Source organism: Halopseudomonas sp. MFKK-1 (assembly GCF_027474385.1).
GTDB classification, from domain to species: Bacteria; Pseudomonadota; Gammaproteobacteria; order Pseudomonadales; family Pseudomonadaceae; genus Halopseudomonas; species Halopseudomonas aestusnigri.
Map to the genome: position 1 here is coordinate 1,639,274 of NZ_CP114836.1, position 56,997 is coordinate 1,696,270.

The following is a 56,997-nucleotide window of genomic DNA, read 5'->3' on the forward strand; positions in this document are numbered from 1 at the left end:
CGGGTGCATGCCGACTGCGGCGTCGCCGATCAGCGCGGCGCGGTGAGTCGTCAGGCGGCGGGCGTAGGCGCCGACCAGCGGATAGACGTGGCGTTCGCTGACCAGCTCCATATTACCCAGCCGGTGAGCAAATCGGCTCTCCATTTCGCGGGCAAACGCCTGCGGATCAAGCTGCTGAAGCTGCTCGATTTCCCGTGGCGGCAGGGTAACCACCACCGAGGACTGCTTGCCTTTGAGCGGCAGCAGGGCGAGGGTCTGACCGTAGCCGAACCATTCCCAGGCAACCTGCTGGTGATCGGCTTCATGATTCATGCGGCAGACCAGCATGCTTTTGCCGAAGTCCTTCATCTGGGCACCGATACCCAGCATTCTTCGGGTTTCCGAGAAGCGGCTGTCGGCGGCGATCAGCAGGCGGGTTTCCAGCCGGGTACCGTTATTCATCACCAGTTCGACGCCGCCGCTGTGCTGGTGCACCTGGCGCAGCCGGGTGTCGCACAGCAGATGCACTCCGCCGATCGCCTGCAGGCTTTGCCAGGCGGCTTGCCGGATGGCGCGGTTGGCAACCAGATGACCGAGGTGATCAGAGCCCGCGTGGCGTGCCTGAATCTGCAGGGCAAAGGGTGACGGGCCGTTCATGACCTTGGCATCGCGCAGCAGGGCTACGTCCTCAACTGGCAACCGGGGCCAGATATCGAGCTGCTCCAGCAGTGCCTGGGAGGCATGGGTCAGGGCAATCTCGCGGCCGTCGAACGCCGGGTCGGCCAGGCTGGCCTCGCTCTGGCGCTCGACCAATACGATGTTCAGGCCGCTTTCGGCCAGTGCGCGGGCCATGCACAGGCCGCTCGGGCCAGCGCCGATAATGGCAATGTCGCAGTTCATGCGCAGCGTCTCCCTGGGAACAAAGGCCACCAGTCTGCGCCTGACCTGTTTAATGAACATTGCTCTGGGTCAGTGTGACGCCCCGGTGCACTGCGGCTGGCTGTCGCAGCGGCTCAGAAGGCGGCGATCAATCGCCCGAGTGTGGCCATGGCCTGTTCGCTGGGTTCATCCCAGGGGTGCCCGTAGTTCAGCCGGGCGCAGTTGCGGTAGTGCCGGTTGGCCGAGAAGATCGGCCCCGGTGCCAGGCTGATGCCCTGCGCCAGCGCGTGCTGGAACAGCTGCAGCGAGTCGACCCGCTCGGGAAACTCGAACCACAGAAAGTACCCGCCATTGGGGCGGCTGACCCGGGTCTCACGGGGGAAGTGCCGCGCTGCCGAGGCCAGCATGGCCCGTTGCTGACTCTCCAGTGTATGGCGCAACTTGCGCAGGTGACGGTCGTAGCCGCCGTGCTGCAGGTAGTCGGCCAAGGCCGCCTGGGCTGGCACTGAAGGGGAAATGGTGGTCATCAACTTGAGACGGCTGACCTGCTCGGCAAAGCGCCCGGCCGCTACCCAGCCGACCCGATAACCGGGTGCCAGGCACTTGGAGAACGAGCCGCAGTGCATCACCAGCCCGTCGGTATCGAAACTTTTGACCGGTCTGGGTGGCTTGGCACTGAAGTACAGTTCGGCGTAGACATCGTCCTCGATCATCGGCACCTGATGCTGCTTGAGCAGGGCATACAGCTGCTTTTTCTTGGCGTCGCTCATACTGGCGCCCAGCGGGTTCTGCAGGCTGCTCATGAACCAGCAGGCCTTGATCGGGAAGCGCTGCAGGCTGTCGGCGAGGCTTTCGAGGTCGATGCCTTCGCGTGGATGCACCGGGATCTCGACCGCCTTGAGCTGCAAACGCTCCAGCACCTGCAAGGTGGCGTAGAACGCCGGGCTTTCGATGGCGACCAGGTCGCCGGGTTGGGTGACCGACTGCAGGCACAGGTTGAGCGCTTCCATCGCGCCATTGGTGATCACCAGTTCGTCCATCGGCAGTAGCATGCCGCTGACCATATAGCGCAGGGCGATCTGGCGGCGCAGGTCGGGGTTGCCGGCGGTCATGTCGGCAATCACCGAGTGGGGTTTCATGTCACGTGCGCTGCTGGCCAGCGAGCGCGACAGCCGCGCCAGCGGAAACAGATCCGGACTGGGGAAGGCCGAGCCGAAGGCGACCATCTCCGGGTCCTTGAGCGAGCCAAGGACCGAGAACACCAGTTCGCTGACGTCCACATCGACGCTGCTGGACGCGTAGGGGCTGATGTTTGGCTCGCTCAACTGACGCCGGGCCAGCGCGTGGACAAAATAGCCCGAACGCGGTCTGGCCTGAATCAGGCCGCGATCCTCCAGCAGGTAGTAGGCCTGGAAAACGGTCGATGGACTGACCCCGTAGGTGCGGCTGGCGTGCCGTACTGAGGGGACCTTTTCGCCCGGGGCGATGACCCCGGTGCGGATCAGCTCGGCGATGTCATCGGCCAGCTTTTCGTAGCGTTTCATCCGGTCCTGTGGTTCTGAGGGTGATGTTCGCCACTGTAGGCCATCAAGCGCGCTCATGCGATATCAACGCACCGGCGGCGAGACGAAGGTGCTCTCGTCGCTGACCTTGCTCGTTGCATCGTTCAGGTCCTGCACCACAAATTCCAGCGGCTCGCTGCCGGCGGCAACGGCCGGGTCACGGCGACTGACGCGCACGGCAATGGTGCCGGTCTCGCCCGCAGCGACCTGCAGGTTACCGAGGCCCTGGGTGTTGAAGCGCTCGGCATCAGTCAGGCTCAAGCTGTACTCGCGGTTCTGCTGGGTTTTGTTCAGTACCTTGAGGGTGTAAATGTTCTCGATGTCGCCATTGCTGTTGGCGCGGAATACGCTGCGGTCGCGGCTGATGTCCAGATCAATCCGCGGGCGTTCCTGCAGGCCCCACACCAGGCCGCCGATCATCAGCAGCAGGGCGATCGCGTAGCCGACCAGACGCGGGCGCAGCCAGTGGGTCTTGCCGCCGGCCAGTGCGCGCTCGGAGGTATAGCGAATCAGCCCGCGGGCATAGCCCATTTGATCCATGACGCCGTTACAGGCATCGATGCAGGCGCCGCAGCTGATGCAGTCGATTTGCAGACCGTCGCGGATGTCGATGCCTGTCGGGCAGACCTGCACGCAGACGGTGCAATCGATGCAGTCGCCGAGCCCTGCGGCCGCAGGGTCGCTGTTCTTCTTGCGTGGGCCGCGTGCTTCGCCGCGCGCCGCGTCATAGGTGACCAGTTGGGTGTCGGTGTCAAACATTGCGCTCTGGAAGCGCGAGTACGGGCACATGTGCACGCAGACCTTCTCGCGCAGCCAGCCGGCGTTGAAGTAGGTGGCAGCGGTAAAGCACAGCAGCCAGAACGCGGTGGTTGCGCCAACCTGCCAGCTCAGCAGGTCGCCGACCAGATCGCGCACCGGGGTGAAGTAACCGATGAAGCCGATGGCGGTAGCCAGGCTGATCGCCAGCCACAGGCCGTGCTTGGCGCCGCGGCGCAGCAGTTTGTTGAGCGACCAGGGCGCGGCGTCCAGACGAATGCGCTGGTGACGCTCACCTTCGGTGACTTTCTCCACCCACATGAACATCCAGGTCCAGACGCTCTGCGGGCAGCTGTAACCGCACCAGATCCGGCCGGCGACCACGGTGATAAAGAACAGGCCAAAGGCGGCAATCATCAGAATCGCCGAGAGCAGGATGAAGTCCTGCGGCCAGAAAGTCGCACCGAAGATATGGAACTGCTTGCTGTCCAGGTCCCAGAGCACTGCCTGATGACCGTTCCAGTCGATCCAGGCGGTACCGAAGAACAGCAGCATCAGTGCACCGGCTCCGAGCAGGCGCAGGTTGCGGTACAGACCCTTGAAACTGCGGGTATGAATGGGGCCGCCCTGCTGGGCGGGCGTCAGGTCTTTCAGGGGAATATGGCTGGTCATGGCATCAGGGCTCTTGGATTTTCAGGCTGCGGCGATGATGCGGGGATAGCTGCTTCGGTAACAGATTCAGATTCGATGCAAAAAACCATATCAGATGGGTGCCTCGTTCCGCTGGCCGGCGCAGCGTGTTTGCCTTCTCTGCGCATGCACGATGCGTAGTGCGGACAAAGCCAAAGGCGTGTCCGCGTAGGCTTTTCGTGGGCGCTGGCGGCAAGCTTTGCGAGGACTCAAAAAGGTCTAAGGCTAGCTTTAGGCGTCTCTAGTTTGCCTGCCGACTTTCATCAGGCGAGGGCCCGCGGGCTGCTTCTGAATCAGCCTTTCGCCTTCACGGCGAGCCAAGGGGGGCTGCTTGCCCAGCCCCCCAAGGGAAGCGCTTACCCATTCCGCATGCCCTCTGCGAGTGCTCAAGCGTGCAGATGCAAGGCGCGATGTGCGGCCAATAGTGGTTCTATTGGCAAGCAGCGCAACGCAGCAGATGCATGCTTGAGCGCCCGCCCTGCGGGGCGTTCATGCTGGGCCGCACTCTGCGTTGTGGTCTCTCGACAGGTCCCGACATGCCTTCGAAACCACGCCTTGATTGCAGCCCAGCTTGAACGCCAGAGGGTATGTGGAATGGGTTAGCGCTTCCCTGTATCCCCCGGGGCACCCGGCTACGCGGCCCTTCGGGTTCGCTGTGTTGCTCGGTTTGACGGGGATCGGCAGAACTCGGCTCTGCGAGCCTCAGACAGGCTGCCGCTCTTCTTCCCGCCAAACCTGCGCTACTCGCCCGCGTAAACGGGACGAAACCCAGTGCACACTCAATCCTTCAAGTATTTGGTCAACAGCCGCACTGCAACCCCATGCGGTGTTGCCTTGCGCTTTAAGAAAAACAGCGCCTTCAGTACAACTGATACGGTTTTTTTTGCCGGATCTGAGGCTGGTACGGCTCAGGCGGCCTGCGCATAGTGGCCGCCTTGATGATCCTGTGCGGGAGGCCTGCTGGTTGCGGGAACTGCCGCCTGCCGAGAGGTGAGCATGTACCACTACGATGAGTATGACCGGGCGCTGGTCGCCGAGCGGGTCGCCCAGTTTCGTGATCAGATCAGCCGGCGGCTGAGCGGCGAACTGAGCGAGGAGGAGTTTTTGCCGCTGCGCCTGCAGAACGGTCTGTATCTGCAACGCCATGCCTACATGCTGCGGGTGGCGATTCCCTACGGCACGCTGTCGGCCGATCAGCTGCGCGCCCTGGCGGGCGTCGCCCGCGACTTTGACCGCGGCTACGGCCACTTCACCACGCGTCAGAACATTCAGTTCAACTGGATCGAGCTGGAGCAGGTGGGCGACATCCTGGCCCGGCTGGCGGCGGTCGACATGCACGCGATTCAGACCTCCGGCAACTGTGTGCGCAATATCAGCACCGACGCCTTTGCCGGGGTGGCTGCCGATGAGGTGCTCGATCCGCGGCCGCTGGCCGAGATTCTGCGCCAGTGGTCGACGATCAATCCGGAGTTTCTCTACCTGCCGCGCAAGTTCAAGATTGCCCTGTGCTCGGCCAGCGAAGACCGTGCGGCGGTGATGATGCACGACATCGGGCTCTATCTGTACCGGGATGCCGCGGGTGAGATGCTGTTCGACGTCATGGTCGGCGGCGGCCTGGGGCGTACGCCGATTCTGTCGCAGCCGATCCGTCGGGCGCTGCCCTGGCAGCACCTGTTGTCCTACGTCGAGGCGGTGCTACGGGTCTATAACCGCCACGGCCGCCGGGACAACAAGTACAAGGCGCGCATCAAGATTCTGGTCAAGGCGCTCGGCATCGACGCTTTTGCCCGCGAGGTCGAGGCCGAATGGCAGCACATCAAGGATGGCCCCGCCGAGCTGACCCGCGCCGAGTATGAGCGCGTCGCCGCCAGTTTTCAGCCGCCGAGCTACCCGCCGCAGCCAGCGGTGGACCTGGAATTTGGCAGCGCGCTGGCGCGCGACGCCGGGTTTGCCCGCTGGGTGCAGCGCAACACCCACGCGCACAAGCAGCCGGGTTATGTGTCGGTCACGCTGTCGACCAAACCGGGTGCCGACATGCCGCCCGGTGACGTGACTGCCGAGCAGATGGAGCAGGTGGCGCTGATGTCCGAGCGCTTTGGCTTCGGCGAGATTCGGGTCGCCCACGAACAGAATCTGGTGCTGCCGGATGTCGCCAAGGCAGACCTGTACGCGCTCTGGCAGCGGGCCTGCGAGTTCGGTTTGGCCACGCCCAACATTGGCCTGCTGACCGACGTGATTGCCTGCCCCGGCGGCGATTACTGTTCACTGGCCAACGCCAAGTCCATCCCGGTGGCGCAGGCGATTCAACAGCGCTTTGCCGACCCGGAGCTGCTGCAGGACCTGGGCGAGATCAGCCTGAATATCTCCGGCTGCATGAATGCCTGCGGCCACCACCACATCGGCAACATCGGCATCCTCGGCGTCGACAAGAACGGTAGCGAGTGGTACCAGCTGACCATCGGCGGGGCGCAGGGCAAGCAGAGCGCGCTGGGCAAGGTGATCGGCCCGGCCTTCAGTGCCGAGGACGTCCCGGAGGTGATCGCCCAACTGGCCGAGGTGTATCGCGAGCAGCGGCTCGGGGCCGAGCGCTTTGTCGATACTGTCGAGCGGATTGGTCTTGGCCCGTTCAAGGCGCGGGTGTATCCGGCGCAGGAGGCACGCGCATGAACAATTTGATTCGACTGACCGAACATGGGCCTGAGCTGGTAAGCGCTGACCCCTGGACGCTGGTACTGACCGAGCAGGCGCCCGCCGACGGTCCCCGGATTCTCAGCCTGACCGCGTGGCTGCAATCCCAGCCCGAGGCGGTGCTGAACGGTCTTGACGTCAGCGCGGACGCGGTCTGCCTGCAACCCGATGACGAGGCCGAGCAGCTGCAGCCCTACCTCGCGGTACTGCCGTTGATTGCGGTGCTGTTCCCGAGCTTTCGCGATGGCCGCGGCTATAGCCAGGCGTATCTTTTGCGCACGCGTATCGGCTGGACTGGCGAGCTGCGTGCGGTCGGCGATGTGTTGCGCGATCAGCTCAGCCACATGCGCCAGTGCGGCTTTGATGCCTTTGCCGTGCGCGAGGACAAGTCGGCCGAGGATGCACTGAAGGGGCTGAACGGCATGAGCGTGCTCTATGGGCGCTCGGCGATTGAGCCACGGCCGCTGTTTCGTCGGCGGGCCAGCGAGTGCTGAAGGGGCTACTCCTGCTGGTGGTGATGCAGGGCTTTGGTGCCTTGCTGCAGGCCATCTGGCTGCCGATGCTGCCGGCGCCGGTCATCGGCTTGCTGCTGCTGTTGGCGTTGCTGGTGCTGCTGGGCCGGATTCCTGAGTGGCTGGAGCAGGCGAGCGCGGCATTGCTTGGCTATCTGCCGCTGATGCTGGCGATTCCGGCGACCGGTATTGTGCTCGGCGGGGATGTGCTGCTGGCGCAATTGCCCGCTATTGGCGCGGGCCTGGTGGTCTCGCTGTTGCTGTGTATTCCGCTGTGCGGCGTGCTGATGCAGCGGCTGATGGCAGGGCAGCGCGAGGATGACTGATGCCCTTTTGCAGGTGGCCCATGCGCCACTGACCGCTATCGCGTTGACCCTGGCGGCCTTTGTGTTTGCGCTTTGGCTCTACCGGCGCACCGGCTGGCTGGTGTTGCAGCCGGTACTGATCACCATGCTGCTGATCATCGCCGGTATCCGCCTGTTGCAGCTGGACTATGCCGCCTACCGCGAGGCTGTGGTGCCGATTGCCTGGCTGCTGGGGCCGACGACGGTGGCGCTGGCCGTACCCCTGTATCGCAATCTGCGGCGCATCCGGGCCAATCTCTGGCCGGTGATGGTTACGCTGCTGGTCGGCGGAATCGCCATCGTGGCGATTACCCTGCTGACCGCCGGGCTGTTAGGCGCGGATTTGCCGGTGCTGATGACCCTGGCGACCAAGTCGGTGACCATGCCGATTGCCATGCCGCTGGCCGAGCAACTGGGCGGGCTGGCAGCGTTGGCCGCCGTGCTGGTCATGCTCACCGGGGTGCTGGGCACGGTGATGCTGCCGCCGTTGCTGAAACTGACCGGGGTGGTGCATCCGGCAGCACGCGGCATGGCCTACGGCATGAACGCGCATGCGGTGGGCACGGCGCGGGCGCTGGAGGAGGGCGATGAATGCGCCGCCTTTGCCGCGCTGGCGATGGGGGCGCTCGGTGTGCTGACCGCCTTGCTGCTGCCTGCAGTGGTGCTTGCCTGGCGCTGGTTGGGCGCTTGAGCACTAATCTACTAGGCTCATGGGGTATGTCAGGATCAACCAATGGAGGTACAGACAATGGGCATCGAGAACCACGAGCTGCACGGGGAGTTCCCGCAATACAGTGACCTTATCGATCAACTGGCCGAGGCTGATACGCACTTCAGGCAGCTACTGAACGAATATGCCGGTCTGGATCGTGAGATCATGCGGCTGGAGAAGCGTGAATCCCCGGTGGAAGACACAACCTTTCAGCAGATGAAAAAGCAGCGTGCCCATCTCAAGGATCAACTGTACGGCCTCTTGTTGAAAGCGGCGCGCGACTGATCAGGCGCACGCCGGTTGCTGGCGGGCAAGGCTACTTCAGGCCGCGAGCCAGCGCATCAGCAATGCGTACTTGAGATCGGCCAGCGGCGGGCGTGGAATGCGCACCTGGTGGCCGTTGCCCGGGGCGACCTCAATGGCGTTGCCGTTGCGGTCCTGCAGGGCTTCAAGCACAAAGCTGTGGTTGCCCTGCGGGGTCATCAGTTCCAACTGATCGCCAAGCCCGAAGCGGTTCTTCACATCGATCTCGATCCAGTCGCTGGCTTCGCCGGTCAGCTCGCCGACAAACTGGTGGCGGGTCATGCGCGAGGCGCCCTGCTCGTAGTTCTGGTAGACCCCGGGTGGGTGGCGGCGGTAGAAGCCTTCGGTGTAGCCGCGGTTGGCCAGGCTCTCCAGGTCGTCCATCAAACCGAGGTTGAAGGGGCGACCGGCGACCGCGTCATCGATGGCCTGACGGTAGACCTGCACCGTGCGCGCGACGTAGAAGTGCGACTTGGTGCGGCCCTCGATCTTCAGCGAATCGACACCCATCTGCACAAAGCGCTCGACGTGCTGCACCGCGCGCAGGTCTTTGGAGTTCATGATGTAGGTGCCGTGCTCGTCTTCCTCGATTGCCATCGGCTCGTCGGGTTTGTCGTGCTGGGTGATGATCTGCACCGGCTGTGCGACTGGCTCGATGTTGCCTTCGGCAGTTTCGACTGCGGGTTTTACGTTATACTGCCAGCGGCAGGCGTTGGTGCACGCGCCCTGGTTGGCGTCGCGGTGGTTGAAGTAGCCGGACAGCAGGCAGCGCCCGGAGTAGGCGATGCACAGCGCGCCGTGCACGAACACCTCAAGGCCGACATCCGGGCAGCGCTGGCGGATTTCCTCGACCTCTTCCAGCGATAGCTCGCGCGACAGAATGATGCGCTCCAGCCCCAGCTGCTGCCAGAACTTGACCGTCGCCCAGTTCACCGCGTTGGCCTGCACCGAGAGGTGCACCGGCAGCTCCGGCCAGCGCTCGCGCACCAGCATGATCAGCCCTGGGTCCGACATGATCAGCGCGTCCGGCCCCATGGCCACTACCGGTTCGAGGTCGCGCAGATAGGTGGCGACCTTGCTGTTATGGGCGGCGATATTGCTGGCCAGATAGAATTTTTTGCCTTGTGCATGGGCTTCCTGAATGCCGGCTGCCAGGACCTCGGGATCGTGGAAATCGTTTTCGCGCACGCGCAGGCTGTAGCGCGGCTGGCCGGCATACACCGCGTCGGCGCCGTAGGCAAAGGCATAGCGCATGGCCTTGAGGGTGCCGGCGGGTGCCAGCAGTTCGGGGGCGTTGGGCATGATGATGTACCGCATGGTCGACAGAAAGTCGTCGAGCTTAGCGGAGTGCCGGAGTGCGGTTATTGATCGGGGTCAGCTGAGGACAGATAAGACGGGTGTTTGTGAAGCAGAGCAGAGGTCGTGTCGACGACCTCTGCAACATCGCATCAGCCGGGTTGCTGGGGCGGCGGGGGTGGCGGAGGCTGGATATCCGGGGATGCCGCCGGGCGGTTATTCGACTTGTCGTCGGCATCGGACCAGCCGGCACCAACGCCGAGGTCGAATTGGCCTATACCCAAGTTGTAGCCGAGGTTCAGATCGCCATAGTAGCCGTCGCCGAGGTAGCCAATGCCGACATTCGGGCGCAATCCGCTGTTGCTGAACACATAGTCCATACCAATGCCGACCGTACCTTCGTTGGCCTCGTCGTCAGCGAAGGCCTTTATCCCGACTGCCAGACCCTGGCCAAATACATAACTGATACCGACACCGTAGCCGAGATCGCTGGCGCTGGCTGTCGACGGCATCACGCCGAGGGTGGTCGCAAGTACGGCTGCACCGAGAGTAGTCCGTAATGGAATCTTCATGCTGTCCTCCTTGGTTGGGCTTCTCAGTCTCACGTCTGCGGCGTGCGATGGCAAGAAAATGGCAAGTATTTTTTTATGTTCTGCACTTGGTCGTTTTGTTGACGCTTCGAGCCGGTTGGCGCTGGCCCGCTGATAGAGGACAATCTTGGGCTGCTTCAGTCTTCGCATGTCGAACATACAAGAGTCGCATATGGATATCAGCCTGGCCCGTACTTTTCTGGAAATCGTCCGCAGCGGCAGTCTGGTGGCGGCTGCAGAGCAACTGCATGTGACCCAGGCTGCGGTCACCGCGCGTATCCAGAGCCTGGAGTCGCAACTCAACTGCACGCTGTTTGTGCGCAACCGTGGGGGCGCGCGCCTGACTCCCGACGGTGAGCAGTTCGTTGCCTACGCCAATCGCATGGTGCAGGCCTGGGAGGCGGCCCAGCGTGACCTGCCGCTGCTCTGCGGTATCGACAACGTCTTGCATGTGGGGGCAGAGCCGAGCCTGTGCAATCCGTTGATGTTGCATTGGGTCAGTCTGCTGCGTCGGCGCCTGGGCAGTCAGGCTGTCCGGGCAGAGGTGGGCGATGGTGGGCAATTGCAGCGCAAGCTGGAGCAGGGCGCGCTCGACGCCGCTCTGGTTTTTCAGCCGACCTATTGGCCCGGGCTGCAGGTAGAGGAGCTGCTGGAAGAGAAGCTGATACAGGTTTGTCTGCCGAGTAACCCCGAGCCCTACATTTATATCGACTGGGGTGACGCCTTCCGGCAACAGCACGATCGAGCCTTGCCGGAACGGGCGCGCGCCGAGCTGAGCTTCAACCTGGGGCCTTTGGCGCTGCAGTATCTGCTCAGCTACGGTGGTGCCGGGTATTTTCGCACTCGGGTGGTGCAGAGTTATCTGGATAGCGGCGCCCTTGTGCGCGTTCCGCAGGCGCCAGAATTCAGTTTTCCGACCTGGCTGGTTTATTCACGCGAGCGCGACAGCGACAGTCTTCAGCAGGCGCTGGACCTGTTGCGCGAGGCGGCACGCGGCGACCACGACTGGTCGCAGCGCTGGAATCCGGTATCAGCGGCCTAGCCGCGTTGGCCATAAAGGCCACGTTGCAAAGCGCCTATCAGGTCAGTCTGGGTGACCAGGCCCACCAGTCTGTCTCCGTCAAGCACCGGCAGAGCATGCAGGCCGCGCTCGGACAGTAGTGGTACCAGATCGCCTATCGGTGCCTGCGCTGCGACCGCGGTGACTTGCGCGGTCATGATTTCGCTGACCGGCGTGCGATCGTTGGGCCTGCGGCGCCCTAGCCGGAGACGCCTGCGATCCAGCACGCTGGCCAGATCAACCAGCGTCACGACACCTACCAGGCGTTGCTCGGCGTCGGTAACCGGCAGTACCTTCAAACGCATTGCTCCGAGCAGGTCGAGCGCATCACGCACGGTAGTTTCCGGGCTGATCAAGTGCAGCTCCCGGGTCATGATGTCGGCAGCCTGAACGGCACCGACTCGTCTGCGCATCGCCGCCTGCTCTGCCTTTTCAATCAGTTGGCCGAGATCCTCACGGGTCAGGTCGACAAAGCCGCCGAATCCTTCCAGTGCCTTGTCCAGGTCCTCCGTGGAAATGCCGCTGGATAGCGCGGGAGTTCTGTCAGCGGCAGGGTGCATGTTGATCTGCGGTGCTGGGCGTTTGGGATAACGCAACCAGGTGAGGTTGTTGTAGAGCACCGCCATGGTCAGCAGCGACAGGGCGTTGAGCATCACCGGCAGAATGGCCCTTTCGCCCAGCGCCTGCAGTGCCGGCCCTGCCAGCACTACGCATAGAGCCACAGCGCCCCCGGGCGGATGCAGGCAGCGCAGCAGGAACATCGCCAGCACTGACAGGCCTACAGCAAGCGATGCCATCGGCAGGCTGTGCCCGCCCAGTTGGGCAACGGCGGTGGCCACCACGGCTGAGGTCAGGTAGCCGCCGAGAATTGACCATGGCTGGGCCAACGCACCGGATGGTACGGCAAACAACAGGATGGCAGAAGCGCCAACCGGGCCGATCAGCAGGGTCGCCACCGCCGTACCGAATACCTGTTGGCAGAGCCACACACTCAGGCTAAGGCCCAGGGCTGCGCCCAGGGTTGCGCGCAGCATTTCACGCGGATGAGTCGCGAGTTGGCCGCCGAGCAGCGGCGAGCCCTGCCGACTGGCGGGCAGGGAGAGTTGGGTGTGGTTATTCATGGTCGTGGGTTTCAGGCAGCAGGGCAGTGTGAAAGGCCGGCTGGCCAGCGCCGCAACCAGATCAGCAGGGGAGCCACGGTTCGGTTTCGGGCGCTGGCAGGCAAGCGGGCACGATTGTGCGGCGCGACTTGCCTAAAGACAAATCAATAATAATTTAGCTTGAATTCGATAATTTTTATTTGATTGGCGTAGTGCAGCTGATTGCCAGCGCAGCAAAGCCTTCGAGTGTGCGCTCGACAAAGTGCTCGTCGCTGTTGTCTGCGGCGCCCGGCAGCAGTCCGTGTATGACCAGCGAGGTCAGTCCGTGGATGTAGGACCAGGCGGCGACAGACGCCTTGCGTACGTCAGAGCTGTCCAATGCTTGCCCAAGGGTCTCGGCCACCAGGCGCTTGAGCTCGCCAAAGGCCGCCAGCCGTTCGCGCTGGAGTGCCGGAATCAGGGCTTCGTCGGTGAACTCCGGGCCAAACATCAATTGGTACAGCGCCGGGTTGCTGCGGGCAAAGTGCAGGTAGGCGAGGCTGCCGGCGCGCAGCCTGTCGAGCCCTGAACCGTTGCTGCAGGCGCGTTGCAGCGCCGCTGCCAGCTCTGCAAAGCCCTGCGCGGCAAGATGGCTTATCAGCTCGTTGCGGTTCTGGAAGTGGTGATAGGCCGCCGTCGCGCTGACCCCGACTCGCTCTGATACCGCACGTAGCGACAACTTGGTCGGGCCGACTTCCTCCAGCAGCGTGCGGGCCGCTGCCAGCAGTTGCGGGGCCAGATTGCCGACGTGGTAGGCGTCGCGGGAGCGGTTTGCGGGTTTTGCCATGGAGCCTATGTCTCTGCTGCGGTGATGACGGTGTGGTCGCATCCTAGCATGGTGTTATCTTGACGTTGTTAAGATTGCGTCGTAACGTGCCCATTCACCGGTACTTGCGACAGCAGGTTGCCGGTTATTTTTTGGCTTGATCTTAACAATGATAAGTTTGCTGGTTTGGTGCCAGCGCCAAAGGAGAATTCCATGTCTGAACTGCAACTCCACCCCGCAGCGGCGGCCAGCCTTGAGCATTGGCACCGGATGGTCGAGCACAAGGATCTGAGCGATCTTCCCAGCCTGCTGGATGCCGGCGCGGTGTTTCGCTCGCCCATGGCGCACTCGCCATACCCGGGGGCCGAGGTGGTGGCGACTATCCTCGGCACGGTGCTGCAGGTGTTCGAGAACTTTACCTATCACCGCCAGTTGGCGACGGCCGATGGCCTGAATGTGGTGCTGGAGTTCAGCGCCGAGGTGAACGGTCGTCAGCTCAAGGGCATCGACATGGTGCGCTTCAACGAGGCCGGCAAGATTGTCGAGTTTGAAGTGATGGTGCGGCCGATGAGCGGTTTGCAGGCGCTGGGGCAGGAGATGGGCAGTCGTCTGGCCAGCTATCTGGCGGCAGCCAAGGCCAGGGCGTGAGTCGGCGGGGCCTATGGCCCCGCACTCAGTAGTGATACCAGCGCAGCTGCAGGGCGAACTCCGTCTGCGGTGCGCTGAACTGGCTGAACTCGCGTGAGGCCTGCAGGCGCAGCCCCAGGTTGCCGCTCAGCTCCCATTGCTGGGCCAGAGCCAGGCTGCGGCGCACTTCACCGTTATCGAAGTAGTCGCCGCGGCCTTCTGCCAGCAGGCTGCCGAGCGGGTTGCGCCACAGTAGCCCCAGGTTGAAACCGGCAGCGGCATTCAGCGGTGCATCGAAGTCACGATGATGTTCCAGCCGCAGGGTGGCCAGGCTGTAGCCGAGCACACTGTCCCACGGCTGCCAGGCAAAGCCGCCGCCGCCGTTGAGGTGCGGCACCAGCCGGTGGTTGCCGTTCTCGCCCGCGACTCGCTCCCAGCCGGTAGCAACCTGCCAGGACCACGGTTTTAGCAGTGCGCTGCGAGGTGTCAGCGAGCGGATGTTGACCAGTTCCAGTTGTTCCAGCTGCCAGTGATTGCCCTCGTACCGCCGCAGCCTGATGTCACCCAGCTCGATCTGCGCGCCAAGCGGAAAGCCTGCCAGATTGTCCGCCAGATCGTGGTAGGCCATACGCAACCCGTATTCGGCGAAGGCGCGGTCCTCACGGCTGCCGGCGGCGAGCTGCCAGGTGCGGGACTCGTGCCCAAACTCGGGATAGGTCGGCGTCTCTATGTTCAGCGCCGGTGGCGGGTTGCGATTGATGGCTTGCAGCAGGGCGTAGCTGTTGGCGGCATCGGCCGAGTCACGCGCCTTGCCGCTGGCCTCGTAACGTGCCAGCCGGTAGGCGGCTTCCTGAATCAGCGCCTGACGTTCGCGTGGCAATGCGGCAAAGGCGCTGCTCTGCAGCTGGGCGCTGTCGCCGGCGAGCCGGGTGACCCATCGTGCTTCGTCAGCGGTCAGGGGCGCGGCGCGGGCCAGCAGTTCGCGTTCGCGTGAAGGTCGGTAGTTCACCTCGGTGATCAGCCCAGCCTCGCGCACCGCACGCACGGTATCGGCGGGGATGGCGGTCAGCGGGAACTGGTCGGTCAGACGCAGCGAAGGTCGGGCAACTTCCAGCAGCTCGAGCAGCCGGAACGAGCAGTTCTCGTCAAAGAAGTAGTAGTCGAAGCGGACCTGACGCAGTTCCCACACGTGCTCGACCATGCGCGCGGTTTCTTCCGGGCTCAGATCAAGTTGGTACTCCCACAGGTCGCGGTTTTCCAGTCGGCTGTATTCGCTGATCTTGTCGCGGTAGGGCAGCAGCGAGAACTGTCCGGGGTAGCCGCCGGCCAGGCCTTTCCAGGCGTAGAGCACGCCGTTGTCCAAATTCTCGACCATGGCCCCGAAGTTGAGTGCGTAGGTCAGCAGGCTGGTGCCGCTGCCGGCGGTTTCCGGTGAGTCGATACGCAGCAGGGTGTGGCCGAACATCGATGACGGGCTGTTCAGGTAGGCGTCCGGAAACACCAGCACGGTGGAGTACGGCGCGATGTCCTCGTACCAGTCGTTGTACTCGCTGCAGTTCGGTGTCGGCAGATCTTTCAGGTTCAGCTGTTCACGCAGCCAGCGGGTACGTGAGGGGTAGCGGCATTGCACATGGTCGTTGCCCAGTTCAGGGCTGGCATACAGACCGTCGAGGGTCGCGCTCAGCTCGGCTGCGGGTGATTCGTCGCCGTTGCTGGCGAGGAAAAAGGCGTTGTCGTCTACATAGCTACGCCAGCCGCCCCAGCGAGCGGGCTGGTAGTGGCCCAGCGTCAGCCAGAAGCGCTCACTGGCCAGGGCATCGCGTTGTTGCTGGGTGAGCTGCGGTTTGGCCTGCGCCTGCAGGCAGAGGCTGCCGAGCAGCAGGGGAACCAGACATCTGAGCATGGAGGCTCTCATTGGGGGGAGTCAGCACGGCACGCACAAAAACAGAAGGCCGGGCTTGCGCTCCGGCCTTCTGTCAGGCGTTGCGGCGATCAGGCCTGTTCGGCGTACTTGGCCAGAACGGCGTCCTGACGCATGACGCTCAGGGTGGCGGCGTGAACCTGCTCGGCAGTGACATCAGCGCTGGGGAAAATCTCGCTGAAGTGGGCGTGGGTGACGGCGGCGAAGTGGTCGCGATCTTCCGGCTGAATGCCCAGAACGACGGCGTAGGTGGTCAGCGCTTCGCCTTCACCGCGAGCGACGTCTTCGGACAGCTCGTTCATGATGCTGCCCAGAACCAGCATCGGCTTGCCGTTGTAAGCCAGACGACCGCTGGTATCACAGCCGTTGGTACCGGAGGTCATGCCGAAGGTGGCGTTACCGGAGGTGCCGTTGGTGATGGAGGCTACCAGGTGGGAAGGCAGACCGCTCTGGCCTTCGAACAACATGTTGCCCCAACCGCAACCAGGACCGCCCGGAGCAACTGCAAATGCGTTGAAAGAAGCGGCTGCGAAGAGCGTACCGATGAGAATCCGTTTCATATCTCAGGTTTCCGTTTTGTGGGTGTGGGGGGAATCTAGCAGCGCGACGCTTATGTTGCAATTTGCTGACGGTATGACGTTCGTTTAATGACAACGAGTTGGCCTATTTTCCCGGTGATGCCTGATACAGAGCGGTTCCGCTCTGGTCTTCGAATAACTGGGTGTCCATCGTCAGGTTAAAGTCGACAGGCGCGGGATCAGGGTCAGACGCTAGTCCATCTGAGTTATAGGTTTCGCTTGAAGCTACCACGTACCCTTTTCTGCAGGATGTTCGATGGCCATGGCAGGCATCCGGACCAGGGGGATGGTATATGAGCGCATGCAGGATTCGTTGCGCCTGGCTGGCTGCAGCCTGTGCAGCGATGGTATACCTCAGTGCAGCACACGCCGACTCATTGGAGGCGCAGCTGACGGGCAGCTATTGGCACGCGGCCCGTTCTGTATCGCTGTACGGGCAACCAGGCTACGTCTACGCCGACATGAAGTTTCATGCCGATGGCTACTGGACCCAGTTCTATCGCAGTTATATGCCGGGTTTGCCCGGCTGCCACCAGGTTGGAGACGAAGTGATCAGTGTTGGCCGCTGGCGCCTGGAGGGTGGTCACATAGTTATTATCGGGAGTCGCACCGGCGACCCCTTATGGACGAACTCTGCAACCTTGCGCTTTGTTGATGGTTATCTTGAGGTCGAGAACGGATTGGTGCGCTTCGAGCCAGCAATCTCGATTGCTGGTGGCTTCGGCTGTCAAGGTCTGCATCAACCCGTATTTGAAGAGCATGCCGGGTTCAGGATTTCACAGGAGTGACACAGCTAGTGACAATGGGAACAAGCAGCGCGCAGAAGTGCGCTCTGCTGATTGATGATCATGCGCTGTTCCGGGCCGGACTGGCCATGTTGCTGGCGCAGCATCCGCAGCTGGGCGAGCTGCTGGAAGCCGGCTCGGTTGCCGAGGCCAGACGTATCGAGCGCCCCGATGTGGCGTTGATCGTTCTGGATGTGTGCATGCCGGGCCTCAATGGCCTGGAGGGAATCGCCCTGCTGCGACGGCAATTTCCGGTAGCCTCGGTGTTGGTGTTGTCCGGTAATGATGACTTCGGCTGGCGCACGCAGGCGCGGGAAAAGGGGGCTGATGGCTTTCTCAGCAAGGCTGCCGATGCCGACCAGATCGCCGCTGCGATCGACGCGCTGCTCAGTGGGAAGCAAAGCTGGAGCGATGCGGATAACGCCGAGGTGAGCGCTGTCGCCCCGGCGTTGACCGCGCGGCAGGTCGAGGTGCTCTGCTTGCTCGCCGAGGGGCGCTCAAACAAGGCTATTGCCCGAGAGCTTGGCATGGCTGAGAACACGGTGCGCGTCCATGTCTCGGCATTATTGGCCGCGCTGGGCGTCAGCAGTCGCACGGAGGCCGCGGTAGCCGCCCGTGTCCGGGGCATTATTCGTTGAGCGTACCGCTCGGCTGACAGGCTGTTGCAGTCGGGCCTCTTTCTGTTTGGTGATGGCACGATGATGCTCTATATTTCGGACTACAGCGTGCCGCCGCCTTGGTGATGCCGCGTGTCATCGTGACCTTGGGGAGGGGCGTGGCAGTGTCCGACGGATTGGCAGGGCAAATGCTTGCCCCCTGGCGTTTGCCTGAGGCGCGCCTGTTTAATGAACAGGCCAAGCTCATTACCCAACACCTGCTGGGCGTAGGCATTGTCGGCGCCAGCATGCTGGGCCTGTTCTGTGCGTTGACCCTCTACTGGCTGTTCGATGACCGTACCGGGTTTTTCTGGCTGGCCTGCAGCTGGTTGCTTAACAGCACGACCTACGTCCTGCTGCGCAACGTCGTACATCGAACGATGACCGCGCCACGGCGGTTCTGGTTGCTGGTGGGTGTATTTGCCAGTACCGGTATCGTCTGGGGCGTTTTGCCTCTACTCATTCTGGATGCCAGCTCCCCCATCCCCTTGTTGCTGATCATGGTGGTGATCATTACCCACGGAGCGGGCACCTTTGCCATCAATGCCTCCAGTATGCCGCTTTACTGTGCTTACATTTACCCGGCGGTAGCACCGCTGATGATTGTCAGCCTGTTCAGCTCTGATCCGCTGATGCTCGGTCTGGGCGGTCTGTGTTTCATCTACCTGCTCTGCATGACCATGTTCGCCAGTGGCGCGCAACAGGCCGCTCGGCACAGTCTGCAATTGCAGTTCACCAACCTGGAACTGGTGGAGCAGCTCCGAGCGGAGTCCGAACAGCGTGAGCTGGCCCGTTCCGAAGCGGTCTCTGCCAACCGGGCCAAGTCCAGCTTTCTCGCCGCGGCCAGTCACGACCTGCGCCAGCCGCTGCACGCGCTTGGGTTGTTTCTGGAGGCGCTGGGGCGCAGTGGCATCAATGGTCGTCAGCAGGAAATGCTCGATAACGCCGCGGCGGTCTCGGCGTCGGCCCGGCATATGCTCAACACGCTGCTGGATTATTCCCGGCTGGAAGCCGGCGTGATCGAACCGGCGCCCTGTGGGTTCCGGCTGCAGACGTTGTTCAGCAAACTGGAGCGCGAGTTCGGTCCGCAGGCCGATGCCCAGGGGCTGGTCTATCGCTGCCGGGATACCGTACTGGCCGTCGATACCGATCCTTCACTGGTCGAACTGATCCTGCGTAATCTGATCAGCAACGCGTTGCGTTATACCGAACAGGGCGGTGTGCTGGTGGCGTGTCGCAGGCGTGGTGCCATGGCGCATATCGAAGTTTGGGATACCGGCATTGGCATTGCCGAAGAAAACCACCAAGCAGTCTTTCAGGAATTTTTCCAACTGGGTAACCCCGAACGTGACCGGCGCAAGGGGCTTGGCCTGGGGTTGGCCATCGTTCAGGGACTATGCAATACCCTGGGCGTCGAGCTGGAGCTGACATCGGTGTCTGGCAAAGGTTCGGTATTTCGTCTGATTGTTCCGGTCGAGCGGGGCGGTGTCGTCAGCGACACCAGCGCACCGGTCCGAAAGCTAGCCAATTTCGATGGCGTCTCGGTGCTGGTGGTCGATGATGACGAAGCGGTCCGCGTGGCAATGAGTGAGCTGCTTTCCTCCTGGGGCTGCCGCTGTCTGGTTGCCGACTCCGCCGCCAGCGCCCTGCAGGGGTGCAGCGCCTTGCCCGATCTGCTGATTGTCGATTACCGGTTGCGTGACGGTCAGACCGGCGCTGATGTGATGGCAGCCCTGCGTGAGCGCCTCGGCGTCCTGCCGCCCACCTTCATCATCACCGGCGATACCGCCCCCGATCGCCTGCGTGAAGCGCAAAGCACCGGCGCCCTGTTGCTGCACAAGCCGGTGGATACAACACGCCTCCATGACGCGATCAGCCGGGCGTTGGGAACGCACTTAGCAGCGAAGTGAGCACTGGGCAGCTGACAGACACATGGCCGACCATAAACAGTCGCCTGTCAGATTCGTAACTGGTGGGACGTCCCAATGCCTATTCGGTGCCCTCGGGAGGTCGGGGTGCCAGGCTCAAGAAACAGCGAAACATCCGCATCAAGGCTGGCGACCAGCTTACCGGTGAAGGTGCGATGCTCAATTTCAGCGTGCTCATATACCCGGCCGGCAATTGACGTTTGCGTGGGAGACGCGCAGGGGATACACGAAGCGCAATGCGGCATGGATTTACCGGGGAACGTGTAGATACAAGAAAGCCCGCACGGGGCGGGCTTTCAGGGGGTGTTTTCAGTCATGTGGGTACATGTGAAAACTTGCATTTGGTGGAGCCGGGGGGAGCTGCAATCTATCTTTGCTTGAGCGCTCTATTCCGGGGATCCTAGTCAATTTTCGTGCGAACTCTGGACTTGGTGGATTTCACAAAGTGTGCGGTAGATATTATGGGATCTTGGCTGCGTGTCAAGTATTCAGAGAGGCTCTTAAGAAGCGCTCCACCTGTCAGCAACGGTGTTGCGTTAGTTGTAAATGGCTAGCGCGCACGGCGTTGATCATGCTGCCCTGTTGTGGATATTTTCATCCGCGCTAATGGGTTCAAATCCCTTTTTTGGAGTTGAACTCAGGATCTTTTTTGTGTTGTCCCATGAGGCTAGAGTGAACCGCCCCGGGTTTCGCGGAGGCTGTTTTGTTTGAGTCAGGCAGCAACCGATATGGTTGCCTGACTCTGTTCATATAGTGCCTCAAACTCGGCCGGTGGCCTATTTCCAATTGGCTCCAGCAGGCGCTGATGGTTGAACCAGGTCACCCACTTCAGCGTTTCCCACTCCAGACTGTCTACGCTTTTCCACGGCCCTCGCTTATGGATCAGTTCGGTCTTGTAGAGGCCGTTGATGGTCTCTGCCAGTGCGTTGTCGTAGCTGTCACCGGTATTGCCAACCGAGGGTTCGATGCCAGCTTCGCCCAGCCGCTCGCTGTAGCGAATCGACAGATATTGCGAGCCCCTATCGCTGTGATGAACCAGCCGGTGGGGCTCAGGCCGACGAGTGTGAAGCGCCTGTTCCAGAGCATCCAGAACAAACTCTGTGCGCATGTGTCGGCTGACACGCCAGCCTACGATAAACCGTGAGTAGACATCGACGATGAACGCCACATAAGCAAATCCTTGCCAGGTTGAAACGAATGTGAAATCGGCGACCCAGAGCTGATTGGGACGTTCGGCCGTGAACTGGCGCTTTACCAGATCCCTGGGATTGGCATTGTCAGGATCGGCTTGTGTGGTTTTCACCGTTTTGCCCCGCGTTACGCCGCAGAGCCCCATTTCACGCATCAACCGTTCCACTGTGCAGCGCGCAACCACCTGGTGTTCGCGATGCATCTGCCGCCAGACTTTCCTAGCCCCGTAGACCTCGTAGTTTTCCTGCCAGACACGGTGAATTTGTACAGCAAGTTCCTCGTCACGGATCGCTCGGGCGGAGCGTCGTGAGCGGTCACGTAGCCGTGCAGCATGGCGCCGGTAAGCCGATGGAGACACTTGCAACACGCGGCACAGTGGCTCGACTCCAAAGCTTTGCCGGTGCTTGTCGATCAGCTGCCAGATCACTTCAAACGGCGCAGGATGGCCTGCCCGTCGGGCTCCGCCTGGGCGAAAAAAGCGCTGGCGACCTTGAGGATTTCGTTGGCTCGCTTGAGCTCACGAACCTCGCGCTCCAGTTCCTTGACGCGGGCATCAGTGCCCGAGGCGGAGGGGGCCGCAGGCGCAGCCGCCTTCCGAATCCAACTGCTCAACGTCTGGGCGGTGCAGCCGATCTTGCTGGCCACGGCCTCAATGGCGGCTCACTGCGATGTGTGGGACTCCCGGACCTCATAAACCATACGGATGGCCCGGTCACGGACTTCAGGGGAAAATTTGGTGTGCTTGCTCATATGGGCTCCATTCTCTCAAAGGGTGGAGCCTCCGCGAAACCCGGGGCGGTTCAGAACGAGGGCTGCTGTAATTCGTCAGCATAAGCACTCCTGCTCTTGAGTGCTTTGCCTTGACTAAATATTGGCTTGATGGCAAACAGATAACACTGCCAATTTTTTAAAAAGGACTTTTGATGAAAAAGCTAATCCCCTGTTGTATTTTTTTGGCGCTTACCGGCTGCAACAACGCCGACCAGGAAGCAGCCACGACTCAACCCGTTGAGCAGCCTACCCCTATCGCAACGACCTCAGAGCCCTCTGCTCCTCCTGCTCCCTCCGTCAGCTATGAAAGCTTGCTCATTTCCGGGGACGCGGCAGGTCCATTTACCGTAGAAAATGATGGCTTCAGCACCTTGAATTACTACAGCCGTGCAGGTGCGCTCAACCTGATGGAAGCAGTGACGCAAGATTACGAGTATCTGGGTTATTTGACACTGGAAAGTGCATACCAATTTGGTCCGGACAACTACGTCGTAATCGTGTCCACTGGTGAGGGCGGACGAAGCTGCCCGGCCACCACTTACGCCATCGCTTTTGATGCTCGGGGTGAGCATGTAACAGGCAGCACATCAATAGACGGCTGTTCGGAAACTGTTCAGTCTTTTGCTGAAGGCAACAAGCTGATGATCAAAAAAGAAGGCGACTCAACTGTCATCTACAACGCCCATATTGAGTAACACCCGAGACTAGAAAGATGTCGGATTCACCGGCGCTAAAGGCTTTGGTGCCGGTGCAGTCACCGGCGGAGCCATCTATGGTTTGACCAACTATGCAGGCATGGCCGCCCCCTTTGCAGCTGCCGTTGTGAGTGCTAGTAAAGGGTTAACTACACTGACCAACGAGTATATGGCTGGGTCTATCAGCTCCGCTGAGTACTTTGACCTGGGCATGTGCCTATGCGCTGAATCAGCGATCGTGGGGCTGGCAACAGCAGCTGGTCAGGCAGTCATACCAGTGCCGGTACTGGGCGGCATCATAGGCTCGATCTCTGGAAGAATGATGCTGCAGCTCGCTCAAGGACTTGATACCAAGCACATGGACGCTCTGAAGGCAGAAATGGATGAGTTTTTGTCCTCTCTGGACAAAACCTATCAGCGCGTTGTCGACCAGATCAATACCGAGTTCGACAAGCTGGGCAAACTGACTGATGCAGCTTTCGACTTCCAGCTGAACTACCAACTGGCGCTATCCACCAGTGTGGATCTGGCCGTGGCCTATGGTGTTGAAGAAGATAAGATCTTGTACAGCGTAAGCGATGTGGACGCCTTCATGCTTGGTTGATACCAAGGGCGGTTGCAGGAGCTGAGTGCAACACGGTTATTGAATTGACGCAGGAGCATCATATTGCATAGCCAAGGCTTTCAGCATCACTTCGCTCATGACTTCGATAGGACATTTGAAATCGAAGCGCTTACGTGGACGCATGTTCAGTTCAAACGCAATGGCATCCAGTTCTTCTTGGCTATGTACCGACAAGTCAGTGCCCTTGGGCAGGTACTGGCGGATCAGGCCATTAATGTTTTCGTTGCTGCCGCGCTGCCAAGGGCTGTGCGGGTCACAGAAGTAGATCGCCACACCGGTTCTCTGGGTGATCTCGGCGTGCTGTGCCATTCCCCGGCCCTGGTCGTAGGTCATGCTCTTGCGCATCGCCAGCGGCATGTTATTGAGGGCGGCGCTGAAGCCCTCCATTGCCGAGGTCGCCGTCGCGTCGTTCATCTTCACCAGCATCAGGTAGCCACTAGTGCGCTCCACCAGCGTACCTACAGACGAGGCGTTAGCCTTACCCTTAATAAGGTCGCCTTCCCAATGCCCCGGCATCAGTCGGTCTTCAACTTCCGGCGGGCGCAAGTGAATGCTGACCATCTCTGGAATCTGCCCGCGCCGATCCACACCGCCAAGGCGTGGTCTACGTGTCGTCTTGCCTTGGCGCAAACAAAGGATCAACTCCTTGCGCAGCTCACCGACGGGCAGGGCATAGATCGCGTTGTAGATCGTCTCGCGACTGTAGTGGTCAACAATTCCCGGACAGTGATTTAAGTTTTTCTTCTACAACAGCCGGCGGCACGAGGCCGTTGTGCTGATGTGGTCTTGTCCAGTTGTAGCATTGCATTAGGTAGCGACCTATATCCTGCTCAGCCAGTGCAGCGGTCATGTAGCCTACCGTCGGAACCCACTCCGTTTTCAGGCTACGGAACAGGCGCTCCATCGGTGCATTATCCCAACAGTTTCCTCGCCGACTCATGCTCTGGGTCATCCGGTATCGCCATAGCCTCTGGCGGAAATGGCGACTGCTGTATTGGCTACCTTGATCGCTGTGGAACAAGACACCACTTGGGCGCCCACGCATCTCGTAGGCTCTGTCGAGCGCCTTTACGACCAGATCAGCATCCGGCTTGGCAGACATCGCCCAGCCCACCACTCTGCGACTGAACAAGTCCAATACTGCGGCGAGGTAATGCCATTTGCCCTGCGCCCAGATATAGGTAATGTCGCCACACCAAACCGTATTGGGGGCCTCGACAGTGAACTGCCGATCCAAAATGTTCGGTATGTCAGGCCGTTCCACTGTCGACTTCTTGTAGGCGTGTGTCCCCGGTTGCTTACTAATCAGGCCCTGCTCTTTCATCAGCGCTCTTACCTTAAAGCGACCGATCACTGTACCTTCTGCTTGGAGCATGGCGGCTATGCTGCGACTACCCGCGGCACTGCGGCTTTGAGTAAACAGCTCGTTCACTCGACGACGCAGCAGTAGCCGCTGAACATTAACGCGCCTGCATCTGGCCAGGTAGGCGTAATAGCTAGAGCGCGACACGTCGAAAACAGCACACAACAGTTGGACGGGATAGCGCTTGGCCAGTTGCCGAATCGACCTCAACGTCTGCGCCCGTGCTCCTCGGCCATCAAGAGCGCAGTGGCCTCCTTTAAGATTTTCTTCTCCAGCTCAAGGCGATTGATACGCGCCTTCAGGGCTTGAATTTCCTGCTGTTCAGCCGTGAGCGCCTTGCTGTTTGGCGTCACTCCACCACGCTCCTCGCGCAGTTGATCGACCCAACGCCGGAGAGCGGTTTCTCCGACACCCATCGACTTGCAGGCTTCTGCCACGCTATAGCCTTGGTCGACGACCAAGGCCGCTGCATCATGTTTGAACTCGACCGAAAAGGATCGACGTTGTTTGCTCATTGAACACCTCGCTGATGGCGATTCTACCGCCTAACTTGGTGTCCGGGATTAGTAGACCACTACACTCCGGTCTTGCATTCCTGGCCGGATTTGCAGGGAGACTTATTGGCCACCCCATCAGACGTGTCCATTTGCTCGCAGCACGGAGCATCGGCCGTTGCATGGCCCTGATGATCGGCGCTCTGCATCGGGCAAGGTTGTGCCGGCATGCTGAAAGCCATACCGCCGAAGGTCGGCAGCACGAGGCTAGCAATCATTACCAGGATCAATCCAATCCGACGCACAGCAATTCACCAAGCGGGGCTATAGGGCGACTTTAGCAGATTGCCTCGAGGCATGAGCGCTCCTTTTGACGATAACAGCACTTCGTTGATTTGGATCAAATAGAGTGTCTAATCTCAAAGGGCGAATCGCCGTGATGGTTCACCCTTGGTTGCGAAGCCGCTCGACAGTAGCCGCAACCGGCGCAGACCGTCGTTGCCGAACATCCGGGATTGGAAAACGGAACTGAATCGCTTTACGATTCAGTTCGAAGACCGCATGATGCCCTTGTAATCAACCCTACAGGTTACACAAAATTCAGTACACCCCCGTAATTGAGGTGTCAGCCAGCGAATTTTCCGGCAATCTGAACCAATTCAATTCTCTGTCGGTGTCACTCAGATCTATCCCCTCCATCGTCGTTATGTGCGATCTGTAGTGTTAAGCTTCAGAAGTACAACTGAACGGAATACAACCTTAGAAGAAGTCAGGTAGACACCTTTCTGTTAGCGATTGTCTGACGCGGTTGTAGCACCTCCAGTATTTTTCGTACTGTTTTTTGCTTCATCCTCTTTTATTTGTTGATCACGGGCTTCTCTGCGCTCTTTGTTTTGTTCACGCAGGTTCTCTACCATCTGCCGGTAACGCATGCTCCCATCTTCTGCATGGACTACCGCAGTAACGTTCAGCGCAAATAAAAACATGAAAATCGTTGCTAGGGTCCTCATGGCTATACCTCTCATCTGAAATGGATTTTTGGGGACTCGTTAGTATGGTACATGGCGTCACCTGTCCGGCTGGTGACGCTGCGATTACAAAAATGTCATGCTGAAATAGATCAACGATCCGACCTTGTATTACCTCAATGTAATGTCCGTTTCACTTTGGTGACAGAAACGGTGTGCCATCATGTGCTTTGGATAATTCTAAAGGCAGGGCGGCGGCAAAAACTGAGTGCAACACCTGACCTTTCCGGTACGGTGCTGCCCCATGTCTTATTCCGAACTCAGCGTTGAAGAGCGTGCCATCATTCAAGTTAGTCATGCCCAAGGCCTCAGCTTGCGCAGGATTGCCTGCTTGATCAACCGATCCCCTTCGACGGTCAGCCGGGAGATGCGCCGCAATCGAGATGCAGCTGGCAGCTACTCGGCCCGTGTGGCTCAGCAGCGGATGAAGGCCCGCCGCCAGGCTTGTCGGCCCATGCGAAAGCTGCTGCCAGGGAGTGAGCGCTTTGAACTGGTGATCCATATGCTGCGCCAGCGTTTGTCTCCCGAGCAGATTGCCGGCAAGCTGCGCAGTATGAACATACCCAGTCTTAGAGATGCCTACGTCTGTCGCGAGACGATCTACAACGCGATCTATGCCCTGCCCGTCGGTGAGCTGCGCAAGGAGTTGATCCTTTGTTTGCGCCAAGGCAAGACGACACGTAGACCACGCCTTGGCGGTGTGGATCGGCGCGGGCAGATTCCAGAGATGGTCAGCATTCACTTGCGCCCGCCGGAAGTTGAAGACCGGCTGATGCCGGGGCATTGGGAAGGCGACCTTATTAAGGGTAAGGCTAACGCCTCGTCTGTAGGTACGCTGGTGGAGCGCACTAGTGGCTACCTGATGCTGGTGAAGATGAACGACGCGACGGCGACCTCGGCGATGGAGGGCTTCAGCGCCGCCCTCAATAACATGCCGCTGGCGATGCGCAAGAGCATGATACGACCAGGGCCGGGAAATGGCACAGCACGCCGAGATCACCCAGAGAACCGGTGTGGCGATCTACTTCTGTGACCCGCACAGCCCTTGGCAGCGCGGCAGCAACGAAAACATTAATGGCCTGATCCGCCAGTACCTGCCCAAGGGCACTGACTTGTCGGTACATAGCCAAGAAGAACTGGATGCCATTGCACTTCAACTGAACATGCGTCCACGTAAGCGCTTCGATTTCAAATGTCCTATCGAAGTCATGAGCGAAGTGATGCAGAAAGCCTTGGCTATGCAATATGATGCTCCTGCGTCAATTCAATAACCGTGTTGCACTCAGCTCCTGCAACCGCCAAGTATTTTAAGGGTGGGATTTGTTACTGACGCACTCTCAAGGCGCTGCATTGTTAGTTCCCCTCCGTCTTCAGCCATAGCGAGCGAAGAAGCAGCGGCCAGAAAGAACGGCAGGATTACTTTAGCAGGGCGGTTCATTTGTTACCCTCTTGGGTTAGTAGATACCTTTAGATTAAAGGGTTGACCCTTACCAGAAGATGTTCTTCGCATTACAAAGCAGTAATTAACCATCGCTTTCTGCCGATTCGGCTCTGTTTTAAACTCATCGTTTTTGTAGACCATCCCACGCTCGATTAGGCCATGCATGCATTAAATGTATGGCGTTGGTCTGATGGGGAGTGGGTACCAAGCCGTATCACTTTGAATCAGGCGTGCCGAGGAAAGGTGAGTTCGAATGTGGTCCGACCGTCTTTGCTGGCGACGGCCACGTGGCCTTTGTGGAGGTTCATCACTGAACGGACAATAGCTAGCCCCAATCCTGCCCCACGAGGTTGTATGCCGTTAACGCGGTAAAAGCGGTCGAACAGGTGCGGGAGATGATCCGATTCGATAGTCGCGCCATGATTGGTGACAGCCAGCGAGACGATGTCTATGTCCTTCTCAAGTATCTTAATTTCGACCGTGCTGCCAGTATTCGAATGCCGCAACGCGTTGGATAGCAGGTTGGAAATGGCCCGTTGGACCATAAGCCGATTTCCTAGAACTATGGCATCGCCCGTTACCGTCGTTGCGACTCCGGCTTCTTCGGCGAGGACTTCGAGGTATTCACAGACGCGATTCGCCTCACTTCCCAGGGATAGTTGTTCGAGTTTCAGTGCTGGGCTGGCGTGGCTGGCCTGGGCGAGAAACAGCATGTCTGACACGATTCGATCCATACGTTCCAGTTCTTCAACGGATGATTCGAGTACTTCACGATACTGCTCTTTGCTTCGCTCACGTACCAAAGTCACTTGCGCCTTGCCTATTAGGTTGTTCAGCGGAGTTTTCAATTCATGGGCCACATCGTCCGAGAACTGTGACAGTTGCTGAACTCCGTCATCGAGTCGATGAAGCATTACGTTGAGGCTGTGCGCTAATGCCTGGAGTTCTTGTGGGAGCCGATCGCTGCGGATTCGGGGTGATAGGTCCTGTGTCGATACCTTAGTCGCCAAGACCCGGAACTTGCGCAGCGGTCGCAAACCATTTTGGGCGATTAGCCATCCAGCCAATCCGATCAATATCAGTAGCATCGGCACGATCACTAAGGCCGAGCGCAGGAATGCAGCCACCAGCCGTTGATCGGCACTGCGATCTTGCGAAAGCAAAAGCGTCATTGGAGCCAGTCCCGGGACCTGGATTTGCTTGCGCCCGGTTAGCATCTGCACGCCATCCTTCGTTGTCCAGCCAAGATAGTCGCCGTCCCTGCTCACGAGATCCAGCAGCTGCGGCGCATGGGCGAACCGGCCGATATTGAAAATGGCTGATTGCGCCGTATCGCCGATGACCGTAATCGAAAGGTTGTCATGGCCGAGTACCGTATCGCTCAGTGCGTGTTGCCAGGAACGACCCATACGGGCTTTGGTGTCTTCTAGGAGTCCATGATCGATCTGCGAGAGCTTGGCCGTCACCTCCTCCTGGGCGCGCAATTCCAGTTGGCGCACAAGTACCCAGTAGCTCAGTGCAATCAGTAGCGCGACCAAAGCGGCGCCGGTCAGTGTGATTTGAAGCGCGAGACGCGATGCGAGGCTGAGTGGCTTCAAGGCCGCGCCTCCAGCACGTACCCGACACCGCGAATGGTGTGTATCAGGCGATCGCCAAAGGGTTCGTCCACCTTCATCCGCAAGCGACGAATTGCGACATCCACCACGTTGGTATCGCAGTCGAAGTTAATGTCCCAGACCAAGGCGGTAATTTCGGTGCGCGTCAGCACCTCGCCAGTCCGGCGCATGAGCAGGTGCAGTAACGCAAATTCTTTGCTGGTGAGATCAATACGCTGACCACTCCGGTAGGCCCGATGCCGGCCAGGGTCCAGTTCGAGGTCGGCTACACGCAGGTTGCTTGGAAGTGCGACTGCCTCGCCTCGCCGCAACAGTGTCCGGATACGAGCGAGCAGCTCGGGGAACTGGAACGGCTTGACCAGGTAGTCGTCGGCGCCCAGTTCCAAGCCGCGGACTTTTTGCTCTAGGCGGGCGTTGGCTGTCAGCATGATCACGCGTGTCTGCTTACGCCGCCTGATGAGTTCGAGCACCTCCCACCCATCCATGGTTGGCAGATTTACATCCAGTAGCACGATGTCATAGTCGTTCTGCAGTGCCAGGTGAAATCCATCGAGCCCATCATCCGCTCGATCAACCGTGTAACCACATTCGATAAGGCCCTGCTGCAGGTAGTCCGCAGCTTTGTTTTCGTCTTCTACAACCAGGATGCGCATGTTTTCAGGTAGCTCGGTAAGGAGGTAGGGTGCCGGTTAAACGGAACCAAAAATAATCTATGTAGTAACTATAAGGTCAAGACAAAAGCGACCTGGCCCTAGCGTGAAAGACAGAAGCGAAGATCTGTCTAGGGAAGCGCGAAGCACTCTAGCGCCGTAAAAGACCTGCAGGGCCATCTTGCAGATTTGTAATCTACTGCTCAATTGGTTGACTGGCAGCGCAAGGAGGCTCACTCAAGCAAAAAAAGGCGCCCCTATGGGCGCCTGAAACACATCTTCAAACCAAGGGAGCAAAAAACGAAGATGTGGTGTTGCCCGTGGTGCTCACAGGATCGAGAGCGGGTACTCTGCGATGAATCGAACCTCATCGAGGTCGGACTCGAAAGCAGTCGCCCGCGTAGTAGCCTGGCGCACCCGCAGAGAGAGGTCCTTGAACGAGCCTGTCTGTACAACGTAGCGTGCTTCGACGTCGCGTTCCCAGCGTTTCTGTCCGGTCAGAGGGGCACCGTTATCGTCTTGGCGCATGTACACCTCGTTGGCGTTGCTGTAATCGGCGCCCCAACCGCGGGCGTAACGGGTCATGAAGGTAAGGCCGGGTATGCCGTATTCCGCCATGTTCAGGTCGTAACGCAGCATCCAGGACTGCTCTTTAGGTGAGTTGAAATCACTGTACTGGATGGAGTTGTTCAGGTAGATCGAGTCCGCCTGGCGCAGGTAGTCAAAGTCGTTGTTACCGTTGTTTCGCTGATACGACGCCGTGACGGTGTGCGCGCCGAAGGCGACACCCAGACTGGAACTCCAGATGCTGTTGTTAAACTCGCCCAGCAATTTCCGACCTTCGTCGGTTGCCTTGTAGTAGTTGAAGCTGCCCAGCAGCACGACGGCATCGGAAAGTGGATAGGTGGCCGAGACACCGAAATAATGTTGATCCCAGGCATCCTTCAGCCGGCTGGTATACAGGCTAAGACTGAGGTTTTCGTTCACGCTATAGTCGCCGCCTGCGTAGCCGAGCCAAGGCGAGTCGACGCCGCCGCCATAAAACGTGACGAAGTCATCGTTCGTGTTGCTGGTATTGGGCTGGCTCATCGCGTGCAGGCGGCCGCCCTGGAGGGTGAGGTCGTCCAGCGAGTTGTTCACAACGGTGACACCCTTGAAAGACTCCGGCAGCAGCCGTGCGTCACCAAAGTGCACGACAGGAGTAGCGGGAAATACATCGCCTGCCTTGATCTCGGTGCCCAAGAACCGTGCTTTCACGGCCCCCCCTACTCGAGAAAAGTCATCCTCGGCATCGCCAGCGCTGTCGTGGGGAAGCAGGTCGATGCTGCCACCCACACCGGAGCGTCCCGAACCGGAATCGAGTTTGAGGCCGAGCATGGCGAAGGCGTCGACGCCGATCCCCACCGAGCCTTGGGTATATCCGGACTCAAAGAATGCCATCAGTCCGTGAGCCCATTCCTCAGAATAGCCATTGCCGGTGGCGCTCCCACCGTCGCGAAAATCTCGGTTGAAATAAAAGTTGCGATTTATCAGCGAAAGCGTGCTGCCTTCGATGAAGCCCTCCGCTGTTTCCGATTGGGCAAAGACCGGGGCGCTGCCCAGTGCCAGTGAAAGGGCTGTAAGTGAAAGGGCGGCCTTTTTGCTCATGATGATGCTCCTGATATACGGCATGTCAGCGCTCGAATGACGCCTTCGCCTTTTTGTTCGAGTGCCGGGCGATGATCTCCCCCTGTAAATGACCGCAGGATTAGCGGTAAATGACGATCTCGTAATCTTGAGCGGTGCAATCGCAGATATTCCTTGGATTACAAATTTGTAATGTCGTAGTCACCCGGCCGATATCCGCGCTTATCTAAAATCACGCCGCTTAGCCATCAGCTATCTGGCCGGTTTAGTGCGGCTGAGGAAACGCTATCGACGAAGGGGGCACTGCACTGCAGTGTTGCGTATGTATCAAAAGAAACGCTTGTATCTGCTTGCTAGCGGGCTGCTTGGGCTCGGGCTGGCACTAATGTCGCTCGAGGTGGGCGCGCAAGACGGTCTGACACTGGAGCGGGCCGTGTCCCTTGCGTATGAACGCAACCCAGAATTTTCCGCTGCGCGGTCGGAGATCGGCATCGCAAGCGGTCTGCGCCGCCAAGCTGGGGTTATCCCGAACCCGGAATTAGGGTTCGAGGTGGAAGACACTCAGTCCGACCGCCAGACCCGCTCAATTACAATCACCCAGTCGATCGAGTTGGGCGGCAAGCGCGGCGCTCGAGTCGGCGTGGCGGATGCTAATCGCTCGATGGTGGATGCCGATCTCGACCTTCGACGCCAAGGATTACGTGCAGATGTGATCCAGGCATTCTTCGCCGCCCTGCGCGCCCAAGAAGGCATGCGACTGGCCGAGGCCTCTCTGTCATTGGCCGAACGGGCTGCTAAGGTCGCCGATGCACAGGTCGATGCCGGAAAAGTTTCGCCAGTGGAGGCGACGCGCGCCGATATGCAACTGGCGACCGTACAACTGGACCTGCGGCGAGCACGCCAGGAATGGGACAACGCTCGACAGATGCTAGCGCGCCTACTCGGGACCGACGCACCGGAGTTTGGCAGTTTGCTGGGCAGTTTCGAACACCTGCCAGATGTGCCTAGCGAATCTGCATTATTGGCGCGCGTGCGTGAGAGTGCCGATATGCGTAGGGCTCTGCGCCAAGTGGCCTTGAGTGAAGCCGAGCTGGGGCTTCAGCGAAGCCAGCGCTACCCGGACATAAGCGTCAGTATCGGTAGCCAGTACGACGAAATCGAGCGTGAGCGCGTCAACCTCGTCGGCCTCTCTGTTCCGCTGCCTTTATTCGATCGTAACCAAGGCAATGTTCTGGCGGCCGCACGGCGGGCGGAGCAGGCGCGTGATCTTCGTAATGCGGCAGAGCTGCGCGTTCGTGCGGAGATCCAGCAGGCCCTTCGCGACTGGCGTACCGCACGTGCAGACGTCGAGGAAATACGCAACCGGATACTGCCGGCAGGACAGCGAACCGTGGAAGCGGCCACACGTGGTTTCAGTCTTGGCCGCTTCGCGTTCCTCGACGTGCTCGACGCACAGCGTGCGCTGATAGATGCACGCACGCGCTATCTGCAGTCATTGCAAGCCGTGGTCGACGCCTGGGCGCGTATCGAGCGGCTGTACGGACCTACCACTACCTTCGAATGACCGAAACGCCGCCATTACGTATTGGCGGTGGGGGAGCTTGCATGAAAAAACAGACGGGAATCGCTCTGGCGGTCGCTTTGGTACTGCTGACCGGCGTTGGCGTAAAACAGGGCTTCGTTCTTGAGGCGCAGGCCAGCGATAACAAGGCTGAGCACGCCGAGGATGGCCACGCGCATGAGGATGGAGAAAGCGGTCACGAGGAATCTGAGAACGACCATGGGGACGAAGACGGTCATGACGCTGAAGGCGATGGCCACGGCCATGGTGACGAAAGCGGTCATGGCGGTGAGGAGGACGAGCACGGCAACGAAACGCATGCCGAAGGTGAGATTGAGCTTTCCGAAGAGCAGATACGTGCCGCAGGCATTCAGCTAAGCAAGGCCGGACCGGCTGAAATCGGCTCGTCTGTATCTTTGCCGGGCGAGCTGCGTTTCGACGAAGACCGTACCGCACATGTCGTGCCCCGTGTGGCCGGCGTTGTCGAATCGGTTTCGGTCAACCTGGGTGACCAAGTGAAGAAGGGCCAGTTGCTGGCGGTTATCGCCAGCGAGCAGCTGTCCGAGCAGCGTAGTGAGCTGGCTGCCGCCGAGCAGCGCCTCCGGCTGGCTCGCACCTTGTTCGAGCGTGAGCGCACCCTATGGCAGGAGCGTATCTCTGCAGAACAGGACTATTTGCAGGCCCAGCAGAGCCTGCGCGTAGCAGAAATCGACTTGCGTAATGCCCAAGAAAAAACACGGGCGCTGGGCGGCGGAAGTGGCGCAGGCGTAGGCAACCGCTACGAGCTGCGCGCACCTTTCGATGCAGTGGTCGTCGAGAAGCATATTGTGCTGGGCGAGCGTGTGGATGAAACGACCAGCGTCTTCACTCTGACTGATTTGTCGCGGGTTTGGGCCACGTTCAGCGTACCTGCCCGTGATTTGATGCGCGTAACCGTCGGCCGAGAAGTCGAAGTTGTTGCCGGCGAGCTAGGCGTGCGAACAATGGGGAAGGTCGCCCATGTGGGCAGCCTGCTGGGCGAGCAGACGCGTGCCGCGACAGCCCGCGTGACCCTGGCCAACCCCGATGGGGCTTGGCGTCCCGGTCTTTTCGTGACGGTCCGAGTTAGCGCCGATGGACGCAGTGCACCGGTCACGGTGCCGGTCGAGGCGGTCCAGACCGTCGAAAACGCGCCGACGGTTTTCGTTCGCACGCCGCACGGCTTCCAGGCGCACCCGGTTTCGCTGGGCCAGCGCGACGAAAATCGCGTGGAAATTCGTGACGGATTGCAGGCCGGCCAACAGATCGCGACCGCTGGCAGCTTCATCCTGAAATCCGAACTCGGCAAAGGCTCCGCCGAGCACGTTCACTGATCCTCCGGATACCTAACTCATGTTCGAACGTATTCTTCGCTTCGCCATCGAGCAGCGCTGGCTAGTGCTGCTGGCGGTCTTGGGCATGGCGGGCGTCGGGGTTTATAGCTATCAGCGCTTACCTATCGACGCTGTGCCCGACATCACCAATGTACAGGTTCAAATTAACGCCGCAGTCCCAGGCGCGTCGCCGCTTGAAACCGAGCAACGCGTTACCTTCCCCATCGAGACGGCGATGGCCGGCTTGCCCCACCTGCGCCAGACACGTTCATTATCGCGCTCCGGGTTCGCTCAGATCACCGTAATCTTTGATGATGGCACCGATCTCTATTTCGCCCGGCAATTGGTGAGTGAACGGCTGCAGGCCGCGAGCAACGAGCTTCCGCAGGGCGTGGAGGTCACTCTCGGTCCCATCTCCACCGGCCTGGGGGAAATCTTCCTCTGGACGGTCGAGGCCGAGCCCGAGGCGCGCCGTCCTGATGGTCAGCCCTACACGCCGACCGACCTGCGTGAAATCCAGGACTGGATCATCAAGCCGCAGCTGCGAAACGTTCGAGGCGTTGCCGAGATCAACACGATCGGTGGCTTCGCCAAAGAGTATCAGGTAGCGCCCGATCCGAAGCGCATGGCCGCTTACCGAATCACTCTGGAACAGCTCGTCGTTGCGCTTGAGCGCAACAATGCCAACGTCGGCGCCGGCTTCATTGAGCGTAACGGCGAACAGTTGTCGATCCGCACACCTGGCCAGCTCGGCTCCCCCGCGGACATTGGCAATATCGTCCTGAGCAACGCAGGCGGCGCGCCCGTGCGGGTTCGCGATATTGCCGAAGTGGGGATCGGTCGTGAGCTGCGTTCAGGGGCAGCCACCGACAATGGACGCGAGGTGGTCCTTGGGACCGCGTTCATGCTGGTAGGAGAAAATAGCCGTAGCGTGTCGCAGGCCGTCGCGCAGCGCTTGGAGATTATCAACCAGAACCTGCCAAAAGGCGTAAGCGCGATAACGGTCTATGACCGGACCGACCTCGTAGACAAGGCAATCGCCACGGTTCGCAAGAACCTGATCGAAGGCGCGATCCTGGTTATCGCCGTGCTGTTTCTCTTCCTCGGCAACCTGCGTGCAGCCCTGATCACAGCAATGGTCATCCCGTTGTCCATGCTGTTCACCTTCACCGGCATGGCCACCAACAAAGTCAGTGCCAACCTCATGAGCCTAGGGGCTCTCGACTTCGGCATCATCGTCGACGGTGCGGTGGTCATCGTCGAAAACGCCATCCGCCGGCTTGCCCACGCGCAGGAAAAACATGGCAGGATTCTGACCCGTAGCGAGCGTTTCCACGAAGTATTCGCGGCGGCCAAGGAGGCACGGCGTCCGCTCATCTACGGCCAGCTGATCATCATGGTGGTCTACCTGCCCATCTTTGCGCTCACTGGTGTCGAGGGGAAGATGTTCCACCCCATGGCATTCACCGTGGTAATCGCACTGTTGGGTGCCATGATTCTATCGGTCACCTTCGTGCCCGCTGCTGTTGCGCTTTTTGTCACCGGTAAGGTGCAAGAGAAGGACAACCGCCTGATGCGCGCGGCGCGCAATGGCTATGCGCCCGTGCTCGACTGGGTCATGCGTCATCGCACATTGGTATTCAGTGGCGCCGTCGCTAGCGTGCTGCTGTCTGCCCTGCTGGTGATGCGAATGGGTAGCGAGTTCATTCCGAGCCTTAGCGAGGGTGATTTTGCGCTTCAAGCTCTGCGCGTTCCAGGGACCAGCCTCTCCCAATCCGTGGATATGCAGCAGCGGCTGGAAAAGGCAATTGCCGAGCAGGTCCCGGAGGTCAAGCGTACATTTGCCCGAACCGGCACCGCCGAGATCGCGGCTGACCCGATGCCGCCGAATATTTCGGACAGCTATGTGATGCTCAAGCCCAAGGAAGAATGGCCAGATCCGGACAAATCCCGCGAGCAGCTCATTGAGGACATCCAAAAGGCGGCCGCATCTGTGCCGGGCAGCAACTATGAGATGTCTCAGCCGATCCAGTTACGCTTTAACGAGCTGATTTCCGGAGTTCGCAGCGATGTGGCCGTTAAGGTGTTCGGGGACGATATGGATGTTCTCAACAAAACAGCTGATGACATCGCGGCGATATTGCAAGACGTACCAGGCGCTTCCGAAGTTAAAGTGGAGCAGACGACGGGCCTCCCATTGCTGAGCGTCAATGTGGATCGTGACAAGGCGGCACGCTTCGGGCTCAACATCGGCGATGTGCAGGATACCGTCGCCGCCGCGATTGGCGGACGGGAAGCCGGAACCTTTTTTGAGGGTGACCGTCGTTTCGACATCGTTGTTCGTCTTTCCGATACGCTGCGTGCCGATCCGGATGTGCTGGCTCGCCTGCCGATTCCGGTGCCAGCGGTAGCGGGTGCTGCCAACGACCGAATCGACTTTATCCCGCTGGCTGAGGTTGCCACGCTGGAATTCGTGCTGGGCCCGAATCAGATCAGCCGTGAGGATGGCAAGCGTCTGGTGGTGGTAAGCGCCAACGTTCGAGGGCGTGACATTGGCAGTTTCGTCCAAGATGCGTCTGCAGCAATCGCTGAACGAAACCCGGTACCGCCCGGTTACTGGACGACGTGGGGTGGGCAGTTCGAGCAGCTGCAGGCTGCCGCCAAGCGCCTGCAGCTGGTCGTCCCAGTCGCCTTACTGCTGGTCTTCGTGCTGCTGTTCATGATGTTCAACACACTGCGCGATGGGCTGGTCGTCTTCACTGGCATTCCGTTCGCGCTTACTGGGGGAATTCTTGCACTCTGGCTCCGGGACATTCCCCTCTCAATTTCCGCTGGCGTCGGGTTCATCGCGTTGTCGGGTGTGGCAGTACTCAACGGACTGGTGATGATTGCTTTCATTAAAGGATTGCTAGAGGAAGGCCGGCCTTTATCCGAGGCTGTGCGTGAGGGCGCACTGGTGCGATTGCGCCCAGTCCTGATGACAGCGCTGGTGGCGTCGCTCGGCTTCGTCCCAATGGCGTTGGCCACAGGGACCGGCGCGGAAGTCCAACGGCCTCTGGCGACCGTGGTCATTGGCGGCATCCTGTCCTCGACAGCACTGACGCTGCTGGTATTGCCTGCGCTCTATTACACGGCTCTGCAGCGCCGCATGAAACGCAACGAAGAGGCTGAGGACGCGAGCTGATATTGGTTTTCTCCCAACGTAGGCCAGGCTTGATGCCTGGCCTTTTTATGAATATCCAATCGAAGCTTCGAAGGGTTCACTGAAAGGATTTGTGGCCCCAATGCGCTGGTAACGACTGACGGGTACGTTATCGAGAAACAAAAAAAGCGCCTCGAAAGGCGCTTAAATACAGGTTAAAAACCAATGGGCCACGAACATAACCATAACACCGAAGCTATAGGCGATAAGCGTCTAATTGCTGCTATAGGCGTTAACGCCGCATTAACACTGGCACAAATAGTCGGTGGAATACTCTCTGGTAGCTTATCACTCATTGCTGACGCGCTACATAATTTGAGCGATGCCGCATCACTGGTTATTGCGCTGATCGCACGTAAGATCGGTCGCAGACCGCCAGATGCATTTAAAACCTTTGGCTATCGACGCAGTGAAACCATAGCGGCTTTGATCAACTTGGTCACCCTGATCATCGTCGGTCTCTATCTTATTTACGAGGCCATAGGCCGGTTGTTTTCCCCGCAGCCCATTGAAGGTTGGACAGTGGTCGTGGTCGCGGGAATAGCCTTGGTTGTAGATATCGTCACGGCCTTTCTCACCTACACAATGTCCAAGAACAGCATGAATATAAAGGCGGCATTCTTGCACAATGTGTCGGATGCGCTGGCCTCCGTCGGCGTTGTTATCGCCGGGACATTGATACTTCTGTATGGGTGGTACTGGGCGGATACTGTACTGACACTGATGATTGCTGGCTACGTGCTCTGGCAAGGCTTTAGCATGCTGCCTAAAACCATCCATCTGTTAATGGAGGGCGCGCCAGAAGGCGTTTCCGTCGCTGATATAATCAATGTCATGGAACAAGTAAACGACGTCGAGGGCGTTCACCACGTGCATGTTTGGGAAATCGCTGAGCATACAATTGCACTGGAAGCACATGTTGTCATCAAGAAGGCGAGTCTGCCTGGGATCGAACGAGTGAAGACTGATTTGAAACGTGTACTCCATGAGCAATTCAAAATCAGCCACTCGACACTCGAGATGGAGCTAGACGGCAGTGTTTGTCTCGACACCAAGCAGACCGACAATCACTGCAGCGAAGCATAAGCTTACTATGCGCTACAATTAAAACAAGGTATTAACAGAGCGAATAGCCGAATATCACTTATTGGCGCTATGCCCTCGACCTGCGACATATTTCAGGTATATAGATAAGCAGCTCGTCACGATAAAATTCAGCTAACTCAAGTGCACCTGCCGCAGGCTGACGCGATAGCAAGTCTCCTAGCCACTACCACTGACAACGCTCAGATCCAGCGGCGGACGCGGGCGCGGTAGCGAACGAATGATTCGCCGAACAGCGCCTCTAGCGCCCACTCTTCGGGTGCGATCTGGAAACGGTTCATGTACAGCACGAAGGCAACCACGCCCAGCAGGGTTAGAGGCGAGCCCAGGGCCAGCGCCCAAGCTGCTAGGATGATGGCGAAGCCCAGATACATGGGGTTGCGGCTGTACTGGTAGATACCAGATTCCACCAATACCGAAGCCTGCTGCGGCTGCATTGGATTGACCGTAGTGCGAGCGCGGTGAAACGATAGTACGCCGGCGAAGCACACGCCGAGCCCCAGGAGCAGTACCGGCAAAGCGAAGGTCAGGCGCGCGGTCCATGCCATTTCAGTGCCCGGCAATCTAGGTCCCGATAAACCCATCAGCAGAGCGATCAGGCCCGCTACGAGCAGCGGTGGCACGCGGTTCTCCAGCGCGCTCATAGTGTCATTTTCCTACCTTGGCCACTTCACTGCTCACCAACCGGCGCAGCGGCTCCGGGCCGAACTCGCTGAGCGCACGACCATTGACAAAAAACGTCGGGGTGCCACGAACCCCAACGGCATTAACATCCTGCATGTCCGTTTCCAGCACGGCGTCGACGCTAGGCGTATGCATGTCCTGGCGGGCCTGCTTCAAGTTCAAACCGACGCGCTCGGCAGCAGCCCATGCCTGCGTTACCTTGGGGTCGTCGTGCCAACCGGGCTGGGCCTCCAGCACAGCCTCCAGCACTTGTTCATGGAGATTTTGCTTACGCGCCGCCTCCAACATTCGCGCCACCTCTTCGGAGCCTTGATGGAACAGTACATAGCGCAGCACCAAACGAACGTCTTCCGGGTTCTCGGCTAGGATCTGCTTCACATAGGGATGGAAGGCGCGGCATGCCTCGCAGGAAGGATCGAAAAATTCAACGATGGTCACTGGAGCCTGCGCTGGACCGAACACTGGTGAGTGGAAGCGAACCAACTGGCCGCCGCCTTGTTTGGTTTGTGTCGCGGCCTCTTGGACGGTCGAGCCGGGAGCCTGGGCCTGTTGAGGCGACTGGGAGGGGGAATAGAAGAATGCGACGGCAGCGAAGACGGCCAGGATCACGACACTGAGGATCATGACCACGGAACGGCGATTCATGGGGTGGTTCTCCGACGGATGATAATGAGCAGAATGGCGATAAGGAAAAAAGCGAACAAGGCGATTGCCGGCAGGGGCACCACGCCGAAGAGAGTCATCCCTGCGCCTGAGCAGGATGGACCGGTGGCTGCGCAGGGCTGGATCGGCTGGGGAATCAGCCCGGCATAGAGTAGCGTGTGAACAAATGCCAGGGCCGCACCGATAGCGGTCAGCGGTAGGGCGTAGCGCCAGACGGCGAAATCCGAGCGGTAGCAGGCGATGGCGAGGATCACTGCCAGCGGAAACATGAAGGCACGCTGGAACCAGCACAACACACAAGGTGTCTGGCTCATCACCTCGCCAATAAACAGTGCGGACAGGGTCGATACCAGTGCGACCAGCCAAGTTAGCAGGAGCAAATTCCAAGCCATGTCTGAAGGTTGAGGATTCATTGCGGTTAACTCCTGGCGATGGCGAACACTTGCCTCAGACCCGCCATCCAGTTATTTCGAAACATCATGCATCCTCTTATCGGCAGGACCTGTTAGGGGGCTTCGCCCAACGGCGAAGCGAAAAGCAACCAGCCTCAACGCTGGGTTAAATCCGTTGCCAGTGAGAGAATGTCGCCCTTGCGCAACAAGGGAAGATATCAGATGTGGCGGGACTGGCTGGAAGAACACCAGATAGCATTTTATTTCGCGGCGGTAATGGCCGCTGCTATTGCAGGTTTGAGTTCTGCGCAATTCACCGGGCTGACGGCCATGGCCATCACACCGGCGATTGCCGTGCTGATGTATGCCATGTTTCTGCAGATTCCGTTTTTGGAGCTGCGAGAAGCTTTTGCCAACCGCCGCTTCGTCGGTGCCTTGTTGCTGGCCAACTTCCTGTTGGTGCCATTAATGGTGTGGTTGGTGACATGGCCGCTCTCATCGAACAAGGCCTTGTTGGTCGGCGCGCTGCTTGTCCTGCTGACGCCTTGTATCGATTACGTGGTGGTCTTCACCCACCTGGGCAGAGGGGACTCTCGTCTGGTCCTCGCGGCGACGCCATTGCTGCTGTTGCTCCAGCTTCTGCTGCTGCCCCTCTACTTGCAGCTAATCCTTGGCCCCGAAGCCGGCACAGTGATCGAGCTGTGGCCCTTCGCAGAAGCCTTCCTGTTACTGATCTTCCTACCCTTGGCAGCCGCTGTGCTCACCGAATTTGGCGGACGCCGATCTCTGCTGCTTCGCGCATGGAGCGCAGGTTGGGCCTGGCTGCCAGTGCCTGCAATGGCCCTGGTTCTAATCGTGGTGGTGGGTTCGCAGATCGCGGCTGTCGTGTACCAACTCGACATCCTGGCGCCGTTGCTTCCGGTATACGGAGCGTTTCTACTGCTCGCTCCGGCTCTCGGCGTACTCAGCTCCCGGCTATTTGGCTTGGAGGCTTCTGCCGCACGGGCAGTGGCCTTTAGCTCAGGCACTCGCAACTCGCTTGTAGTGCTTCCCCTGGCCCTAGCGCTCCCCGAGTCCATTCGCGCGCTGGCCGCGGCGGCTGTGATCACTCAGACACTCGTAGAACTGATTGGTGAATTGATCTACTTACGGGCGATTCCAGCCATGGTCAGGAACAGGTGAGCCTAGTCGAAATCGGCGAGAGCGCTCATGGTTCGTGGTTTGGTGCAAGATCGATCAGCGGCGCAATGAGGAGCTGAGCAGCACGAGCCCAGGAAACCAGTGCCTCAAGATCCATCTGCAGAGATTCGGCCTCTGCCCAAATACAAGCACTCTCGGCAGGCGCCGTAAGAGCGATGCCCTCAACTATCGTCAGAGACATCGCATGCAATCTCAGCAGCTCGTCGCGAATGGCGGTGATTCCACCCACTTCCAGCAAGCAGGCGTCCAATCGATCAACCAGCCGGAGCAGTTGAGAGGTGTCGAAGCCGTCGCGCAGGCTTTCCAACGCCACTGCATCGACTTCGCCGTACGGTGTAACGCGAAAGGATGCGGGAGGAACATTGATCATGTGGTTTTCTCGGTATCTAGCTGGCGAGGGGTGATCACCCGCAGCGAGCCGGCAGCTTGTTGGAACACTAAGTCCTTGATCCAAGGCTCCGGTGGCCGGTTGAGCTTGAGGTTGAATTCGCCGAAGCGCTTGACGTTGCTGGTCAGGTAAGGGCTGAGGAAGGACAAGTCCTCGTCGGTGAACTGCCAACCCTCTCGGGCCAATTTCTGCAGGATGCGCATCATATCTACAGTGTTCTGCAGGATCACCGATGAGGCCACCATGTCGTTGTAACGTAGACGTTTTTGCTGTTCGTCCGGATCGTTCTCGGCAATCACGTCGCTACCGAACGAAAGCCACTTCGAGAAACCGTTATAGGACTCGATCTTGTTGGTGTTCGCGGTGACCTCCTGGCGCAACTCGCGGCTGCCGATCCAGTTGAGCAGGAAGATCGTGCGGATCACGCTGCCCAGTGCCTGGGCCGCATGGTAGAGCTTGTTGCGCCGGCTGTAGGAGCCGAGCTTTCGCAGCAGCATAGGCGAGGAGATTTTGCCGGCCTGGATGGACAGCGCGACCTGCATCAAATCTTGCCAGTGAGTTTCGATCAAGTGCCAGTCGGCAGTATCGGTGAACAGGCGGTTGATATGCTTGTACGACGCGCCGCGATCCGGCCGGCACATCACCAGGTCACGCCAGTTGCGGATACGCGGCATCAGGTTGATGCCCAGCAGATGGGTGAAGGCAAAAACTGTCGCCGATTGCCCCTGCGTATCTGAATACACAGTGTCTGCCTCAACACTGAGATCAGCCTTTAGCAGCCCCTCAATTACGTAAATCGCCTCCCAGATGCCAGGTGGGATGAAGTGCTGGAACACAGCGATGTAGTTGTTGGCCACGTGCCGATAGGCCACGGCACCCATCTTGCGGTAGCGGAAGTGGTAGCCGGCCAGCAGGTTGTCATCATAGAAGTCGAACTGCGTGCCGTCCGCTGCCACCGCCTTGCCATCGCCCCAGAGCTTAGGCAGATCAAGTTGCAGATAGAGTTCCACTAGCTCGCGGTTAGCCTTGTCCAGCTTCTCCAATGATAGGTGGCGGCGATTCGTATAGGACAGCATGTGTGGCGTGACATTACCGGCCAGATGCCGCGCGGCCTGGTTGGGGCCGAGATTGCAGCCCATGGCGAAGATGGTCATCAGATAGCGCTCGGCAGGCTCTTTGAGCTTCGGCTCGTTACCGGACATGGGACCGAAATGCCGCGTGAACTGAATCCAATGCTCGATGTTGGCCATGATGTCGAGCACGTGCCTGGCCGGCATGCGCTGCATGAGCGCCGTCTGTAGTGAGATCGCCGAAGGTGGAATGTCCCGCGCCGTTACTCGGCGCAACACCGGTTCTCCGGCTTCGTTAATCGATATGTAGTGGTCTACTAATCCCGGACACCAAGTTAGGCGGTAGAATCGCCATCAGCGAGGTGTTCAATGAGCAAACAACGTCGATCCTTTTCGGTCGAGTTCAAACATGATGCAGCGGCCTTGGTCGTCGACCAAGGCTATAGCGTGGCAGAAGCCTGCAAGTCGATGGGTGTCGGAGAAACCGCTCTCCGGCGTTGGGTCGATCAACTGCGCGAGGAGCGTGGTGGAGTGACGCCAAACAGCAAGGCGCTCACGGCTGAACAGCAGGAAATTCAAGCCCTGAAGGCGCGTATCAATCGCCTTGAGCTGGAGAAGAAAATCTTAAAGGAGGCCACTGCGCTCTTGATGGCCGAGGAGCACGGGCGCAGACGTTGAGGTCGATTCGGCAACTGGCCAAGCGCTATCCCGTCCAACTGTTGTGTGCTGTTTTCGACGTGTCGCGCTCTAGCTATTACGCCTACCTGGCCAGATGCAGGCGCGTTAATGTTCAGCGGCTACTGCTGCGTCGTCGAGTGAACGAGCTGTTTACTCAAAGCCGCAGTGCCGCGGGTAGTCGCAGCATAGCCGCCATGCTCCAAGCAGAAGGTACAGTGATCGGTCGCTTTAAGGTAAGAGCGCTGATGAAAGAGCAGGGCCTGATTAGTAAGCAACCGGGGACACACGCCTACAAGAAGTCGACAGTGGAACGGCCTGACATACCGAACATTTTGGATCGGCAGTTCACTGTCGAGGCCCCCAATACGGTTTGGTGTGGCGACATTACCTATATCTGGGCGCAGGGCAAATGGCATTACCTCGCCGCAGTATTGGACTTGTTCAGTCGCAGAGTGGTGGGCTGGGCGATGTCTGCCAAGCCGGATGCTGATCTGGTCGTAAAGGCGCTCGACAGAGCCTACGAGATGCGTGGGCGCCCAAGTGGTGTCTTGTTCCACAGCGATCAAGGTAGCCAATACAGCAGTCGCCATTTCCGCCAGAGGCTATGGCGATACCGGATGACCCAGAGCATGAGTCGGCGAGGAAACTGTTGGGATAATGCACCGATGGAGCGCCTGTTCCGTAGCCTGAAAACGGAGTGGGTTCCGACGGTAGGCTACATGACCGCTGCACTGGCTGAGCAGGATATAGGTCGCTACCTAATGCAATGCTACAACTGGACAAGACCACATCAGCACAACGGCCTCGTGCCGCCGGCTGTTGTAGAAGAAAAACTTAAATCACTGTCCGGGAATTGTTGACCACTACAGGCAACAGCGCCAGGCCGAGTACCAGCCAGATACTATCCATCATCTTCCTTCCTTGGTTGATTCCTAGATACGCTACCTTGCTGGCTCCGAGCCTTCGCGCTATATGCTGTCGTTCAGGCCTAGCGCGCTTGTACAGCCACTTCGATCAAGTGTCCCAGGCATCGATAGCTGCGTACCGTGCAGCCTCACCCCTTGAGCGCCAGGATGCGCCGAGCGCCGTTGAGGACGATCAGGCCCACGATGGTACCGATAATCAGGTCAGGGTAGCTGGACCTCGTCCAGGCGACCAAGGCACCGGCGGCGATGACGCCCATGTTGATCACCACATCATTGGCCGAGAATATCCAGCTTGCCTTCATATGCGCGCCGCCTTCGCGGTGCTTGGATATCAACAGCAGGCAACCGGTATTGGCGATCAACGCGACGAAGGCGATCGCCATCATCATCAGCGATTCAGGCTCACTACCGAAAACAAAGCGTCGCACCACCTCGACGAGTACGCCGATAGCCAAAATCAGTTGCAGTACCCCTGCCAGATGCGCGGCATGTACCTGCATTTTCGCACTGCGCCCTACGGCATAGAGAGCCAGGCCATAGACGGCTGCATCGGCAAACATATCCAGGGAATCAGCGATCAGGCCGGTAGACTGGGCGATCAGGCCAGCAGTCATTTCCACCACGAACATGATCGCATTGATACCGAGCAACACGCGCAGAGTGCCTGACTCCTGCGTAGCAGAGACTGCCGAGCTCTCAGCGGCCTTGATCGTCTCTGGGTCGGCAATGACGGTTTCCTGAAGAGAGGCGCCTAGCCCCAAGGTCGCCAGTTTCGCGGTAATGGGCTCAGCCTCGCCGTCATGCACGACCTCCAATCGGCGGTTCGACAAGTCGAAGGACAGCGTTCGAATCTCATCAAAGCCGTTCAGCGCCAAGCGGATCATCCGTTCTTCTGAGGGACAATCCATCTTCGGCACAGCATACACGCTGACCCATTCCCCTGACGCTTCGGAGGAGACCGGCATATCGGTATCCGCTGCAGGCGTTGCATCGCAGCTACATGGGCCACCACAGGCTTTACTCACGATACGGCTCCAGTTAACCAACATAGATTGCTAGTATTAAAAACTATATAGCTACTATAAGGTCAATGGGAAAGATGATCCGTTGAGGAGTAAGCCTGATGCGCATTGGTCAGTTAGCCCAGATAGCGGGTATCGACACGCAGACGATCCGCTTCTATGAGCAGCAGGGCCTGTTGCCGCCGCCAGAACGGCAGGAGAATGGTTACCGTGTCTATACCGAGAAGCATGGCGAGTGGCTTGCCTTTATCCGCCGCTGCCGAATTCTGGACCTGTCACTGACAGAGATTCGCGAGCTACAGAGCTATCAGGACGACCCTCGCCAGCCTTGTACCGCCGTCAACGCCATGCTCGATGACCACATCTCTCATGTGCGGTCGCAGATAACTGCTCTGCAAGCGCTTGAGCAACAACTCGTTTCACTGAGGGCGAGTTGCAACGAGGGTCGGGAGATCAATGCCTGCGGCATCCTGACGGGGATCAGCGAGGAGAGCAAACAACAGCTGTATAGGGCTAGCTCAGGCCGTAAGGACTGAGCAGAGACATGCCGGACCTTGCAGTGACATTGTGAATGCATGGTGTGTTGATCGCGAAGCCTCACTGCGTATCTCGGCATGCGAACCTGGGCGTTGCTGCAAACTTGCAGGGGCCGTGAAGAAGAGTCGTCATCAACCAGGTAATCCGCTGAGCTGATGGTTGGTTCCGTCATCATGATATGAGCCAATCAACCAAAAAATCCGGATACCCTTTATTTTTACCGGCCTGTGCGTCGCTTTGCGCTGCTTTTTTCCGCTTTTTGGAGCCTGTATGCGAGGCATGTGGCACGTTGCTTGAGTGCTTAACGTGCGCTGGCGCCGAGTCCCTGGCGCCGTGCAGATTGTTGTTAAACAGTGCGACGCTTAGTCTGTCAGTGCGTTTTTTTGGGGCTTGCGCCCTTAGCCGCAGGTTCTGCCGAATACCACGCTGGTTTACTTTTCCTGCTGACTCTAACTTTCGAAAGGTCTGCATTGGGTGCTGCCTCCGGTAAGGAGAAGCTGCGCTTGGTAGCGGTGCGCCTGTCTCCATATCGCTCAATCGACCGCGTAGATTGATGGCCCATGATGTACGCCATGAGCTTGGGGGAGATGCCAGAGGCTTTGAGGTTTGAGCCCATCTGGTGGCGCAGGCTTTTCAGCGTGGGCTGGACTTTGCGCCTGGGCCATAGCTGCCTGCATTGCTCTCGCAGGGTTTCTCTGATGGCTGCAAGGCTGCGATGCGATTTCTGATATAGGTCTACCGCGGCAGCTGCAACCTCAAAGTCCGTTTGGTTTGGGAACTTTATGACTCGGTCGGCGCCCCTGATGCCTCGGTCGTCCTTTTTTGCGCCGGTAATATGGAACTCTTTGCCCACTACCCGAATTGAGTGCATCTCGCTGGGCCGGACGCCGAGTAGCCAAGCTAGAGTGACGGCAGCAAAAACGTCGTAGTGCCGCGTGTTTTCGAGGTGACGCAGAAGTGCGATAACATCATCCTCACTAACAGCTTTGACTGCGTGGCGCTTCGCTTTTGGGGGGATGGTGCTGTCGGCTAAGGTGGTTGGATTGGCTGTTAGTAGGATTCGCTTGGCTGCTTTTGGGTAGCCACGTTCACGAACGTCGAACGCCAGTGCATTTTTCAATACTCGGAAGTAGTCGGGTCTGTAGTCTGCTGCACACGCAGTCAGTGCTTTGCATATCGCGCTTGTTGAGAGTGGTGTGTCTGGCAGTCTCGTTTTGTAGAAGTGTCTTGCAAGCTTTCGGTAGCGCTCTTCAGTGCTTTTCAGCATGTTGGCATCCTTATAGTTATTGTTGTTGTTTTTGATGTCAAAAGCAGCCGCTTCGCGAAGGGGCGCTTGTTTTTTCACTCCTGGTCGGAGCGAAAAACCATGTCGGCATGGTGTTGGCTGGGCCTCACCTCACCGTTGTTCGTGATGCCCTCGCCAATCCCATGCCGCCACTGCGCCCCCATACCCGAAGCGCGGGTATGGTGTGTGCGCACGTACCCATGCGCATGAGCACGTCCCGCGGGTACGTGCTCCGGCAGCGAGCTGCCCGATTGGTTTGACATCAAAATCGATAGCCGTCCTGCGGACGAAGTAGAGCGAGATGTGGTGAGCATGTCAGGTCGCCTTTGGACGTCGCCCGCGCGGGCGTCGCCCTTTCTGGGCTTGCATGAGCAGCTTGTAGTTTTCCCATTTCACATGTGACAGCTGGGCGCCATATTTGAGACCTTGCTCGATAGCCTCCTGCAACACCTGGCTGTAGGGCTTGTCGAGGTAGTGTTTCTGTGTAACCTCGCAGGTGTTGCGTCGATGCCCCAGCAAATGCGCGATGGTGCTCTCGGAGACGCCTGAGGCTTGGAGTCGCTGTGCAAAGCTCCGGCGACAGCTTTTAAAATTGAGTGCACCGTCGCTGGCGCGTGCACAGCGAGAGCCGATGTAGCCTTTTCCTGTTGCGTGGCCGCAGAAGAAGCGACTTGCCATTCTGGAATACAGGTGTTCTCTGGTGAACGTTAACTCCGCAAATAGCTGAGCATCGTTGCCTGACGCAGCTCTGCGTTCCTCAACAAACGCCATAAACCCCATATCGACAAGTGCTGAGCAGATAGGAATCTCCCGGCGAGACTGTTCATTCTTCAGGCTCTTGTTGTACCCGTTGTCATTCACGCTCATGACGTTGATGCCATGTCCATCGCGCCGAATGTCATGAACCCGAAGTTGGCACAGTTCGTTCAGGCGGGCGCCGGTAAACAGGCCAAGTGGCAGTAGCCAGAATCGATAGGCATGGGCGTCTCGGACGAGTTTGCGCGCCTGCTCCTCGTCGTTAAGTGAATAAGGCCAGCCTTGGAGTAGAGAGCTGATCTCATCGGTGCTGAATGGCCTGGTGTTGTCAGCCTTTTTGGTCGCTGGATTGCTCAGCTTTAGCGGTGTGCTGATGAAGCTGTCATTCAGAGCTTCGACCATGACGCGGTTAAACAGCTGGTAGTAGGTCTGGATGTTTTCACCCTGACTTTTTGAACGCTTCTGCCGCGCCAGTGCTTTCGGAAGCTCACGCTTAATCCGCGGAATGTCATGTGGGGACAAGTCAGCCATAACACGCTTTGGATTGCTGTCGCTGACGACATTCTTCAGCTTGGCCATGCGCGAGGTCAGCATATTTCGGCCTTTTACTGAATAGCCGTTGGCGTCGATGAAGCGTTGGCATACCTCGTCGAAGTAGTCGTGAATACTTGGCGAGTTATCCAGCTGCAGGAGCAACTCCGTGATTGGTAAAAGTTGCTTCAGCAAGATCGGGCGAAATTTCTCGTACTTGCTGTCGTACTGAAGGTGAAATCCCTCAAGGATCGGAATCAGTTTTATTGTCGGAGTTAGTGCTGTCATCTGCGTCCTCATATGTTTCGCATGAGCAAATGTTAGCAATATTATTTTAATAGTAAATAGAAAAAATTAATTGATATATTGTCAATATTCAATTTTTGCATATTTGCTTTGCTCGGCTGCGTTTTCTTGACGCCTTGTCAATTCTGTATTTGGTCGCTTTTTATTAATGTTTACGAGGGTTTTTGTCTTTGCGGTGGAGGATTTTCGTTCTTGTTAATCCTGCTTTATTGTTTTGTTGTGTAAATAAATTTCTGCGAAGAAAATTTTGCATTTGCACCCTGCCCGGATGCCGATTTTGGGTGGACAGGGTGCTGTTCTGGGGTTACTTGGCTGGTCTGCCGATTTGTCGTTCGGCTTGCTTGGCTCGCAGTGATTGGTAGCGAGCATGGGAGATGTGATCGAGGTTGAGCTCAAAGTCGAGCCGATCGATCTCTTCCTTCAGTACGCGCAGAGGATAGATGTCGCCGTAACCGCCGGTGGTGCTGGTGTCGACATGGCCTACCAGCGCCTTGGCGATCAGAATGTCTAATCGCTGCATGCGGAACTGCTGGATGAAGGTGTGTCGGAGGCCGTGAAAGGTGGCTTTCTCTTGGGTGAGGTCGCATTGCTTGACATAGGATCTGAACCATTTGCTGGCGACATGGCTTACCGGTACTTGGGTGTACTGCCGGTGTGAGCTGAAGAGCGGTGCGTCAGGGCGGGTGTTGCCGTGTTTCTGGTCGTCAATGAAGTCCAGAAATCCCAATTTGATGAGCTGGTGGTGCAGTGGAACCTGACGTATCGATTGGGTGTTCTTGATTTGCTTGCCGTTGCTGTTGTCGATATTGATAAGCCAGATGCCGTTGCTACAGCGCACATCGCTCAGTTGCAGTTGGCAAAGCTCTCCCAGGCGTGCTCCGGTGTAGAGGCCGAGCAGTGGTAGCCAGAATTTGTACTCATCCATGCGCCACGAGGTCTGGCGTGTCGCTGTATAAACGGGGCCGTTGACCAGTTTGGTGAGCATCTCGTGCGTGTAGGTGCGCCTCGCTGGTGGGGCTGCGTTGCGGGTTTTGAAGGTGAGATTGGCGGTGATGTCATGTTCAATCCACTCCTGATCCTGCGCGTAGCGGATGAGTGACTTGGCAAGCTCAAAGTACACTTTGGCTGTTCTTGGATGGATGGCTGGTGCTGTCTTTTCAGTAACGAGTTGCCTGACTGATATTCGTTGCCGGGCGACAAGCTGATGGGCGTTGGCAGGCAGAAAGCGCAGTTGATCACGCAGTGTCAGAAAGTCCGAGCGGCGCAGTGTCTTTAGGCGCCTGTGCGCACCAATCAGCTCGGTAACCACTTTGAGGCGGGCTTTTCGCTGAGGTGTGGTTTTGACATGTGTCCAGTTGCCTTCGTCGATCTGCGCTTGCTGGTACCGCTCTGCCAGTTCGCCAAGCGTGATGCCATCAAGTTGTTCTGCTTTGCTGTCGATGACGGTGCCCTGAGTGTTATTGACCAAGGCGTCGAGTTGGCCGCGCTTTTCTTCTGGTAGCAGGGCGGCGAGCGCCGTGGCGAGCGCTTGTTTCGCGGGATCCACTGGCGCTGGCGTGGTGTCAGTTAGTGGTCTGGCATCGGGCAGGCTTGGTAGTGGGGACTGCGCCAGCGTGCTGCCCATGAATCCACGGGTCAGCGCCTCAAGCTCCAGCCTTGCTTGGTCTAGTGAGGCGGTTGTCGCAGTGCGGCGAAGGTGTGTCTGGAGCGTATTCTCGACGGCAGAGACCAGGCGCTCTTTTAGCAGGGTGGCCATGATGGCTGAGGTGGTCGGCAGGGTCAGTGAAAATCCTCTGCCAGCCAGGATTGGGTGCATGGTTTTCAGGGCGCATGATGCCAGCTCAAGGGTGTAGAGCCCGGAAGCAAGCTGTCGGGTGACAAAGGCAGAGTATCGAGGCTGGGGCCAGCTTAGCGATGTGAGTGTACTGTGGATGCGATACGCGGCGAGCGAGCCGGGCAGGTCGGGCGGGATGTCGGCAAGATGGGCGCCACAGTCCGGTCGGGCATGGCAAAGGTATTCATGCAGTGCGAGTGCGTTGAACGTGGCGGGGTGTCGGAGCTCTTTACTTGGGGAGTGCAGCTCCAGTTGGGTGATGGCGGCGAATGCGTAGATCGCGGCGTCTTGGGCTTTGTCTTGTTCTGTCGTGCCCAGCGGCCAGTCGAAGCGGTGGAAGCGAAGATCCAGTGCGGATTGAAGGCCTTTGCTGGGCGTTATCGACAGAATCAGTTCGCCGCCGGGCGTGAGGCTGTAGAGGGTGGTGTGCTTCGCGCTTTCGTCGGCCAGTCGCTGTTTGGCGGCAGTCAGGTCTTGCTTGCCTAGTTCGGCGGGACTCGGTAGCGCTCCCCAAGGATTGGCGGCGTTATCGAGTGTGCGCTTGAGCCAGGCTTTGGCTTGCTTGAGTCGCTCGCTTACCAGTTCAGGTGTCACCAGTGTGGCGCCGGGTTTGATGACGAGCGAAAGCTCGGCGTCGAGCAGGTGTGCGAGGGTGCGGGCAACGGATGCGTTGCGACCAAGAGACCAGCGAACCTGAGCGGGTATGCGAGGGTCGCTGCTCAGGTGTGCTGGTAGAGTGAGGTAGTACTGAAACACCCCGTTGGGCGAGGTGATGAGGTGTTGCTGCTTACGTGAGTTGGACATGGTGGAGCGCCTTTTTTAAGTCCTAGTTGGACTTTGTGCGATCTACCAAACCCTTCCTTCGCTGAAACCCGCGTTCTAGACGGGTTTCTTTCCAAATTGGTGGAGCCGGGGGGATTTGAACCCCCGTCCGCCAGTCCGCCGCTATCGGTTCTACATGCTTAGCCATCTCTACTTAGTTAACTCCGCGCCGCCCGAGTGGCAGGGTGCTTGGAGCGAGCTGTATAAGTTTTAGCCGTTACGTCTACAGCAAACTTGGCGGCGATCCTGTTCTATCTGACAGCCAAATCTTCGGGTTTACAGGCATCCCCTAGAGGCTGCTAGCCGGCTTAAGCGGCTAGTGCGTAGTTGTCGTCGTTGGCAACTATAAGTTTGCAGCAGCGAATTTACGAGTTCTGCTACCAGCTCGGCATGCCCCTCAAGTTTTGTAACCGTCGTCGAATCCAAATCGGCCCCAAATCTTTCAGGTCTGTTACTAGGATGCGATTGTACGCGAAAGGTTCCCTGAGTAATAGCTATCGTTTGCAGGCTAGGGCGGTTCTGCCCGGTTTGCGCGGTGTGCGGGTGTGATCGTCAAGCGGCCTGACGCATTTCGTTTTCCCCGAGCCGCCACGGCAGACAAAAAAATACCCTGACGAGTCAGGGTATAGGCGTTACATGCTTTAAACCATAAACCGGCTGGTGGAGCGGACCAGCCTGTCAAATGGTATGACGGGCTGGTTGCGGGAAAGTTCAGCGGGTAGCAAAAAAAATTAGCGATGGTTCTCGCGTACGACGCGTTGCTTCTCGCGATCCCAGTCGCGCTCTTTCTCGGTCTGCCGTTTGTCGAAGTCCTTTTTGCCGCGTACCAGGGCAATTTCGCATTTGACCAGGTGACCCTTCCAGTACAGCGCGAGCGGGACGCAGGCGAAGCCCTTGGCCTGTACGCCATTGACCAGCTTGTCGAGTTCGCGTGCGTGCAGCAGCAGTTTGCGGGTGCGGGTCGGGTCGGCGATGACGTGCGTGCTGGCGGTCTTCAGTGGCGTGATGTGGGCGCCCAGCAGAAAGGCTTCGTTGTTCTTGAGCAGGATGTAGCTGTCGACCAGCTGCACCTTACCCTCGCGCAGGCTCTTTACTTCCCAGCCGGTCAGTGCGATGCCGGCTTCGAAGCGCTGCTCGATGAAATAGTCGTGTTTGGCCTTTTTGTTCAGCGCAATGGTGCCGCTGTTGGCCGGGGATTTCTTTTGCTTGCTCATAGGCGCGTCAGTATACCTGTAGTTTCCTATGCTGTATCGGCGGATTTTGCGGGTGGAGGGCTTTCACGCCTGCGGCGATTTGACCTTGTGGTGATTGGTTAAAATCTGGACAATGCGTTCCTTTTTTCGGGTACTCCGGGACTCTTTATGAGCAAAGACGCTGTCTCCATTCACGGGATCTGGGCAAGCCGCTGGGTCTTCATTCTTGCGGCAACCGGATCTGCCGTAGGCCTCGGCAACATCTGGAAGTTCCCTTACATGACTGGTGTATATGGCGGTGGCGCCTTTGTTCTGGTCTATCTGATCTGCATCTGTCTGATCGGTTTGCCGGTGATGCTGGCCGAGACCCTGCTGGGACGGCGCGGCAGACAGAGCCCGGTCAATACGCTGAAGACGCTTTCCCGATACTCGAACGCTTCGTCCGCCTGGTCCTGGGCTGCGGTGATGGGGATGACTGGTGCGCTGTTGATCTTGTCCTTTTACAGCGTGGTGGCTGGCTGGGCGCTCGATTATATCGTTGGCATGGTGCGCGGTGAGTTTGCCGGCATTGACGGTGACGGTGCGGGGCAGCGTTTCGGCAGCCTTGTCAGCGACCCGGTTCGGCTGACGGTGTGGCATACGCTATTTATGCTGCTCACCGGTTGGGTGATTGCTCGGGGTGTGGTGGCGGGCCTTGAGCGCACGCTGCGGATTCTGATGCCGATGCTGTTTGTACTGCTGGTGGCGCTTCTGGGGTACAGCCTTACCACCGGTCATTTCATGGAGGGTGTGCGCTTTCTGTTCGAGTTTGATCTGGCCAAGGTGCCTGACGGTATTCTGGCCGCCATGGGGCACGCATTCTTTACCCTGAGCGTGGGTGTCGGCTCGATCATGGTGTTCGGCGCCTATATGCCGCGCAAGGCGTCCATTGGATCGACAGTGCTGACGGTCGGTCTGCTGGATACGGTCGTAGCACTAACCGCGGGAATGGCCCTGTTTCCGGTGGTGTTTGCCGCCGGGCTGCAGCCCAATGAAGGGCCGGGCCTGATGTTTGTCACGCTGCCAATCGCCTTTGGCAATATTGCCGGCGGTAACCTGTTTGGTGTTGTGTTCTTTGTGCTGGTAACTGTAGCGGCCTGGAGTTCGGCGATTTCCATGCTCGAGCCGGCAGTGGCGTTCTGGGTTGAGCGCAGTGGTCGCAGTCGTGTGTGGGTGACCTCGGTGATTGCGCTGCTCTGCTGGGTAGTTGGCCTGGGCACGGTGCTGTCGTTCAATGTGCTGGCGGATGCGCGGTTCTTTGTGTCCGATGCTGACGGTTGGCACCTGTTCCGCTGGACCAGTGAGGGCGGCATGACGTTCTTTGAATCGATTGATTATCTGACCAGCCGCATCATGCTGCCTCTGGGTGGTCTTCTGTTTGTGCTGTTCGCAGGCTGGGTGCTGGACCGCGATGTATTCCGCGATGAGCTGGCGTTGAAGTGTCGCCGCCTGTTCCCGCTCATCTATTCGCTGTTACGCTATGTAGCCCCTGCGGGGATTCTGATTATCCTCGTCACCGAACTGACCAAGTGAAGATTGCATGACCCACATTCAGCGCTCGGCTTTGTTGCCGTATCCGGCCAGCCATCTGTACAACCTGGTTAACCGGGTTGAACGTTATCCGGAGTTTCTGCCCTGGTGCTCCGGTGCGACGGTTCTCAGTGAGACTGACACCGAGATGTGTGCCCGTCTGGACATTGCCAAGGCCGGCATGAGCCAGGCCTTTACTACCCGAAATGCTTTGGTGCCGGGCGAGCGCATTACGCTACGTCTGGTGGATGGCCCGTTCAGCGATTTTCGTGGTGCCTGGGAGTTCAAGGCGCTTGGTGATTCGGCGTGCAAGATCACTCTGGATCTGCATTTCGAGTACGCCGGCGCCCTGGTCAAGGCGACGCTGGGGCCGTTGTTCAATCAGGCAGCCAATGCAATGGTGGACGCCTTCTGTCAGCGGGCCAAGGAGACCTGGGGTGGCTGAGAAGACCATGGTGGTGGAGGTGGCCTATGCGCTGCCCCACAAGCAGAAGATTGTGACGCTTAATGTGCCCGAGGGCACCAGCATGCTGGACGCCGTGCGTCTGTCCGGCATGGATCAGCATTTCCCCGAGCTGGATCTGGAAAGTGCCCCGCTGGGTATTTTCGGCAAGGCCGTCCCCAAACCTGCAGAGCGGGTGCTGCAGTCAGGAGAGCGGGTGGAAATCTATCGTCCGCTGATTGCGGACCCGAAGGAAGTGCGCAAGCAGCGCGCTGCCAAGGCCAAGGCGGCCAAGACGGAAGACTAGTCGCGGGGGCAGGAAGGGGAGGCGTCGGACGCTTCCCCTTGAGTGCGTTGGCTATTCGCCTGTGCCGAGTGGAGCGCCCAGGTCGACGGGATAGGTTTCGACGGTGTCGGAGCTCATGATTTCCTCGTCCTGGCTCTGACCCGGCATGAAGTCGCCGGAGAGGCCGACCAGGCGATTGTCTTCAAAGTTCAGGCTGATGCGTTCCTGCACGCGCGTGCTGTGCCCCGATTCCATGCTGTACAGGTAATCCCAGCGGTTGGGGTGGAAGGTGTCCTGGATCAGCGGAGTGCCCATAATGAAGCGCACCTGGCGGGTGGTCATGCCGGGGCGGAGTTGGTCAACCATTTCCTGGGTGACAACGTTGCCTTGCTGGATATCGATCTTGTAAATGCCGGGGACCACGCCGCAGCCACCCAGAAGGCCGATAGAGACACTGCATAACAGCATGAAAAGGATTCGATTAAAGCTTTTTCGCGTCACGTGCTAACATCCGCTATCTTTGGAATGGCTGTATTGCCCTGATCATACCCGACTCATCCCGCCCTGCGAAGCGCTGAACGAGAATAGTGACATGGTTGAAAATCAAGAACTCCGCAAAGCCGGCCTGAAGGTCACGTTACCTCGGGTTAAGATCCTGCAAATGCTCGACGGTTCGAACGAGCGTCACATGAGTGCCGAGGACGTCTACAAGGCTTTGATGGAGGCGGGCGAGGACGTTGGCCTGGCCACCGTCTATCGCGTGTTGACGCAATTTGAAGCGGCCGGACTGGTCGTGCGCCACAACTTCGACGGCGGACACGCCGTGTTTGAGCTGGCCGACGGCGAGCACCACGACCACATGGTCTGTGTTGACTCTGGTGAAGTGGTCGAGTTCTTCGATCCTGAAATCGAGCGCCGTCAGCGCGAAATCGTCAAGGAGCACGGCTTCGAGCTGGTTGACCACAATCTGGTGCTGTATGTGCGCAAGGCAGGCGGCAAGTAACCTCAGATTGGGCAAGCACTGATTTTTGGTGCAAAAAACCGGGCCTGGCCCGGTTTTTTTATATCTGCTCAGTGTGCAACGCTGAGCAGCTTGCGGGCGTGGGCCAGTGATTCGTCGGTCAGGTCGACGCCGCCAAGCATGCGGGCGACTTCCTGCACGCGGGCGTTATCGTCCAGCTGGTCAATGCAGGTGCGTGTGCTGTTGCGGGTCTGCTGTTTGCGTACAAACAGGTGCTGATGCCCCTGAGCCGCGACCTGCGGCAGGTGGGTGACTGTCAGTACCTGGCCGCGCGCGCCAAGTTGGCGAAGCAGCTGGCCAACGATCTCGGCGGTCGGGCCGCCGATACCCACATCGACTTCGTCAAACACCAGTGTGGGGACGCGTGACGTCTGTGCGGTGATGACCTGAATGCCGAGGCTGATGCGTGACAGTTCGCCGCCAGATGCGACCTTGGCCAGCGGTTTGGCGGGCTGGCCGGGGTTGGCACTGACCAGGAATTCGACGGTTTCCAGCCCGGTTACCGGGTAGCTGTCGGCGTCCAACGGTGTCAGCTGCAGCTCGATTCGGCCACCGGGCATGCCCAGGCGCTGAATTTCCTGAGTTACTGCCTTGGCGAGTTTGGCTGCTCCCTTGCTGCGCTGTGCTGACAGTTTCTCGCTCAGTTGGCGATAGTGGGCCTGATAGGCAACCAGTTCTTCCTGCAGGCGCTCTGCGTCGGCAGCTTGTTGCTGCTGGCCTTCCAGTTCGTCGATCAACTGCTGCTGCAGCGCGGGTAGCTCCTGCGGCTGAATACGGTGCTTGCGTGCCAGGTCATAAATGGCGCTGAGGCGTTCTTCCACGTACTGCTGGCGTTCAGGGTCGGCCTCGAAGTGGTCGAGGTAACGGGTCAGTTCGCCGACTGCTTCCTCGATCTGAATCTG

The 56,997-nt window shown here is 58.8% G+C and carries 48 protein-coding genes, 1 other RNA gene, 5 pseudogenes and 1 other annotated feature (2 of these 55 only partly in view); of the genes and pseudogenes, 24 read left to right on the forward strand and 30 right to left on the reverse strand.

What is annotated here, in order from left to right:
- From ubiM to ccoG, 3 genes are all read right to left on the reverse strand, one after another.
- Positions 1–879, reverse strand: partial view of a 5-demethoxyubiquinol-8 5-hydroxylase UbiM gene (ubiM, locus tag O5O48_RS07635; protein WP_233048418.1) — the 5' portion only. 294 nt of this gene lie to the left of the window's left edge; 879 of the gene's 1,173 nt are visible here — the first part of the coding sequence; its start codon is at positions 877–879; its stop codon lies off the left edge, out of view.
- 113 nt (positions 880–992) lie between these two features.
- Complete coding sequence (mapR, locus tag O5O48_RS07640; protein ID WP_269688552.1) at positions 993–2,402, reverse strand: GntR family transcriptional regulator MpaR; 1,410 nt, start codon at positions 2,400–2,402, stop codon at positions 993–995.
- A gap of 63 nt (positions 2,403–2,465) precedes the next feature.
- Complete coding sequence (gene ccoG / locus O5O48_RS07645; protein WP_269688553.1) at positions 2,466–3,848, reverse strand: cytochrome c oxidase accessory protein CcoG; 1,383 nt, start codon at positions 3,846–3,848, stop codon at positions 2,466–2,468.
- Between the two features lie 1,014 nt (positions 3,849–4,862).
- Between ccoG and O5O48_RS07650 the strand changes: the two genes are divergently transcribed.
- Genes O5O48_RS07650 through O5O48_RS07670 form a run of 5 tightly spaced genes read left to right on the forward strand, consistent with a single transcriptional unit; the run spans position 4,863 to position 8,407 of the window.
- Positions 4,863–6,533, forward strand: a complete 1,671-nt coding sequence (locus tag O5O48_RS07650) for a nitrite/sulfite reductase (protein ID WP_269688554.1) — start codon at positions 4,863–4,865, stop codon at positions 6,531–6,533.
- Positions 6,530–7,048 (forward strand): DUF934 domain-containing protein, encoded by a 519-nt coding sequence (locus O5O48_RS07655; RefSeq protein WP_269688555.1) that lies wholly within the window; start codon positions 6,530–6,532, stop codon positions 7,046–7,048. The genes O5O48_RS07650 and O5O48_RS07655 overlap by 4 nt, the downstream gene beginning before the upstream one ends.
- Positions 7,042–7,392 carry a CidA/LrgA family protein gene (locus O5O48_RS07660; RefSeq protein WP_269688556.1) on the forward strand — a complete coding sequence of 117 codons (351 nt, stop codon included), beginning with the start codon at positions 7,042–7,044 and terminating at the stop codon, positions 7,390–7,392. Before O5O48_RS07655 ends, O5O48_RS07660 begins: the two co-directional genes overlap by 7 nt.
- Positions 7,385–8,101: an LrgB family protein gene (locus tag O5O48_RS07665; protein WP_269688557.1), complete on the forward strand. Its 717-nt coding sequence runs from the start codon at positions 7,385–7,387 to the stop codon at positions 8,099–8,101. The genes O5O48_RS07660 and O5O48_RS07665 overlap by 8 nt, the downstream gene beginning before the upstream one ends.
- Before the next feature lie 42 nt (positions 8,102–8,143).
- Positions 8,144–8,407 (forward strand): YdcH family protein, encoded by a 264-nt coding sequence (locus O5O48_RS07670; RefSeq protein WP_269688558.1) that lies wholly within the window; start codon positions 8,144–8,146, stop codon positions 8,405–8,407.
- 36 nt (positions 8,408–8,443) lie between these two features.
- Here the strand turns inward: O5O48_RS07670 and trhP are convergent, their stop codons facing one another.
- A complete protein-coding gene (trhP, locus tag O5O48_RS07675; protein WP_269688559.1) occupies positions 8,444–9,727 on the reverse strand; it encodes a prephenate-dependent tRNA uridine(34) hydroxylase TrhP in 1,284 nt (427 codons plus the stop codon).
- A 146-nt stretch (positions 9,728–9,873) separates the two neighbouring features.
- Positions 9,874–10,293: a hypothetical protein gene (locus tag O5O48_RS07680; protein WP_269688560.1), complete on the reverse strand. Its 420-nt coding sequence runs from the start codon at positions 10,291–10,293 to the stop codon at positions 9,874–9,876.
- A gap of 190 nt (positions 10,294–10,483) precedes the next feature.
- On the opposite strand from O5O48_RS07680, the gene O5O48_RS07685 reads away from it, so the two are divergent.
- Positions 10,484–11,353 carry a LysR family transcriptional regulator gene (locus tag O5O48_RS07685; protein ID WP_088277223.1) on the forward strand — a complete coding sequence of 290 codons (870 nt, stop codon included), beginning with the start codon at positions 10,484–10,486 and terminating at the stop codon, positions 11,351–11,353.
- Here O5O48_RS07685 and O5O48_RS07690 read toward each other — a convergent pair.
- Both O5O48_RS07690 and O5O48_RS07695 read right to left on the reverse strand, forming a co-directional pair.
- A complete protein-coding gene (locus tag O5O48_RS07690; RefSeq protein WP_269688561.1) occupies positions 11,350–12,492 on the reverse strand; it encodes an HPP family protein in 1,143 nt (380 codons plus the stop codon). The two genes, O5O48_RS07685 and O5O48_RS07690, sit on opposite strands and share 4 nt — an antisense overlap.
- Positions 12,493–12,667: 175 nt before the next feature.
- Positions 12,668–13,297, reverse strand: coding sequence for a TetR/AcrR family transcriptional regulator (locus tag O5O48_RS07695; RefSeq protein ID WP_269688562.1), 630 nt, complete (start codon positions 13,295–13,297; stop codon positions 12,668–12,670).
- 192 nt (positions 13,298–13,489) lie between these two features.
- Here O5O48_RS07695 and O5O48_RS07700 point away from each other — a divergent pair, with 192 nt between their 5' ends.
- Positions 13,490–13,924 carry a nuclear transport factor 2 family protein gene (locus O5O48_RS07700; protein ID WP_269688563.1) on the forward strand — a complete coding sequence of 145 codons (435 nt, stop codon included), beginning with the start codon at positions 13,490–13,492 and terminating at the stop codon, positions 13,922–13,924.
- A 25-nt stretch (positions 13,925–13,949) separates the two neighbouring features.
- On the opposite strand, the gene O5O48_RS07705 is transcribed toward O5O48_RS07700, so the two are convergent.
- A complete protein-coding gene (locus O5O48_RS07705) occupies positions 13,950–15,806 on the reverse strand; it encodes an Lnb N-terminal periplasmic domain-containing protein (RefSeq protein ID WP_269688564.1) in 1,857 nt (618 codons plus the stop codon).
- 89 nt (positions 15,807–15,895) lie between these two features.
- Entirely contained in the window at positions 15,896–16,384 is a 489-nt protein-coding gene (locus O5O48_RS07710) for a DUF3015 domain-containing protein (protein WP_088277213.1), read from the reverse strand.
- A gap of 362 nt (positions 16,385–16,746) precedes the next feature.
- Here O5O48_RS07710 and O5O48_RS07715 point away from each other — a divergent pair, with 362 nt between their 5' ends.
- From O5O48_RS07715 to O5O48_RS07725, 3 genes are all read left to right on the forward strand, one after another.
- Entirely contained in the window at positions 16,747–17,190 is a 444-nt protein-coding gene (locus O5O48_RS07715) for a hypothetical protein (RefSeq protein WP_269688565.1), read from the forward strand.
- A 14-nt stretch (positions 17,191–17,204) separates the two neighbouring features.
- Positions 17,205–17,825, forward strand: coding sequence for a response regulator (locus O5O48_RS07720; RefSeq protein ID WP_269688681.1), 621 nt, complete (start codon positions 17,205–17,207; stop codon positions 17,823–17,825).
- Between the two features lie 143 nt (positions 17,826–17,968).
- Positions 17,969–19,753 carry an ATP-binding response regulator gene (locus tag O5O48_RS07725; protein WP_269688566.1) on the forward strand — a complete coding sequence of 595 codons (1,785 nt, stop codon included), beginning with the start codon at positions 17,969–17,971 and terminating at the stop codon, positions 19,751–19,753.
- Positions 19,754–20,483: 730 nt separating this feature from the next.
- Here O5O48_RS07725 and O5O48_RS07730 read toward each other — a convergent pair.
- Positions 20,484–21,712, reverse strand: a pseudogene (locus tag O5O48_RS07730) (IS3 family transposase).
- Positions 21,312–21,443, reverse strand: a sequence feature (AL1L pseudoknot). Its footprint overlaps the pseudogene before it by 132 nt.
- Before the next feature lie 173 nt (positions 21,713–21,885).
- Between O5O48_RS07730 and O5O48_RS07735 the strand changes: the two are divergent.
- Positions 21,886–22,428: a hypothetical protein gene (locus O5O48_RS07735; protein WP_228247657.1), complete on the forward strand. Its 543-nt coding sequence runs from the start codon at positions 21,886–21,888 to the stop codon at positions 22,426–22,428.
- Positions 22,429–22,510: 82 nt separating this feature from the next.
- A complete protein-coding gene (locus O5O48_RS07740; RefSeq protein ID WP_228247656.1) occupies positions 22,511–23,032 on the forward strand; it encodes a hypothetical protein in 522 nt (173 codons plus the stop codon).
- A 36-nt stretch (positions 23,033–23,068) separates the two neighbouring features.
- On the opposite strand, the pseudogene O5O48_RS07745 reads toward O5O48_RS07740, so the two are convergent.
- The 3 genes and pseudogenes from O5O48_RS07745 to O5O48_RS07755 all read right to left on the reverse strand — a co-directional run.
- A pseudogene (locus O5O48_RS07745) lies at positions 23,069–23,758 on the reverse strand (IS30-like element ISPsp4 family transposase); the annotation flags it as partial.
- Between the two features lie 4 nt (positions 23,759–23,762).
- Positions 23,763–24,931 (reverse strand): IS3 family transposase gene (locus tag O5O48_RS07750; RefSeq protein WP_228247539.1). Its coding sequence is split into 2 segments (ribosomal slippage): positions 23,763–24,670 and positions 24,670–24,931, totalling 1,170 coding nucleotides; the frame shifts between segments, so codons are not numbered across the junction.
- A 767-nt stretch (positions 24,932–25,698) separates the two neighbouring features.
- Complete coding sequence (locus tag O5O48_RS07755) at positions 25,699–25,920, reverse strand: hypothetical protein (RefSeq protein WP_136869545.1); 222 nt, start codon at positions 25,918–25,920, stop codon at positions 25,699–25,701.
- Between the two features lie 262 nt (positions 25,921–26,182).
- On the opposite strand from O5O48_RS07755, the pseudogene O5O48_RS07760 reads away from it, so the two are divergent.
- Positions 26,183–27,209: pseudogene (locus O5O48_RS07760) on the forward strand (IS30-like element ISPsp4 family transposase).
- An 11-nt stretch (positions 27,210–27,220) separates the two neighbouring features.
- Here the strand turns inward: O5O48_RS07760 and O5O48_RS17720 are convergent.
- The 4 genes from O5O48_RS17720 to O5O48_RS07775 all read right to left on the reverse strand — a co-directional run bounded on the left by O5O48_RS17720 (position 27,221) and on the right by O5O48_RS07775 (position 31,292).
- Positions 27,221–27,376 (reverse strand): co-regulatory protein PtrA N-terminal domain-containing protein, encoded by a 156-nt coding sequence (locus O5O48_RS17720; RefSeq protein WP_332367352.1) that lies wholly within the window; start codon positions 27,374–27,376, stop codon positions 27,221–27,223.
- A gap of 227 nt (positions 27,377–27,603) precedes the next feature.
- Positions 27,604–28,977: a heavy metal sensor histidine kinase gene (locus O5O48_RS07765; RefSeq protein ID WP_088276318.1), complete on the reverse strand. Its 1,374-nt coding sequence runs from the start codon at positions 28,975–28,977 to the stop codon at positions 27,604–27,606.
- Positions 28,974–29,648 carry a heavy metal response regulator transcription factor gene (locus O5O48_RS07770; RefSeq protein WP_045634019.1) on the reverse strand — a complete coding sequence of 225 codons (675 nt, stop codon included), beginning with the start codon at positions 29,646–29,648 and terminating at the stop codon, positions 28,974–28,976. Before O5O48_RS07770 ends, O5O48_RS07765 begins: the two co-directional genes overlap by 4 nt.
- A gap of 324 nt (positions 29,649–29,972) precedes the next feature.
- A complete protein-coding gene (locus tag O5O48_RS07775; RefSeq protein ID WP_269688567.1) occupies positions 29,973–31,292 on the reverse strand; it encodes an OprD family porin in 1,320 nt (439 codons plus the stop codon).
- A gap of 301 nt (positions 31,293–31,593) precedes the next feature.
- Between O5O48_RS07775 and O5O48_RS07780 the strand changes: the two genes are divergently transcribed.
- From O5O48_RS07780 to O5O48_RS07795, 4 genes are all read left to right on the forward strand, one after another.
- Positions 31,594–32,835 (forward strand): TolC family protein, encoded by a 1,242-nt coding sequence (locus O5O48_RS07780; RefSeq protein ID WP_269688568.1) that lies wholly within the window; start codon positions 31,594–31,596, stop codon positions 32,833–32,835.
- Positions 32,836–32,876: 41 nt separating this feature from the next.
- Positions 32,877–34,184 carry an efflux RND transporter periplasmic adaptor subunit gene (locus O5O48_RS07785; RefSeq protein WP_083729360.1) on the forward strand — a complete coding sequence of 436 codons (1,308 nt, stop codon included), beginning with the start codon at positions 32,877–32,879 and terminating at the stop codon, positions 34,182–34,184.
- A gap of 19 nt (positions 34,185–34,203) precedes the next feature.
- Positions 34,204–37,368: a CusA/CzcA family heavy metal efflux RND transporter gene (locus tag O5O48_RS07790; protein WP_269688569.1), complete on the forward strand. Its 3,165-nt coding sequence runs from the start codon at positions 34,204–34,206 to the stop codon at positions 37,366–37,368.
- Positions 37,369–37,551: 183 nt separating this feature from the next.
- Entirely contained in the window at positions 37,552–38,472 is a 921-nt protein-coding gene (locus O5O48_RS07795; RefSeq protein WP_011914465.1) for a cation diffusion facilitator family transporter, read from the forward strand.
- Between the two features lie 200 nt (positions 38,473–38,672).
- Here the strand turns inward: O5O48_RS07795 and O5O48_RS07800 are convergent, their stop codons facing one another.
- The 3 genes from O5O48_RS07800 to O5O48_RS07810 are packed head-to-tail and all read right to left on the reverse strand — an operon-like array spanning position 38,673 to position 40,250.
- The gene (locus O5O48_RS07800) at positions 38,673–39,134 is read right to left on the reverse strand and encodes a methyltransferase family protein (protein ID WP_181075468.1); all 462 of its coding nucleotides are present in this window, start codon (positions 39,132–39,134) and stop codon (positions 38,673–38,675) included.
- 4 nt (positions 39,135–39,138) lie between these two features.
- On the reverse strand, positions 39,139–39,819 hold the full coding sequence (locus O5O48_RS07805) for a DsbA family protein (protein ID WP_181075469.1): 681 nt from the start codon (positions 39,817–39,819) through the stop codon (positions 39,139–39,141).
- Positions 39,816–40,250 (reverse strand): disulfide bond formation protein B, encoded by a 435-nt coding sequence (locus O5O48_RS07810; protein ID WP_181075470.1) that lies wholly within the window; start codon positions 40,248–40,250, stop codon positions 39,816–39,818. Before O5O48_RS07810 ends, O5O48_RS07805 begins: the two co-directional genes overlap by 4 nt.
- A 201-nt stretch (positions 40,251–40,451) precedes the next feature.
- Between O5O48_RS07810 and O5O48_RS07815 the strand changes: the two genes are divergently transcribed.
- Positions 40,452–41,411 (forward strand): arsenic resistance protein, encoded by a 960-nt coding sequence (locus O5O48_RS07815; protein ID WP_181075471.1) that lies wholly within the window; start codon positions 40,452–40,454, stop codon positions 41,409–41,411.
- Positions 41,412–41,436: 25 nt separating this feature from the next.
- On the opposite strand, the gene tnpC is transcribed toward O5O48_RS07815, so the two are convergent.
- The gene (gene tnpC, locus O5O48_RS07820) at positions 41,437–41,799 is read right to left on the reverse strand and encodes a Tn3 family transposase post-transcriptional regulator TnpC (protein WP_181075472.1); all 363 of its coding nucleotides are present in this window, start codon (positions 41,797–41,799) and stop codon (positions 41,437–41,439) included.
- A pseudogene (locus tag O5O48_RS07825) lies at positions 41,796–43,193 on the reverse strand (transposase); the annotation flags it as partial. The pseudogene O5O48_RS07825 and the gene tnpC, both read right to left, overlap by 4 nt.
- A 63-nt stretch (positions 43,194–43,256) precedes the next feature.
- Here O5O48_RS07825 and O5O48_RS07830 point away from each other — a divergent pair.
- Positions 43,257–44,425 (forward strand): IS3 family transposase gene (locus O5O48_RS07830; RefSeq protein ID WP_228247539.1). Its coding sequence is split into 2 segments (ribosomal slippage): positions 43,257–43,518 and positions 43,518–44,425, totalling 1,170 coding nucleotides; the frame shifts between segments, so codons are not numbered across the junction.
- A gap of 194 nt (positions 44,426–44,619) precedes the next feature.
- On the opposite strand, the gene O5O48_RS07835 is transcribed toward O5O48_RS07830, so the two are convergent.
- Complete coding sequence (locus O5O48_RS07835; protein ID WP_269688570.1) at positions 44,620–45,516, reverse strand: cation transporter; 897 nt, start codon at positions 45,514–45,516, stop codon at positions 44,620–44,622.
- 98 nt (positions 45,517–45,614) lie between these two features.
- On the opposite strand from O5O48_RS07835, the gene cadR reads away from it, so the two are divergent.
- Entirely contained in the window at positions 45,615–46,049 is a 435-nt protein-coding gene (gene cadR, locus O5O48_RS07840) for a Cd(II)/Pb(II)-responsive transcriptional regulator (RefSeq protein ID WP_008175821.1), read from the forward strand.
- Between the two features lie 371 nt (positions 46,050–46,420).
- Here cadR and O5O48_RS07845 read toward each other — a convergent pair whose 3' ends face one another.
- From O5O48_RS07845 to smpB, 5 genes are all read right to left on the reverse strand, one after another.
- A complete protein-coding gene (locus O5O48_RS07845; protein WP_269688571.1) occupies positions 46,421–47,395 on the reverse strand; it encodes a site-specific integrase in 975 nt (324 codons plus the stop codon).
- A gap of 255 nt (positions 47,396–47,650) precedes the next feature.
- Positions 47,651–48,910 (reverse strand): tyrosine-type recombinase/integrase, encoded by a 1,260-nt coding sequence (locus tag O5O48_RS07850; RefSeq protein ID WP_235005787.1) that lies wholly within the window; start codon positions 48,908–48,910, stop codon positions 47,651–47,653.
- A gap of 322 nt (positions 48,911–49,232) precedes the next feature.
- Entirely contained in the window at positions 49,233–51,566 is a 2,334-nt protein-coding gene (locus O5O48_RS07855; protein ID WP_269688572.1) for a site-specific integrase, read from the reverse strand.
- Between the two features lie 97 nt (positions 51,567–51,663).
- Positions 51,664–52,019: a transfer-messenger RNA gene (gene ssrA / locus O5O48_RS07860) on the reverse strand.
- Positions 52,020–52,315: 296 nt separating this feature from the next.
- The gene (gene smpB / locus O5O48_RS07865; RefSeq protein WP_088276359.1) at positions 52,316–52,798 is read right to left on the reverse strand and encodes an SsrA-binding protein SmpB; all 483 of its coding nucleotides are present in this window, start codon (positions 52,796–52,798) and stop codon (positions 52,316–52,318) included.
- Positions 52,799–52,945: 147 nt separating this feature from the next.
- Between smpB and O5O48_RS07870 the strand changes: the two genes are divergently transcribed.
- Genes O5O48_RS07870 through O5O48_RS07880 form a run of 3 tightly spaced genes read left to right on the forward strand, consistent with a single transcriptional unit; the run spans position 52,946 to position 55,095 of the window.
- Positions 52,946–54,349 carry a sodium-dependent transporter gene (locus O5O48_RS07870; protein WP_269688573.1) on the forward strand — a complete coding sequence of 468 codons (1,404 nt, stop codon included), beginning with the start codon at positions 52,946–52,948 and terminating at the stop codon, positions 54,347–54,349.
- Positions 54,350–54,356: 7 nt separating this feature from the next.
- Positions 54,357–54,791 (forward strand): type II toxin-antitoxin system RatA family toxin, encoded by a 435-nt coding sequence (locus O5O48_RS07875; protein WP_228246835.1) that lies wholly within the window; start codon positions 54,357–54,359, stop codon positions 54,789–54,791.
- Positions 54,784–55,095 (forward strand): RnfH family protein, encoded by a 312-nt coding sequence (locus tag O5O48_RS07880; protein WP_228246836.1) that lies wholly within the window; start codon positions 54,784–54,786, stop codon positions 55,093–55,095. Before O5O48_RS07875 ends, O5O48_RS07880 begins: the two co-directional genes overlap by 8 nt.
- Before the next feature lie 87 nt (positions 55,096–55,182).
- On the opposite strand, the pseudogene O5O48_RS07885 reads toward O5O48_RS07880, so the two are convergent.
- A pseudogene (locus O5O48_RS07885) lies at positions 55,183–55,542 on the reverse strand (outer membrane protein assembly factor BamE); the annotation flags it as partial.
- 124 nt (positions 55,543–55,666) lie between these two features.
- On the opposite strand from O5O48_RS07885, the gene fur reads away from it, so the two are divergent.
- On the forward strand, positions 55,667–56,077 hold the full coding sequence (gene fur, locus O5O48_RS07890; protein ID WP_088276365.1) for a ferric iron uptake transcriptional regulator: 411 nt from the start codon (positions 55,667–55,669) through the stop codon (positions 56,075–56,077).
- 68 nt (positions 56,078–56,145) lie between these two features.
- On the opposite strand, the gene recN is transcribed toward fur, so the two are convergent.
- Positions 56,146–56,997 carry the 3' portion of a DNA repair protein RecN gene (recN, locus tag O5O48_RS07895; RefSeq protein WP_269688574.1) on the reverse strand. It continues 822 nt past the right edge of the window, so the window shows 852 of its 1,674 coding nt (coding positions 823–1,674); its start codon lies beyond the right edge, outside the window; its stop codon occupies positions 56,146–56,148.

Coding starts and splice junctions, on each gene's coding strand:
- ccoG (WP_269688553.1), bottom strand. CDS start 3,848: ATGACCAGCCATATTCCCCTGAAAGACCTGACGCCCGCCCAGCAGGGC.
- O5O48_RS07735 (WP_228247657.1), top strand. CDS start 21,886: ATGAAAAAGCTAATCCCCTGTTGTATTTTTTTGGCGCTTACCGGCTGC.
- O5O48_RS07800 (WP_181075468.1), bottom strand. CDS start 39,134: ATGAGCGCGCTGGAGAACCGCGTGCCACCGCTGCTCGTAGCGGGCCTG.
- O5O48_RS07685 (WP_088277223.1), top strand. CDS start 10,484: ATGGATATCAGCCTGGCCCGTACTTTTCTGGAAATCGTCCGCAGCGGC.
- O5O48_RS07690 (WP_269688561.1), bottom strand. CDS start 12,492: ATGAATAACCACACCCAACTCTCCCTGCCCGCCAGTCGGCAGGGCTCG.
- O5O48_RS07720 (WP_269688681.1), top strand. CDS start 17,205: ATGGGAACAAGCAGCGCGCAGAAGTGCGCTCTGCTGATTGATGATCAT.
- O5O48_RS07655 (WP_269688555.1), top strand. CDS start 6,530: ATGAACAATTTGATTCGACTGACCGAACATGGGCCTGAGCTGGTAAGC.
- O5O48_RS07710 (WP_088277213.1), bottom strand. CDS start 16,384: ATGAAACGGATTCTCATCGGTACGCTCTTCGCAGCCGCTTCTTTCAAC.
- cadR (WP_008175821.1), top strand. CDS start 45,615: ATGCGCATTGGTCAGTTAGCCCAGATAGCGGGTATCGACACGCAGACG.
- O5O48_RS07700 (WP_269688563.1), top strand. CDS start 13,490: ATGTCTGAACTGCAACTCCACCCCGCAGCGGCGGCCAGCCTTGAGCAT.
- O5O48_RS07810 (WP_181075470.1), bottom strand. CDS start 40,250: ATGAATCCTCAACCTTCAGACATGGCTTGGAATTTGCTCCTGCTAACT.
- O5O48_RS07665 (WP_269688557.1), top strand. CDS start 7,385: ATGACTGATGCCCTTTTGCAGGTGGCCCATGCGCCACTGACCGCTATC.
- O5O48_RS07870 (WP_269688573.1), top strand. CDS start 52,946: ATGAGCAAAGACGCTGTCTCCATTCACGGGATCTGGGCAAGCCGCTGG.
- O5O48_RS07785 (WP_083729360.1), top strand. CDS start 32,877: ATGAAAAAACAGACGGGAATCGCTCTGGCGGTCGCTTTGGTACTGCTG.
- O5O48_RS07775 (WP_269688567.1), bottom strand. CDS start 31,292: ATGAGCAAAAAGGCCGCCCTTTCACTTACAGCCCTTTCACTGGCACTG.
- O5O48_RS07805 (WP_181075469.1), bottom strand. CDS start 39,819: ATGAATCGCCGTTCCGTGGTCATGATCCTCAGTGTCGTGATCCTGGCC.
- O5O48_RS07670 (WP_269688558.1), top strand. CDS start 8,144: ATGGAGGTACAGACAATGGGCATCGAGAACCACGAGCTGCACGGGGAG.
- O5O48_RS07795 (WP_011914465.1), top strand. CDS start 37,552: ATGGGCCACGAACATAACCATAACACCGAAGCTATAGGCGATAAGCGT.
- fur (WP_088276365.1), top strand. CDS start 55,667: ATGGTTGAAAATCAAGAACTCCGCAAAGCCGGCCTGAAGGTCACGTTA.
- O5O48_RS07875 (WP_228246835.1), top strand. CDS start 54,357: ATGACCCACATTCAGCGCTCGGCTTTGTTGCCGTATCCGGCCAGCCAT.
- O5O48_RS07850 (WP_235005787.1), bottom strand. CDS start 48,910: ATGACAGCACTAACTCCGACAATAAAACTGATTCCGATCCTTGAGGGA.
- O5O48_RS07790 (WP_269688569.1), top strand. CDS start 34,204: ATGTTCGAACGTATTCTTCGCTTCGCCATCGAGCAGCGCTGGCTAGTG.
- O5O48_RS07815 (WP_181075471.1), top strand. CDS start 40,452: ATGTGGCGGGACTGGCTGGAAGAACACCAGATAGCATTTTATTTCGCG.
- trhP (WP_269688559.1), bottom strand. CDS start 9,727: ATGCCCAACGCCCCCGAACTGCTGGCACCCGCCGGCACCCTCAAGGCC.
- O5O48_RS07755 (WP_136869545.1), bottom strand. CDS start 25,920: ATGAGGACCCTAGCAACGATTTTCATGTTTTTATTTGCGCTGAACGTT.
- O5O48_RS07770 (WP_045634019.1), bottom strand. CDS start 29,648: ATGCGCATCCTGGTTGTAGAAGACGAAAACAAAGCTGCGGACTACCTG.
- tnpC (WP_181075472.1), bottom strand. CDS start 41,799: ATGATCAATGTTCCTCCCGCATCCTTTCGCGTTACACCGTACGGCGAA.
- smpB (WP_088276359.1), bottom strand. CDS start 52,798: ATGAGCAAGCAAAAGAAATCCCCGGCCAACAGCGGCACCATTGCGCTG.
- O5O48_RS07705 (WP_269688564.1), bottom strand. CDS start 15,806: ATGCTCAGATGTCTGGTTCCCCTGCTGCTCGGCAGCCTCTGCCTGCAG.
- O5O48_RS07680 (WP_269688560.1), bottom strand. CDS start 10,293: ATGAAGATTCCATTACGGACTACTCTCGGTGCAGCCGTACTTGCGACC.
- O5O48_RS07855 (WP_269688572.1), bottom strand. CDS start 51,566: ATGTCCAACTCACGTAAGCAGCAACACCTCATCACCTCGCCCAACGGG.
- O5O48_RS07650 (WP_269688554.1), top strand. CDS start 4,863: ATGTACCACTACGATGAGTATGACCGGGCGCTGGTCGCCGAGCGGGTC.
- O5O48_RS07695 (WP_269688562.1), bottom strand. CDS start 13,297: ATGGCAAAACCCGCAAACCGCTCCCGCGACGCCTACCACGTCGGCAAT.
- O5O48_RS07780 (WP_269688568.1), top strand. CDS start 31,594: ATGTATCAAAAGAAACGCTTGTATCTGCTTGCTAGCGGGCTGCTTGGG.
- O5O48_RS17720 (WP_332367352.1), bottom strand. CDS start 27,376: ATGAACCGCCCTGCTAAAGTAATCCTGCCGTTCTTTCTGGCCGCTGCT.
- O5O48_RS07715 (WP_269688565.1), top strand. CDS start 16,747: ATGGTATACCTCAGTGCAGCACACGCCGACTCATTGGAGGCGCAGCTG.
- mapR (WP_269688552.1), bottom strand. CDS start 2,402: ATGAAACGCTACGAAAAGCTGGCCGATGACATCGCCGAGCTGATCCGC.